General features: G+C 70.1%; 43 protein-coding genes, 1 tRNA gene and 1 pseudogene (1 of these 45 only partly in view). 31 read left to right on the top strand and 14 right to left on the bottom strand.

Annotated features, from left to right (window positions below; translation table 11 throughout):
- Nucleotides 1-382: 382 nt before the first annotated feature.
- Entirely contained in the window at nt 383-1666 is a 1284-nt protein-coding gene (locus ABZS37_RS23880) for an MFS transporter (protein WP_355172300.1), read from the bottom strand.
- A 151-nt stretch (nt 1667-1817) separates the two neighbouring features.
- Here ABZS37_RS23880 and ABZS37_RS23875 point away from each other — a divergent pair, with 151 nt between their 5' ends.
- The gene (locus ABZS37_RS23875) at nt 1818-2291 is read left to right on the top strand and encodes a hypothetical protein (protein WP_354994637.1); all 474 of its coding nucleotides are present in this window, start codon (nt 1818-1820) and stop codon (nt 2289-2291) included.
- Nucleotides 2292-2297: 6 nt separating this feature from the next.
- Here the strand turns inward: ABZS37_RS23875 and ABZS37_RS23870 are convergent, their stop codons facing one another.
- Together ABZS37_RS23870 and ABZS37_RS23865 are read right to left on the bottom strand one after the other, a co-directional pair.
- Nucleotides 2298-3122 carry a class I SAM-dependent methyltransferase gene (locus ABZS37_RS23870; RefSeq protein ID WP_355172298.1) on the bottom strand — a complete coding sequence of 275 codons (825 nt, stop codon included), beginning with the start codon at nt 3120-3122 and terminating at the stop codon, nt 2298-2300.
- 75 nt (nt 3123-3197) lie between these two features.
- Nucleotides 3198-5783 (bottom strand): AAA family ATPase, encoded by a 2586-nt coding sequence (locus tag ABZS37_RS23865; protein ID WP_355172296.1) that lies wholly within the window; start codon nt 5781-5783, stop codon nt 3198-3200.
- 154 nt (nt 5784-5937) lie between these two features.
- Between ABZS37_RS23865 and ABZS37_RS23860 the strand changes: the two genes are divergently transcribed.
- The 3 genes from ABZS37_RS23860 to ABZS37_RS23850 all read left to right on the top strand — a co-directional run bounded on the left by ABZS37_RS23860 (nt 5938) and on the right by ABZS37_RS23850 (nt 10113).
- Nucleotides 5938-6582 carry a class I SAM-dependent methyltransferase gene (locus ABZS37_RS23860; protein ID WP_355172294.1) on the top strand — a complete coding sequence of 215 codons (645 nt, stop codon included), beginning with the start codon at nt 5938-5940 and terminating at the stop codon, nt 6580-6582.
- A gap of 1396 nt (nt 6583-7978) precedes the next feature.
- A complete protein-coding gene (locus tag ABZS37_RS23855; RefSeq protein WP_355172292.1) occupies nt 7979-9169 on the top strand; it encodes an ATP-binding protein in 1191 nt (396 codons plus the stop codon).
- Entirely contained in the window at nt 9166-10113 is a 948-nt protein-coding gene (locus tag ABZS37_RS23850; RefSeq protein WP_355172290.1) for a hypothetical protein, read from the top strand. The genes ABZS37_RS23855 and ABZS37_RS23850 overlap by 4 nt, the downstream gene beginning before the upstream one ends.
- 1275 nt (nt 10114-11388) lie before the next feature.
- On the opposite strand, the gene ABZS37_RS23845 is transcribed toward ABZS37_RS23850, so the two are convergent.
- Together ABZS37_RS23845 and ABZS37_RS23840 are read right to left on the bottom strand one after the other, a co-directional pair.
- The gene (locus ABZS37_RS23845; protein WP_355172288.1) at nt 11389-12084 is read right to left on the bottom strand and encodes an HAD family phosphatase; all 696 of its coding nucleotides are present in this window, start codon (nt 12082-12084) and stop codon (nt 11389-11391) included.
- Complete coding sequence (locus tag ABZS37_RS23840; RefSeq protein ID WP_203148190.1) at nt 12081-12947, bottom strand: GntR family transcriptional regulator; 867 nt, start codon at nt 12945-12947, stop codon at nt 12081-12083. Before ABZS37_RS23840 ends, ABZS37_RS23845 begins: the two co-directional genes overlap by 4 nt.
- A 643-nt stretch (nt 12948-13590) precedes the next feature.
- On the opposite strand from ABZS37_RS23840, the gene ABZS37_RS23835 reads away from it, so the two are divergent.
- The 16 genes and pseudogenes from ABZS37_RS23835 to ABZS37_RS23760 all read left to right on the top strand — a co-directional run bounded on the left by ABZS37_RS23835 (nt 13591) and on the right by ABZS37_RS23760 (nt 26048).
- The gene (locus ABZS37_RS23835; RefSeq protein WP_355172285.1) at nt 13591-13842 is read left to right on the top strand and encodes a DUF6284 family protein; all 252 of its coding nucleotides are present in this window, start codon (nt 13591-13593) and stop codon (nt 13840-13842) included.
- Nucleotides 13842-14204: an RRQRL motif-containing zinc-binding protein gene (locus tag ABZS37_RS23830; RefSeq protein ID WP_355172283.1), complete on the top strand. Its 363-nt coding sequence runs from the start codon at nt 13842-13844 to the stop codon at nt 14202-14204. The genes ABZS37_RS23835 and ABZS37_RS23830 overlap by 1 nt, the downstream gene beginning before the upstream one ends.
- Before the next feature lie 40 nt (nt 14205-14244).
- Entirely contained in the window at nt 14245-14556 is a 312-nt protein-coding gene (locus ABZS37_RS23825; protein ID WP_355172310.1) for a hypothetical protein, read from the top strand.
- Nucleotides 14556-15224 carry an NUDIX domain-containing protein gene (locus ABZS37_RS23820; RefSeq protein ID WP_355172281.1) on the top strand — a complete coding sequence of 223 codons (669 nt, stop codon included), beginning with the start codon at nt 14556-14558 and terminating at the stop codon, nt 15222-15224. Before ABZS37_RS23825 ends, ABZS37_RS23820 begins: the two co-directional genes overlap by 1 nt.
- A gap of 17 nt (nt 15225-15241) precedes the next feature.
- A complete protein-coding gene (locus tag ABZS37_RS23815) occupies nt 15242-16102 on the top strand; it encodes a DUF2637 domain-containing protein (protein WP_355172279.1) in 861 nt (286 codons plus the stop codon).
- 315 nt (nt 16103-16417) lie between these two features.
- Nucleotides 16418-16627, top strand: a complete 210-nt coding sequence (locus ABZS37_RS23810; protein ID WP_355172277.1) for a hypothetical protein — start codon at nt 16418-16420, stop codon at nt 16625-16627.
- Between the two features lie 95 nt (nt 16628-16722).
- Nucleotides 16723-17190: a DUF3307 domain-containing protein gene (locus ABZS37_RS23805; RefSeq protein WP_355172275.1), complete on the top strand. Its 468-nt coding sequence runs from the start codon at nt 16723-16725 to the stop codon at nt 17188-17190.
- A gap of 93 nt (nt 17191-17283) precedes the next feature.
- Nucleotides 17284-17505: a hypothetical protein gene (locus ABZS37_RS23800; protein ID WP_355172273.1), complete on the top strand. Its 222-nt coding sequence runs from the start codon at nt 17284-17286 to the stop codon at nt 17503-17505.
- Nucleotides 17506-17739: 234 nt separating this feature from the next.
- Nucleotides 17740-19869: an FtsK/SpoIIIE domain-containing protein gene (locus ABZS37_RS23795; RefSeq protein ID WP_355172271.1), complete on the top strand. Its 2130-nt coding sequence runs from the start codon at nt 17740-17742 to the stop codon at nt 19867-19869.
- Nucleotides 19870-20016: 147 nt separating this feature from the next.
- On the top strand, nt 20017-20334 hold the full coding sequence (locus ABZS37_RS23790) for a hypothetical protein (RefSeq protein WP_355172269.1): 318 nt from the start codon (nt 20017-20019) through the stop codon (nt 20332-20334).
- A complete protein-coding gene (locus tag ABZS37_RS23785; protein WP_355172267.1) occupies nt 20331-20624 on the top strand; it encodes a hypothetical protein in 294 nt (97 codons plus the stop codon). Before ABZS37_RS23790 ends, ABZS37_RS23785 begins: the two co-directional genes overlap by 4 nt.
- Complete coding sequence (locus ABZS37_RS23780) at nt 20624-20920, top strand: hypothetical protein (protein ID WP_355172265.1); 297 nt, start codon at nt 20624-20626, stop codon at nt 20918-20920. Before ABZS37_RS23785 ends, ABZS37_RS23780 begins: the two co-directional genes overlap by 1 nt.
- A gap of 98 nt (nt 20921-21018) precedes the next feature.
- Nucleotides 21019-22053, top strand: coding sequence for a bifunctional DNA primase/polymerase (locus ABZS37_RS23775; RefSeq protein WP_355172263.1), 1035 nt, complete (start codon nt 21019-21021; stop codon nt 22051-22053).
- A complete protein-coding gene (locus tag ABZS37_RS23770) occupies nt 22050-23609 on the top strand; it encodes a hypothetical protein (protein WP_355172261.1) in 1560 nt (519 codons plus the stop codon). Before ABZS37_RS23775 ends, ABZS37_RS23770 begins: the two co-directional genes overlap by 4 nt.
- Nucleotides 23610-24108: 499 nt before the next feature.
- Entirely contained in the window at nt 24109-24468 is a 360-nt protein-coding gene (locus ABZS37_RS23765; RefSeq protein ID WP_355172259.1) for a helix-turn-helix domain-containing protein, read from the top strand.
- Between the two features lie 66 nt (nt 24469-24534).
- Nucleotides 24535-26048 (top strand): annotated as a pseudogene (locus ABZS37_RS23760) (LacI family DNA-binding transcriptional regulator).
- 120 nt (nt 26049-26168) lie between these two features.
- Here ABZS37_RS23760 and ABZS37_RS23755 read toward each other — a convergent pair.
- Nucleotides 26169-26245, bottom strand: a tRNA-Pro gene (locus ABZS37_RS23755).
- A gap of 195 nt (nt 26246-26440) precedes the next feature.
- Nucleotides 26441-27334: a metallophosphoesterase gene (locus ABZS37_RS23750; protein ID WP_355172257.1), complete on the bottom strand. Its 894-nt coding sequence runs from the start codon at nt 27332-27334 to the stop codon at nt 26441-26443.
- A 25-nt stretch (nt 27335-27359) separates the two neighbouring features.
- On the opposite strand from ABZS37_RS23750, the gene ABZS37_RS23745 reads away from it, so the two are divergent.
- Nucleotides 27360-27815 (top strand): GatB/YqeY domain-containing protein, encoded by a 456-nt coding sequence (locus ABZS37_RS23745; protein WP_355172255.1) that lies wholly within the window; start codon nt 27360-27362, stop codon nt 27813-27815.
- 152 nt (nt 27816-27967) lie between these two features.
- Here the strand turns inward: ABZS37_RS23745 and ABZS37_RS23740 are convergent, their stop codons facing one another.
- A complete protein-coding gene (locus ABZS37_RS23740; protein WP_355172253.1) occupies nt 27968-30403 on the bottom strand; it encodes a transglycosylase domain-containing protein in 2436 nt (811 codons plus the stop codon).
- Nucleotides 30404-30810: 407 nt separating this feature from the next.
- Here ABZS37_RS23740 and ABZS37_RS23735 point away from each other — a divergent pair, with 407 nt between their 5' ends.
- Nucleotides 30811-31131: a WhiB family transcriptional regulator gene (locus tag ABZS37_RS23735; RefSeq protein WP_355172251.1), complete on the top strand. Its 321-nt coding sequence runs from the start codon at nt 30811-30813 to the stop codon at nt 31129-31131.
- A gap of 6 nt (nt 31132-31137) precedes the next feature.
- Here the strand turns inward: ABZS37_RS23735 and ABZS37_RS23730 are convergent, their stop codons facing one another.
- Genes ABZS37_RS23730 through ABZS37_RS23720 form a run of 3 tightly spaced genes read right to left on the bottom strand, consistent with a single transcriptional unit; the run spans nt 31138 to nt 33841 of the window.
- Nucleotides 31138-32286: an ArsA-related P-loop ATPase gene (locus ABZS37_RS23730; protein WP_355172249.1), complete on the bottom strand. Its 1149-nt coding sequence runs from the start codon at nt 32284-32286 to the stop codon at nt 31138-31140.
- Between the two features lie 56 nt (nt 32287-32342).
- On the bottom strand, nt 32343-33320 hold the full coding sequence (locus tag ABZS37_RS23725; protein ID WP_355172247.1) for an ArsA-related P-loop ATPase: 978 nt from the start codon (nt 33318-33320) through the stop codon (nt 32343-32345).
- Nucleotides 33321-33346: 26 nt separating this feature from the next.
- On the bottom strand, nt 33347-33841 hold the full coding sequence (locus tag ABZS37_RS23720) for a hypothetical protein (protein ID WP_355172308.1): 495 nt from the start codon (nt 33839-33841) through the stop codon (nt 33347-33349).
- 646 nt (nt 33842-34487) lie between these two features.
- Between ABZS37_RS23720 and ABZS37_RS23715 the strand changes: the two genes are divergently transcribed.
- The 7 genes from ABZS37_RS23715 (at nt 34488) to ABZS37_RS23685 (ending at nt 42398) form a co-directional block, all read left to right on the top strand.
- On the top strand, nt 34488-34970 hold the full coding sequence (locus tag ABZS37_RS23715) for a hypothetical protein (protein ID WP_355172245.1): 483 nt from the start codon (nt 34488-34490) through the stop codon (nt 34968-34970).
- A 44-nt stretch (nt 34971-35014) separates the two neighbouring features.
- Complete coding sequence (locus tag ABZS37_RS23710) at nt 35015-35170, top strand: DUF4177 domain-containing protein (protein WP_007466198.1); 156 nt, start codon at nt 35015-35017, stop codon at nt 35168-35170.
- Nucleotides 35167-35628 (top strand): RidA family protein, encoded by a 462-nt coding sequence (locus ABZS37_RS23705; protein WP_354994625.1) that lies wholly within the window; start codon nt 35167-35169, stop codon nt 35626-35628. The genes ABZS37_RS23710 and ABZS37_RS23705 overlap by 4 nt, the downstream gene beginning before the upstream one ends.
- A gap of 124 nt (nt 35629-35752) precedes the next feature.
- Nucleotides 35753-36589 (top strand): MBL fold metallo-hydrolase, encoded by an 837-nt coding sequence (locus ABZS37_RS23700; protein WP_355172243.1) that lies wholly within the window; start codon nt 35753-35755, stop codon nt 36587-36589.
- Nucleotides 36586-40245, top strand: a complete 3660-nt coding sequence (locus tag ABZS37_RS23695) for an adenylate/guanylate cyclase domain-containing protein (protein ID WP_355172241.1) — start codon at nt 36586-36588, stop codon at nt 40243-40245. Before ABZS37_RS23700 ends, ABZS37_RS23695 begins: the two co-directional genes overlap by 4 nt.
- 122 nt (nt 40246-40367) lie before the next feature.
- The gene (locus tag ABZS37_RS23690) at nt 40368-40871 is read left to right on the top strand and encodes a hypothetical protein (protein WP_355172239.1); all 504 of its coding nucleotides are present in this window, start codon (nt 40368-40370) and stop codon (nt 40869-40871) included.
- A gap of 30 nt (nt 40872-40901) precedes the next feature.
- Complete coding sequence (locus ABZS37_RS23685; RefSeq protein ID WP_355172237.1) at nt 40902-42398, top strand: serine/threonine-protein kinase; 1497 nt, start codon at nt 40902-40904, stop codon at nt 42396-42398.
- Here ABZS37_RS23685 and ABZS37_RS23680 read toward each other — a convergent pair.
- Complete coding sequence (locus tag ABZS37_RS23680) at nt 42385-42726, bottom strand: hypothetical protein (protein ID WP_355172235.1); 342 nt, start codon at nt 42724-42726, stop codon at nt 42385-42387. The genes ABZS37_RS23685 and ABZS37_RS23680 overlap by 14 nt on opposite strands.
- A 168-nt stretch (nt 42727-42894) precedes the next feature.
- On the opposite strand from ABZS37_RS23680, the gene ABZS37_RS23675 reads away from it, so the two are divergent.
- On the top strand, nt 42895-43836 hold the full coding sequence (locus ABZS37_RS23675) for a transporter substrate-binding domain-containing protein (protein WP_355172233.1): 942 nt from the start codon (nt 42895-42897) through the stop codon (nt 43834-43836).
- Nucleotides 43833-45047: a hypothetical protein gene (locus ABZS37_RS23670; RefSeq protein WP_355172231.1), complete on the top strand. Its 1215-nt coding sequence runs from the start codon at nt 43833-43835 to the stop codon at nt 45045-45047. The genes ABZS37_RS23675 and ABZS37_RS23670 overlap by 4 nt, the downstream gene beginning before the upstream one ends.
- Nucleotides 45048-45054: 7 nt before the next feature.
- Here the strand turns inward: ABZS37_RS23670 and ABZS37_RS23665 are convergent, their stop codons facing one another.
- A complete protein-coding gene (locus ABZS37_RS23665) occupies nt 45055-46218 on the bottom strand; it encodes an acyl-CoA dehydrogenase (protein WP_355172229.1) in 1164 nt (387 codons plus the stop codon).
- 15 nt (nt 46219-46233) lie between these two features.
- Nucleotides 46234-48085, bottom strand: the 3' portion of a protein-coding gene (locus tag ABZS37_RS23660) for a biotin carboxylase N-terminal domain-containing protein (RefSeq protein ID WP_355172227.1). The gene runs 155 nt beyond the window's last position; the window shows 1852 of its 2007 coding nt (coding positions 156-2007); its start codon lies off the right edge, out of view; it ends in the stop codon at nt 46234-46236.

The following is a 48085-nucleotide window of genomic DNA, read 5'->3' as shown; positions in this document are numbered from 1 at the left end:
GCGCGCCCGCCGCGCGCCCGCCGCGCGCCCGCCGCGCGCCCGCCGCGCGCCCGCCGCGCGCCCGCCGCGCGCCCGCCGCGCGCCCGCCGCGCCCCCGCGGCCCCCGCGGCCCCTGCGGCCCCCGCGGCCCCCGCGCAAGATCGTGCTCGAACCAGGAAGTAGTGGCATGGAAGCCCGGCCGAGGCCACTACATCCAGGATCGAGCACGATCTTGCGGGCGGCGGGCGGCGGGCGGCGGGCGGCGGGTGCGGGCGCCGGGCGACGGCGGGGTGCAGGCGGCGGGGTGCGGGCGGCGGGTGCGGGCGCCGGGCGACGGCGGGGTGCACGCGGCAGGGTGCGGGCGACGGCGGGGTGCGGGCGGCGGGGCACGGGCGGCGCGACGTCAGGCGAGGGTGGGGGCCGGGGCGGGGGACGCCGGGGTAGTCGTTATACGGCCGTCCTGTTCGGCGCTGAGCAGTCTGCGCAGGGAGAGCGCGACCAGCGAGGCGACCAGGCAGCCGCCGACCACCGTCGCCACCCAGACCTTGCCGTTGGCGGCGCCGATGAGGGGCCCGGCGGTCACCGGACCGATCACACCGCTGATTCCGAAGATCATCGAACTCATCGCGTTGTAGCGGCCGCGTAGCTCGTCCGTGGCCAGCGCGTTGGTCAGCGCGGGCATCACCGGCGAGAGCATCGTCTCGCCGAAGCCGAAGATCGCCGAGCAGGCCACCACGCAGAGGGCGGCCATCAGGGCGTTTTCCCCGCTGACGAGGCCGGCCGCGCCGAGGACCAACCAGGCGGCGGCGAACACCGCGCCCACCACGGCCAGTGCCCGGGTGCGGCTACGCCCCTCGATCCGGCGGATCACCAGGAGCTGCGCGAGCACGATCATCACGGTGTTGGCCGCGAGCGCCCACGCCACCACTCGGGGGTTCACCTCGACCACCCGCACCGCGTACGCGGCGAAGCCCACCTCGATCTGCGCGTACCCGCAGGTGGTGAGGATCAGCCCGAAGATCACCAGCCGGCGGAACGGGCGGTCGCGGAGCACGGTCAGGTAGCCGCCGGGCGACGGTTCGTCGACGCCTCGACGGTTGCCGAGCCGGTGGCCCACGCCGGGCAGCGTGAGCAGGATCAGCGCCGGCAGCAGGTAGGTCACCGCGTCCAGCAGGTAGATCGCCTGGAAGGTGCCGGGCCGGGCGGTGTCGACGATCGCGCCGGAGGTCATGCCACCGATGCCGATGCCGAGGTTGAGCAGGGCGAAGTTCAGCCCGAAGACACGTTGCCGTTCGTCGTCGTCGGTCAGCGACGCGAGGATCGTGTTCTGCCCGGACCAGATCGCCGAGCTGCCGATGGCGATCACCGTCATCACCAGCAGGGCCGACCCGGTCGAGTGGACCAGCCCGAGTGAACCGGTGCCGACCGCCTCGATCAGCAGGCAGGGCAGCACCACACGGCGGGCGCCGATCCGGTCGATCAGCGTCCCGCCCAGCGGGGACAGGGCCAGGGTGACCGCCCCGTACCAGCCGATCACCAGCCCGGCGCGGGTGTCGGTGAGCCCGCGTACGTCGGTCAGGTAGATGAACAGGAACGGCAGGGTCATGCCGCGCCCGATCGCCGACAGCAGGGTGCCGATGAGGATCCGGCGAGCTTCCGACCGGCGGGGCAGGGCACGACGCAGCATGTGCGGCATTCTGTTCGCCGGGTGTGACACCGCGCCAACCGTTTTGGCGGTGCCCCGCTACGGCCGAAACCGGCGGGTGACCAATTCCACGATGATCCACTCGGCCTCACGACGGTCCGACGGTGTCCGCCGGGTCTGCGATGCTGGCCCGATGACCGGCACCTGGCGACACCTGCCCGCTACCGCCCGCGCCATCGCGGTGACCGCCACCGCGGCCGTCGCCGCCGCCCAGGCCCGCGACGGCCAGGCGTACGACGACGCGGTCGGCGGGCTTGCCGCGGACGAGCGTTCCGGCCTGGTGCTCGGCGCGGTGGTCCGGTTGCTGCTGGAGGAGAGCCATCCGGACGGGCTGACCGGCGACGACATCCGCCAGGTGCTGACCCGTTGCGTGCAGGACGCGACGCGGTGGCGTTCGGACGTGGACCCGCACGTGGTGCTGGTCCTGCTGGCCGGCGCACTGGGGGTGTACGACCCCGAGGGTGACGAGTCGCGCCCGGACGCGTCCGCCCTGGCCCGGCACGCCCCGCTGCTCGTGGCCGACCTGTTGGCGGCGACCAGCATGTCGTTGGACGACTACCTGGCCGCCGCGTTCGCCGAGATCGAGCGCACCGAACGACAGGACTGACGCGCGTCAGGCGGGGTCGGGAATTCGCTGCGCCACGACCTCCAGGTACTCCGCCGGGATCCGGACTGTGGCATCGGTGGCGCGGTTGTGCGTACGGGCCAGCTCCACCAGGTCGGCGTGCAGTTGCGGTTGCCGCTCCTCGGGCAGCGCCTCGAACGCCTTCAATGTCGGCCCGTAGTTGGCCCGGAAGAAGTCGGCGAACTCCTCCGGAGTGCCGAAGCGGAAGACGAACTCCCTGCGTACCGCCCGCAGTTCACCCACGGCCGCGCCGAGCAGCTCGCGGACCCGGGCCTCGTCGCCCCACTGGACCGGCGGGCGCAGCCCCGCTGGCGGCGGCACGTGCCGACCCACCGTGCGGAACAGGTCGCCGATGAACCCCTGCGGCGTCCACGACGCCAGCGCCACCGTGCCACCGGGCCGGCAGACCCGGACCAGCTCGGCCGCCGCCCGCTCCTGATCGGGCGCGAACATCACGCCGACGACGGAGAGCACCGCGTCGAAGGAGCCGTCGGCGTACGCCAGGCGCTCCGCGTCACCGGTCACGAAGGTGACCGGGAGTCGTTCCGCCGCAGCCCGCGCGTGGCCCCGTTCCAACAGTTCGGGTACGTAGTCGACGCCGGTCACGACGCAGCCGCAGCGGGCGGCGGCGATGGCGGCGTTGCCGGAGCCGGTCGCCACGTCCAGCACGCGGGCGCCGGCCGACAGGTCGGCCTCGGTCACCAGCAACTCGGAGATCGGGTGGATGAGCGCGGCGACCGCGCCGTAGTCGCCGCTGGCCCAGGTCACCTGCTGGCGTGCCTTCACGGCGCTGAAATCGAGTGCGGTGGTCATCGGTGGTCCCCCTCGGACGGTTGTGGTGCCATCGACGCTAGGTGTCGCGGCACCCCGGGGGATCGGCAGAAACACCTATGTTGGCGGTAGCAGCCCCTGCCGGCGGGCCGTCGCGGCCGCATGGCCCCGGCTGGGCACCGCGAGCTTGCCCAGCACCGCGGACACGTGGTGGTCGACGGTTCGCGGGGAGAGCGACAACCGGGCGGCGATCTCGGCGTTGCTCAGCCCGTCGGCGAGCAGGGCGAGCACCTCCCGTTGTCGCGCGGTCAGGCCCGTCGGGTGCGCGGCCGTCGCCGGTCGCGGCCCCCTCGGCACCCGGGCCATTCCGCGTCCGCGTAGGTCGGCGCGGACCCGTCGGGCCACGGCCACCGCGCCCAGGCCGTCCAGGAACCGCAGCGCCTCGCCGGCCGCCGGGTCGTCGCCGCAGGCCAGCGCTTCCGCCCGGGAGTACGCGCAACCGAGCTGCTGCCACTCCTCGGCCGCGCCGGCCCAGTCGCCCTCGATCAGCCGCCGGTACGGCGAGGCCAGCGCGCCGGTGTCTCCGACCGGCTCGCCGCCCCGCCACAGCCAGTACGCCAGCTCCCCGGCGAACCAGGGCTGGCACGCCTCGACCGCGAGCCGGTACGCACGCCGCAGCTCGGCGACGGCCGGCCCTGGCTCGCCGGCCAGCCAGTGCCGTTCCGCCAACGCCGCCGCGACCGGCACCACGAACTGGAGTTCCCGGCTCTGCACCGCCCAGCGCGCCGCCGTGTCGAGGTGCGTGGTCGGTTCGTCTCGGCGGGCACCGAGCCGGCCCAGCGCGACCAGGGCCGGGACGAGGCTCCCGCCTGGTTGGGCGGTGCCAGCCAACGCCTGTTCGGCGTCGGAGCGCGCGCCGGGCCAGTCGCCGGTGGCCAACCGCAGTCGGGCCCGGTAGCCCAGCAGGTGCCGGGCGTACCCGTCGAGGTCCCGGCTGGTGGTAAACCGCAGTGACCGGTCCAGGGCCTCGGCGGCCGGCGTGACCCGATGCCACTCCACCGCCATGGTGGCCATGTTGACCAACGCGCGCGCCGCGTGGTCGTCGAGGTGGTGTGCGACGGCCAGCGCGTACCCACGTTCCAGCTCGATGAGGCCGGCGACGTCCCCGCCCTGGAGGCGCGCCGAGCCGACGTTGACCAGGGCGTGTGCCTCGGTCTCCACGTCACCGAGCCGGCGGGCCAGCTCCCGGGCCCGGTCACCCCAGCCGATGGCCTGGCGGTTGTCGTCGGCGAGCATGAGCAGCTGCGACATGTTGCTGTAGGCCATCGCCAACTGCGTACCGGGAGGCGTGGACTCCAGCACCTGGACCGCTCGGGTGCCCGCCGCCCTGGCTGCCGGGCTGTCCCCGGTCCACCAGCACAGCCGGGACACCCAGCGCAGGTTCTCGCCGATCCGCAGCGGGTCGCCGTCGGCCTCCCGCAGGGCCAGCGCGTCCCGGCGGGCGTCCAGCGCCTGCGCGGCCCGCCCGGCCAGGTACGCCGCCGTCGCGTACGCCTCCAGCAGCTCCGCCCGGCGCGGTGTGGGCAGGTCAGCGGCGTGCGGAAGTGCGAGAGCGTAGTGGTCCGCCGCCTGCCGGTGGGCGCCCGCCCGGCTGGCCCGCTCGGCCGCCACGGGCGCCCAGCGCAGCACGGCCTCCGGATCGTCGGCGTGATGCGCGTGGTGCACCAGCCGGGCGGCGTCCACGTCCGCGCGTGGCGTGAGCCGGGCCAGTACCGCGGCATGAAGCGCCACCCGACGCACCGGGGACAGCGACTCGCGTACCGCCCGACCCAGCAGCTCGTGCCGGAACGCCACCGCGTTGCCGACCGGCACCAGCACGCCCCGGTCCAGGCATTCCTGCACGGCGGCCGGCGGGTGATCGTCGAGCAGGTACGGCTCGGCCCGGGACGGGACCACCGAAACCAGGGCCGCGACCTCCCGGGCCGGCGCCGGCAGCGCGGCCAGCCGGGCCAGCACCAGATCGCGTACGGTCGGCGGCACGCCCGCGCCGGCCGCGGCCAGCACCTCGGTGACCAGCAACGGGTTGCCGCCGGTGGCCTGGTACAACCCGTCCGGGGCGCGGCCGGCGGCGTGGGCCAGCGCCGCGACCGCGTCGGTCGACAGCGCCGGCAGTGGCAGCCGGCGGACCAGCGGACGGGGCAGGCTCGCGAGCACGGCGTTCAGCGGATGCTCCGCCCCGACCTCGTCGTCGCGCAGGGTCAGCACGAGCAGCGCCGGGTGACGGGCCAGCCGCCTCCCCAGGTACGCGATCAGGTCCAGGGTGGCCCCGTCCGCCCAGTGCGCGTCCTCCACCACCAGCACCGTCCGGCGGCCCGGCCGCGGATCGGTCAGCTCGTCGAGGAGCGCGTCGAACACGGCACCCCGGCGTTCGGCCTCCGCCACCGCGTGCAGCGCGGTCAGTCGGTCCGCGAGCACCCCGCCCACCTGACGGGCGACGTCGTGCAGCGGGCCGAGCGCCCGAGGTGTCAGCAACGGGTCGCAGCTGCCCCAGAGCACCCTGGCCCTGGCCGTGGCGGCGAATGCGCCGACCAGGGCGGACTTGCCGGCACCCGCCTCGCCCGCGACGAGCGCGATCGCGCCGCCGGGGGAGGCCAGCAGCCCGTCCAGGGTGGCGAGCGCGTCCGCGCGCTCCAGCAGCTCCATCGAGGTCGATGCTAGTCAGCGGGTACTGCTCAGACATCAGCCGCGACGGCGGCATCCGCACGTTTTGGCAGCCAGAAGTGCTGGTCTCCCGTCGGCCGAAGCGTCACTCCTGCCGGGCCGGCGCACTGCTGATCGCTGCACTACTGTGCCCGGGATGAGCGCTGACGGCTGGCTCGCCGACACCCGGGCGTCCTACGACACGGTGGCGGAGAGCTATGCCGACCTGCTGCGTGAGGCACTCGCTGATGCGCCGTACGAACGGGCAGTCCTGGCGTTGTTCGCCGAACTGGCCCGGACCAGCGGCGGCGGACCCGTCGCCGACATCGGTTGCGGACCGGGACGGATCACCGCGTACCTCCAGGGCCTCGGTGTCGACGTCGTCGGTGTCGATCTGTCTCCCGCAATGATCGACATCGCCCGGCGCAACCATCCCGGACTGCGGTTCGAGGTGGGCTCCATGACGGACCTCGACCTCGCCGACTCCTCCGTTGCCGGCATTCTGGCCTGGTTCTCACTCATCCACATTCCCGACGACGAGGTGCCCGCGGTCCTGGCACATTTTCATCGGGTGCTGCGTCCCCATGCCATCCTGCTGCTCGCCTTCCACGTCGGCGACGAGCATCGGTTGAAGACGCAGGGCTACGGCGGTCACCCGATGAACGTGTACGTGCACCGCCGCCCGCCCGACCGGGTCGCAGCCTGGCTCACTGACGCAGGGTTCACCGTCGAGGCCCAGATGCTGCACCGCCCGGATGAAAGCAGGCATGGGGCGTTTCTCTTCGCACGCCGACGGCCCTAGCTGGGAACCATCGCGGCTCTCCGGGCCCGCCGCCTGGTTCGCAAAACGCTTGAGGGCACATCCATCGATCGGATGTGCCCTCTTGCCTCTGGTCGGGGTGGCCGGATTCGAACCGACGACCTCTTCGTCCCGAATTACGTCCGGTCACTCGATGGACCTCAGGTTCCCGCAGTACGTGCAGGTCAAGCCGTTGGTGTGCGTCAGTCTAGACGCGGCGCAGACGCCACGTCTTTCTAGATCATCTCCCAAGTCTCTCCCCACATCGTAAAAACCTTGCAAGCTGGAGCGTCACGTCGAATGCCATGGCTGGCCACTCTGAACACGGCTGTGGCGCTGTACCTGTCTACGCGGTGCTCGTGGCGGTGCGGCAGAGGCACCCAGTCGACGGGGGACGTCATCATGAGCAAGTGCTGTACAACTACTCCATCGACTGGGGCTCAGTGCCTGACTGGTTGGCCGGGATCGGCACCGTAGGCACTCTCGCTTTCTTCGGGATCCAGCTACGCAACGAGAAGCGCCGCCACCGTGCGGAGGAACAGCGGAGGGTGGACGAGGCGCGGGACCGAGAGGCATCTCAGGCACGCCTTGTTGCGTCACGGGCAGCGTGGGAGTACGGGTCGTCCAGCGGGTACGCAGCCCGGGTCACCGTGCGGAACGACTCCCCGTCCCCGATTACTGACGTGCAGGTCCAGCTCATGAGCCGGGGAGATCAACCGCCAAGCGCCGACCTTTGGGAGACCGCAGAGGGACTACCGCAGTCAGTGATTGATGCAGGTGGATCAACCGAATTTAGGCTGGTTCCACCCCATCAGCCTCCAGCACCCAGGGACGGTATGGACGCGGCGGCTTACGACGCGCCCAGAAAGCTGTTCGTACCCTGCGTCGTGTTCACGGACGCCGTCGGCCTTCGTTGGACCCGCACCGAGAGCGAGCAGCCGCGCCGCCTTGTTGCGGACTAGGCGTGCGGACCCGGAAGGGGTAGACCCTCACACGCTTTCGAGGTCTGCGACATGGCAGCCAGCCAAGGCCAGCACGGTCTGCCACCAGCACCCGAAGGGTCTCGCGTACCTCAACAGACGAAGCTGAACCAGCACGAATGAGACCGGAAATGAGACCATTGCCCCATAGGGCGCTGCAGGGCCGGTCAGCCAAAGCCTCGCGATGTTGCGTCCCAGGCGACCCCCCTCGGGGGTTTGTTTGTCAATGCACCTGTGATTCAAGCCCGCAATCGGCCGCATAGACACGCTGAGGTCGCTACTAATGCGCCTGTCGGGTACCCGACAGATGGAGTTTACCCCTGGGGTTGAGCGAGCGGTCCAAGAGCAGTGTAGTAGCAGGCAAAGCATGGCGGGCATCTAGCGGAGCTAGACGCGGCAACCACCAGAATTCCGGAGATGTGAGGGAAGTGGCGAAGCTACTAGAGGCGAAGGTTTCCGGGCTTGCTGGCAGGCCGGGTGCCGTTCACGTGGTATTCGAGTCGGATCTAAATGTCTTCTGGGGAATGAACGGATCGGGAAAAACCTCATTCCTGAAGATTCTCCATAGTGCTCTAACGGGTCACACTGGCATTATTGCAAGGGTTCCATTCCGCTCCGCAGAGGTAACCTTTGAACAACAGGGGAGAACTATTACGCGTTCGGTTAGGAAAGCTTTTCGACAAAGCGACCTAACGGTGGATGAACAAGAGTTCTGGGAGTATATGGAGCAGGAGAAAGTGTCCGAGGAAGAGAAGAGAGCATTCTTAGCCGAGATTACGCGGAAGCTCCAGTGGACCACCGCTCCGGATGCCAAAGTTGACCGCTCTTTCCCGCACGGATATCTACCAATTTCAAGGATGACTGACCTCGCACACTCAAGCTACCGGCACGGCGTTCCCCCTCGTGAGGCAACTGGGCTTCTAAACGAGACGCTCATTGATGAGGAGTTCGCCCGACAGACGACAGCTCTCTGGCGAGACTACAGCAATACGGCCCTCATCCGTATCAGACAGGCCCAAGAACAAGGTCTGGCTGAGGTCCTTTCCGCCATTCTTAGCGGTGAACGATCCCGGTCTCGCTCAAGAGCTGTTATTCCCAGCGACATTGCGTACGGGCTGGTGACCTCCTTCTTCAAGGGCCAACGAATCTCTCCGCAGCTTGCCTCGCAGGACAAGTTTTCTGAGAACTACGAGCGGAATACTCTACTGCAGGACGTCGTAACTCGAATCGCCGAAGTTGAACACTCGATCACAGTCGCACAGGAACCTCAGCAACGTTTGATGGAGATGTTCGCCGAGCTATTTCCTCAAAACAAGAGCTTGATGCTAGACCCCAGACAGGGCGTCGGAGTGAAGATCGGTGATGAACGCATCCCGCTCGAATCTCTTTCCAGTGGAGAGAAGCAGATCGTCCGACTACTGCTTGAATGCCTTGCCGCCCGCTCTAATGCGATTATAATTGATGAACCGGAGCTGTCGCTCCATGTTGATTGGCAGCACCGACTTGTATCGTTTATGCACCTCATCAATCCGGACGCCCAGCTAATATTGGCGACACATTCGCCGGAGGTAATGGCGAACGTAGCTAACGAGAAGGTGTTCGAACTTTGAACCGGAAGCTTTCTTACACCCCAGGGGCTTTTGCAAAACGCGTTCGGATGTCCAAAGAGACGGCCTTGTTTATCATCGTAGAGGGGCGAGATTTCGACACCCCCTTCTACGAAGGTGTCGCCAAGTCAAGTGATTACGTAAACCAGAAGGGTTACCAGGTATGGCTTATAGAACAGATCACTAGGCGCGTCGGAGTCGCTGGCGAATCTAAGACCGCAGGAGGCAAGGCCGCACTCATTGCCGTCTACGATCAATACAAGCAGTCCAACTCGCTGTCCGTGATCAATTCTACTGGACGGCGCTCAATCGCCTTTTGCGCAGACCGAGACGTTGACGAGGTCTCGAAATCGCTACGCCGATCACGCCACGTTATTTACACGCCTCTGGCTGACGCCGAGGCATGTGCTTACATCTACGGCGATTTCGCCCGGGCGATTGGGCGAGCGGCGTCGCTGGACAAAGAGAGTGCTAAAGCCTTCGCGGAACAGAACGCAGACTGGACGACTGAATTTGCACGGCTTTGGAAGGACTGGATCGAGTTGTGTTGCCTTGCCGCAGCACACCGCGCTTTCTGCCATGTAGGGACTTCCAAACTTTCCGCCGTGAATGAAGGGGCCTTCGGTCCTTTAATAAAGGCCGAGGTAGCCCGAGCGAAGCGCGTAATACTCCTGAAGTCCCAGGTCCATGCAGCAGAACATGCCGCCCTGGAGCAGAAGGTGAAGGACCGCCTGCGCCGTATTTACGGCGCTGGCAAAGCACGGCGACTCCTAGGAAAGCACTGGATACTTGCGTACCTGCTACACCTCCTCTCAAGGCAATTCGGCGAAGACCCTGTAACATTAACCAACTTCAAGCACCGTGCACCAATTGCATTTCTGGACGCTCTCGATTTCGATGCTAGTTGGGCAACTTACTATCGACGAAAGTTCGAAGCCCTCGTCTAAGCATTCGCGCGTTCCGCTATGCTCGGCCACTGCTCGGGTGCGGTGCGACCGCCTTCGGTGCCCCCGGCCTTGTAGGCGGCCCGACCACAGGCGCGCGGATTTCGACCCGGGCGTGCTGACAGCATTGGGCACGGACGTGGCACGACTTTCCAACGCCGCACCTGCTCGACGGGGCGTTTCACAGAGGTGCGGCGGAGGGCACCGGTCGACGCCGGACCTCATCATGAGCAGATGTTGTGCAACTACTCCATCGACTGAGGCCAGTGCCTGACTGGTTGGCCTGGATCGGCACCGTAGGCAGTCTCGCTGTCGCAGGGCGTTTGGCCTGTTCAGCGAACGGTGGGTCAGGAAAGTGAACAGGGGTGAGCTGCGGACCAAGGCAGAGTCGCGTATGGACGGTAGAATCACCGCCGTGTCTACCGATAGGTCATCTATTGAGGCAGTTGCGATCTTCCGGAACATTCGCCTGAAGCTCGGCGATCTCCGCATTCTCGAAAGCGCACTCAGTCACAGGGACTTAACCTGGTCCTGTGCGGACCACAAAACCGTGGCTATGCGCGGTTCGAAGAAAGATCCGGTCGACGGAGATTACCAACTTACGGTTCGGCACGAAACGGAAGCCTTAAATGATCTAGTAACCTCCGCCCCAAAGGGTCGTATTTTTGAATTCTCGTTAGAGGCAAAGGACGCAAGCTCTGCGATCGAGATGAGGTTAGGCAATCCTCGCTCTAGGCATCTAATTTTAGAGTTCAGCGGCATCGCGTTAGACCGCTCATTCGAGACGGTCTTCAAGGTTCTAAAGCGAGCAGAGAAGCGGTCCCAGTACCTCTTCTTGATCGGCGTGCTTTGTGGTCCTACTGCCGCCATCATGGTTCCACTGACGATATTCGATGAAGTGAGCAACGTGGGGATCTTCTACGATGCCACCGGGTCGCCTCATAACTTATCCGCTGCGGCGGGCTTAGCCGGCATATCACTCCTATTCTTACTTCCCATCAGCTTTGGCGTATGGTCCTGGGCGACGTCAGCGTGTGTTCAATTGAAGCCCCGTTTGAATACGGCGTCCCTCGCTGCCAACACACGTGCCGCCTTCAGGCACCCTTTTAGTAAGATTAGGAACCTATACAAGGCAGATAGATCCTCTGAACAGAAAATGCTCTTTGCTACCGTCACCTCGATGCTTGTCGCGTTTGGGAGTCTGATCGTCGCCCTGCTCGCGTGGGTGTTCCCAAGGAGCTAGTTGCTGCGCCGCGCGGATGAGAAGCAGGCCAGCTATTAGTCACTTGCCTGACTAATCAGTGCGGCTGCTATCTCGCCCATGCTGGTGACCACCGCGTCCGCCCCGGCGAGCCGGAACACGTCAACCTTTGACGGCCGATTCGCGTAGCCAATCACCGCGACTTCGGCGGCCCGCGACCCCTCGATGTCCGACAGCGAGTCACCGACCAGAACGCACCGGGCGGGCAACTGACCGAGGGCACGCACAGCTTGCAGGATCGGTTCCGGATTGGGCTTCATGCGGTTCGGGTCGGCGTACGCCCGGCCGACCACCGGCGAGACGTACCCGGCGAGCCTGTGTGCTGCCAGGTATGCGGTTACCGCCCCGGCCGAGTTGTTGCTGACCGCCGCCACCGGCAGCCCTGATTGCCGGGCAGCCACGATGACCTCCCGCCCGTAAGGGGTCGGTTCAGCAGTCTCGACGGCTTGGCGTTCGGCCGCGCAGAGTGCATCTTCTACCGCCCGCGTCATGCCTTGGTCGCCAAGCGCAGCGGTACGGCGCAGCACTTCGAGCGGGTCCCGCTCGCTGGCAAGGTCCATCGGCACGTCAACGCCTCGCCGCATCAGGAGGTCAACTAGCTCAGAGGCAACGTGCGGGGCCGGGTACCCGGCGAAGATGCTGCACACCGGCCCGTCGAAGTCGAGCAGCACCGCGCCGACCCTGCCGAGCAGTCGGCCAAGGTCGGCGCTCATCCGTCGTACCGGTAGGCGATGGTCGACCACACCGAGTCGAACCACTGGCGGGAAGCCTCCACGAACTGCGTGCCGTCGGACGTGTCGTCATCAGTCACGGCGTAGTGGAAAAGCGGCACGTCCTTGCCCATCAAGTCATAGATCGCCATCGGCTCACCCTTGATCGTTACGGTGCGCTCAACGGCCGGGTAGAAGCCGAAGAAGACCTCTTCCCCGTTCAGCATGTAGAGCTTGAACAGGGGCGATGCACGATGCATCCGCACTTCTACCGTGGCCGATCGAACTAGACCGAGGTCGCCCAACTCCGCTACCTGGTCAATGATCCCGTCCGCCGCCCGGCGCGTGATGCGCTCGGCCCGCTCGCGCACCGCCGGATCATCCGCCTGCGTCTCGGCGCGCGCCGGCAGCGCCATGGGCGCAGCCATGTCGGAGATCAGCACCCGCACCGCGATCGTCTCCGGTGCGAGCCGGCCGACCCGCACCTTGTCGAGCGCCTCGGCGAGCGCGTCCCGCAGCGTCTCGCCTGAGAACCCCGCGAAGTCGATGGTGACGTGAGGGCGTTCGAACGCCGCTTCGATGTGCGGTCGCAACTCCACCGCCCGCTGCGTCTGCGCGCGTACAAACGCGCCACTCCCCTGCCTGGAAATGATCAGTCGCTCGGCTCGTAGCAGCTCAAGCGCCCGCTTGACGGTCTCTCTGGCCACGCCGTATCGGGCCGCGAGATCGGGTTGTGACGGCAGTTTGTCGCCCGGGGCTAGCCGCCTCGTGAGGATCGCGGCCCGCAGCTTGTTCGCGATTTGCTGCGACGCCTGTTTTGGGTCGTCGGGGTCGAGTTCGCCAAGGAAGTCAAGGTTCTCGCTCACGGGGTCAGCCTAGCTCTGGCTAGCCAAGTTAGGGAAGTTCCGGCTCAACCCTTGACTTGGCTAGCCATGACGCCCTAGCGTCATCCGTGTTCACACCTGGCTAGCCAGGTAGGACAAGCTGGCGAATCCTCAGCCGGCGGAGGCGGCCTCGGCTGTACCGCTCGTGAATCTGTAGACCGCCGTGGCACATGGCTCCGATTGAGAACTTCACAGAGGTCCGGGACGCAGGGAGATCCGTCTTCCTCATTGGTCCCGATGCATGCGACCTAGGGGTAGCTGCGGGTGTCAGCCGTTGACGTGTCCGGCTGCAAGACGTGTCCGCTCGCTCGCTCAACCAAGGGTCGCCGGCCGTGCCTGCGTGGCACGACCCCGATGTCCGCCGGGGAAGCGCCGCTGACTGCGCCGCGCTTCCCGGATTTCCCACCCTCATTCGAGCTGGAAGAGGTGAGCCGTTCATGTCCGTCAGCATCGCCGCCGCCGTGCGGATTACGACCAAGAGCAGCGCCGTGTGGCGCAACTGCCGCGTGTGCGGCTCCCTCGTCCCGCTGGCCCCTGACCAGGACTGCTGCCGCTCATGCGGCGAGTCCACCACCGCCCGCCGCCGCCCGGTAGCCGGCAAGCGTCGTTCCGGAAGGAACTCCAAGTGAGCCACGACCTTCACACGGACCCGCAGGGTCCGAGCCTCGATGACCTGGCCGCGATCGAGCGGGAGATGCCGCTGATCGACGCCGAGGTGCTGTTGCTCGACGCGCAGATCACGATCTTGTGCGCCGACCCTGCTCCGTCTGATCTGGACTGGCAGCGGGTACGTCGGGCGCGGCGGCAGGTGATGCGGGAAGCGCGGTCGCTGCTGGCCGCTCGCGCGGCGACCGGCCGTGGTGCGCGGGTGGCCTGATGCCTCGCATCCGCGCCGCCTTTCATGACCCGGACGGCGCGCGGTTCGGCATCCCTACGTACTGGTGGAAGGGTGCCCCGCCCGGTTACGCCACCCGCCGTCAACTGACCGCCGCTGGCCTGCGCCCCGGTGGTCAACCCGTCGCCGCTCAGGTGCTCTGGCGCGGCGTGGGCGGCACCCGCACCGCGTACCTGTACCGGGTCGACCTGGCCGCGCCGAAGCGCACCGCGACCCCCGCGCAGCGCACCGCGATTGGCAAGGCGCTCACGGCCCGCCGCACCTGCCGCACCTGCCGCCAGGTGCGGCCCTACTTCATCCCGCGCTCGCTCGGCGAGTGCCTGACCTGCTCCCCGCGCTACTAAAGGAGTCCCGGTGAGCACACGCAAGAACCACCGCGCCGTCATGGCCGAACTGATCCTGCTAGCCAACCCGACCGCCGTCTCCGTCCATACCCCCGACGTGTCCCTGTCGGTCACCTTCGACAGCATTGCCGAACTCAAGTCGTGGCTGCACCTGGCCGGGCTCAACGACCCGGACATGCTGGTCGGTGAGCACCAGGGCACCACCGACGACGGCCGACCGTACCGGTCGATGAACGCCTACCCGACGTGGCACGGCTGGGAGTTCTACGCCACTGCCCGCGAGTACATCGACAGCGGCACAACCCTCGCCCCGGCGACCGCCGATCAGCTCGCCGCGCTGGCGGTGGCCTGATGACCGACCGGACCTTTACTCACCCGTCCGTGCTGGCCGGCATTGCCGCCGGGGCGGGCTGGGCCGATCCGACCATGAACCCCGCCGACATCGACTGGACTGCCCGCCGGGCCGCCGCCGCAATCCCGTTCCCCCTCGTCGACTGCCGACCCGTCAACCCGTACGCACCAACCGGCATTCGGTACGGCCGCAACGAGTTGGGCCACTGGGGCGAGGCGCAGTGCGCCGACGCGATCGTCATCGCCACCGACGCCAACGGCACCCGCTGGCTACTGATGATCGAACGCGACGACGACCACGGATGGGCGCTGCCCGGCGGTCACGTCGACCCCGGCGAGGACCCCACCGCCGCCGCGTTCCGCGAGTTGGCCGAGGAAACCGGCCTGACCGCCGACCCCAAGGCCCCGTGGGTGAAGACGCTGCCGGTCCGCTACGTGCCCGACCCCCGCGCCTCCGACGAGGCATGGATGGTCACCACCCCGGTCCGCATCAACCTCGGCCACGGGTGGCGCGGCCTGCCCGACGTGACCGGCAGCGACGACGCTCGCCGCGCCGCCTGGGTCCGGGCCGCCTCCTATCAGGGACTCAGCAAGTACCTGCGCCACTACCTCGACGGCGACGTGTTCGCCGCCCACCGCGACCTGCTCGCCGACGTCCTCGACCACTGACCAGGAGGTCAACCGACATGACTGCCCCCGCCAGCATCCACCCCCGCAGCATCGACGACCTGTACCCCGGCGCGTTGGCTCTGACCGACCAGCTCGGCGAGCTGCCCAGCCGAAACCGGCTGATGAAGGAATTCAAGATCGGTGTCCCGAAGGCAATCGAGCTTCGTGAGCGGCTGATCGCTGGTACCGACCGCCCGACCGAGGTGGACACCACCGCGCCGCCGGTGGACCCGATGGACTACGCCGACCCGATCGGACCGCAGCCGGCCATCACCGACGAGGAGATGCGGGAGGCGGTAGCCGCAGCTCAGGTACGCGTAAACGGACACCCAGGTCAGGCTGAGGACGATGAGCAGGACCGGCCGCGCCGCAGGTGGTTCCGCCGCCGCCCGGCTGCCGAGAAGTCGCCGCAGGTCCCGGCGGACGGACACCCGGGTCCGAAGATCACGCCCGCCCCGGCCCCGGCCGACGCCGCACAACTCAAATCGCTCAAGCGCATCCGGTGGGCGGTCCGCCTCGTGCTCGCTCTCGGCGTGGCCGCTTCCATCGCCGGCAACGTGCTGCACGCCCGAGACAGCCTCATCAGTCAGGTCATTTCCGCGTGGTCCCCGCTGGCGCTGTTGCTGACCATCGAACTCATCTCCCGAGTCCCGGTGCACTCCCGCCGCCTCGCGATCGGCCGGTGGGCCGCTACCGCCCTCATCGCCGGCATCGCCGCGTGGGTTTCCTACTGGCACATGGCCGCCGTCGCTGCCCGCTACGGCGAAACCAACGGAGCCCAGTACCTGCTGCCGCTGTCCGTCGATGGCCTCGTGGTCGTCGCCTCCATCTGCCTGGTGGAGCTGGGTGGGCGGATCGCCGCCAACATCCGCAGATAGCGCCGCCCGGCGGCACGGCCCCTGGCTCGCAACCTGTGCCGTGCCGCCGGTCTCACCCCATCCGTCTTGCAGACATCAGGGAGAGAACATCCATGATCCCCCGCTGCGCGGCTGCCGCGCACTCCCGAACCGTCCTTCTGTCCTGCGGAAGGCACTACGCCACGTTGTGGGGCAACGCGCCCCGGCCCACTGCCTGCGCCGACTGCTCACCCCCGGCCCGTAGCGGGCGCTGACCGCCCTCGTCGCCACCGGCTCATCACCCGGTGGCGCGCGGAGGCAGCCAGACCCGCTGGCCGCCGGAAGGGAACACCCGTCATGGGCAGCAAGCGCAACGTCGCATCCGGCAACGACCGCGTTGACGTTCAGGTCGGCCAGGTCATCGGCCGACGCGACACCGGCAAGGCCCCGAAGGCCACCCCGCCGGCCGACACCACCCCGGGCCGGACCGAGAACATCCGCTCCGGTAACGCCACGGTGGGCCGGCAGGTCGATGAGATCCGGGGCGGCTTCAACATCCGCTGGTAACCCCTGCCCGGCGGCGCGGCCTCACGGCCTCGACAACCCGGTCGCGCCGCCGCCCCTCACCCCTCAACCCCTTCGGACCTCGGGAGAGACCAGCCATGTTCGCAGACCCCACCGGCGCGCGGGTCGCAGCGTTCGCCGCTGTGTTCGTCGCCCTCTATGTCGCTCACCAGGTGGGCGACCACTGGATCCAGACGCAGCATCAAGCCGACTGCAAGGGCCAGCCCGGCTGGCCCGGCCGCATCGCCTGCGCCGCGCACGTCGCTACCTACACCGCGACAGCCCTGCTTGCGTTGGTGTTTCTGGTCGCCGGTACCGGGCTGCGGCTCGACCCGTGGGCCGTCGGCGTAGGGCTCACCGTCTCAGCGGTATCGCACTACATCGCTGACCGGCGCACCCCGCTCAAGCGCATCGCTGACGCGCTCGGATCGGGCCGCTTCCACGCGCTCGGCATCCCCCGGCCCGGTCACGACGACAACCCCTCGTTGGGCACCGGCGCGTACGCCCTGGATCAGTCCTGGCACGTCGCGTTCCTGTTCGTCTCCGCGCTGCTTATCGCGGCCTGACCACCCCCGCCCTCACCGGCCCGGCCGCTCAATCGGTCCGGTGGGGTGCGGAGGTTGCCAGACCCGCTGGCAGCACGGCAAGGAGGAATCCCCGTGGCGATGTCGTCCTGCTCCACCTGCGGCAAGGGCTTCAAGAGCGTTTCCGTCGACAGCACCGGCACCCTCGCGATCTGCACTGCCGGGCACTACAACTTCGACGCCGGTAGCCGCTCCGACAACGGATCGATCAAGACCGGCAGCGTCAAGGTCAAGGGTCAGTCGGCGATCGGCAACGGCGCGACCGCGATCGGCCGCAAGGGCAAGAAGGGCCGCTGATGCCGGCCCGCTGCCCTGGCTGCGGGTGCCTGCACGCCTACTCCGGAGGCATTCCCGGACGCGGCTGCCTCTCCTGCGGCTGCGCCTGCTCACCGATCAACGGCGGTAAGACGTGCCGCTGCTGCGGCGCGACCGACAGCTAGCCCTGCCCGGCGGCGCGGCCTCACGGCCTCGACAACCCGGCCGCGCCGCCGGCCCCCTACCGATCTCCCGACCGTTGGAGGAACCCCCATCATGACCAGCGATCCCATCACCAACCCCACCGACCCGCCCCCGGACGACAAGGCTGCCCGGATCGTGGATCTGGCGCAGCGGCGCGCGGACCGGGCCGCCGCCGCTCAGGGCTTGTCCGCCGCCGACGCGACGGACGCCGAAACCGTCACCCCCGACCCGGTCGTGGTGGGCGGGCCGGTCGACCCGCCGGAGCGCCGCCCCGACCTGGCCGAGGTGCTGGACCGGCGGTCCGGGCCGGTACTGCCGGTGTGGCTGACCGACTCCTACCAGCGTCGCGACATGCTGCGCCGCGCGGTGGGCGCGGCCGGGTACCACGTCGGCACCCACGTGGTGCTGTCGCCGGTCTACGCCGGCAAGGTCGCCTGGTACGCCCCGCAGGGCGCGGCGCGGCTGTTCTCACGGGTGCTGGGCTGGACCAGCGCCGAAACGGGCAACTGGCACCTGCGCCAGGACGCGGCGAACCGCAACGACCCGAAGACGTGGCTGGACCTGGACCGGCACCGGATGCGGCAAGCGTCGTGGCGGTGGTGGGTCACCGGCGCCGCAACCCTCACCACCGGCGGCGGCGGGATGTTGCTCGCCGCTGACGTGACGCCGTGGTCGGTGAAGCTGGCTGTCCTGGCCGCTGGCCTGGTCGGGTTGGCCCGCTACGGCCGACCGCTGGATAAGCCGATCCTGGCCCGCACGGTGGTGCGCCCGATCTACCGCAAGCTCACCGCGGAGCTGACCCGCAAGGGCATCATGGCCACCGGTCTGGTCAAGCGGCCCGAAGAAATCGTGTTCCCCGCCGGGGTGGGGGAGATCCGCCGGGACGGCCCTGGCTACCTGGCGATCGTGGATTTGCCCGATGGGGTGATCGCGGTCGACGTGGTGGAGGAACGGCCCAAGCTTGCCGGTGGGCTGCGCCTGCCGATGGATCAGGTGTGGCCGGACGTCATGCCCCGCGAGCACCCCTCACGGCTCGCGCTGTGGGTGGCCGACCGTCCGGTGTCGGCCATGAAGCAACCCCCGTGGCCGCTGCTGCGCGGTGGGCAGACGGACTACTTCAAGCCGTTCGTCTACGGGTTCGACCCGCGCATGCGTCCGGTTGAGTACCGGATGGACGAGCGGAACAGCCTGTTCGCCGGGTTCCCCGGGTCGGGCAAGAGCTTGTCGGCGCGGGTGGTGCTCGCCGGCATGGCCCTCGACCCCCTAGCCCAGTTCGCCGTTTTCGACCTGGCCGGGCGCGGGGACTTCGACGCGTTCGAGCCGCTGTGCCCGCCGGACCTGTTCGGGTCGGGTGCGGACGAGGACACCAAGGCCAACGCGTACCGGATGCTGATGTGGCTGCTCAAGGAGTGCGACGTGCGCGGCCCGCGTATCAAGCACTACGCCACGCAGGGCATGAACAGCGAGAACAAGCTGAACAGGGCCATCGCGGCGAAGGACGCGCGGCTGCGCCCGATCGTCGCCGCCATCGACGAGGTACAGGAGCTGATCACCGATCCGGAGATCGGGAAGTCGGCCACGGCCGCGATGACCAGCATCGTCAAGCGCGGTCGGGCGCTGGGCATTCACCTCGTGCTGATGACCCAGCGCATCGACAACCAGTCACTACCCAAGGGCGTCACGTCGAACATCGCCCTGCGGACGTGCCTGGCCGTCCCGTCGCACGTCGAGACGGATCTGGCGTTGGGCACGGGCGCGTACCGCCAGGGTGCCCGGCCGACACAGTTCGAGATCGGTGTCGACGCCGGGTGGGGCGTGCGGGTGGGCTACGGGCAGATGTCCGCCGTCCGCGCCGCGTACCTCGACCGGGCCGCCGTGGAGAAGATCTGCCAGCGGGGTGTGACCCTGCGCGGCGGCACCACCGGCCCGGCCGACCTGCCGGCTACGCGGGACGTGCTCGACGACTTGCGGGCCGTGTGGGTGCCGGCCGAGCGTGGGCAGCACTGGGACACCCTGGCCGGCAGGTTGGCCGACCGGTTCCCGGAGGCGTACTCGGCCGTCACTCCGGAGGCGCTGTCGGCGCTCGTGCGCGGCAAGGGCGTGGAGTCACGCAACGTGAAGTCCGGCGGGTCGACCCGCAAGGGCACGTACCTCGCGGACCTCACCGCCGCCGCGCAACAGCGCGAGGGCGACGCCGGCTGACGCCGGTAGCGGGGGCGGGTAGCGGGCCGATGAGGGGTAGCGGCACCGCTACCCGGGCCGCTACCCGCCCCACCAGCACCGATCTTCACCGGTAGCGGTAGCGGCGCACCTCGCCTACCGCCGGTAACCCCCTGTTTGGAGCATCCAATGACCTTCACCGTGGCCGCTACCAGCACAAACACGCCCGGAATGTCCGCAGTCTGGTTCGCCGGATTTGCCCTGATTGTTGCTGTCGGTTACGCCGGAGCGTGCTACGTCAAGCCGTTCACGGCCTGTAACCGATGCAAGGGCACCGGTGCCGCCCCGCCGCCGATGTGGCGGCGGGTGCTGCGGCGCACGGCCAGTCCCCGTGCGCTGCGCGGTCGGCACGACTGCCGCCGCTGCGCCGGCACCGGTCTGCGGCTGCGGATCGGTCGGCGCGTGGTCAACCACTTCCGCCGGCTACGCCGGCACGCGGGCCGATGAACCGCCGCGCCGCCGGGCATACCGAGTGGTGCGGCATGGATCACCGCTGCAACCTCGGGGAGCACCGATCCGACGAGATCGTGGTCGACGTCGCCGGGCGCTCCCGCGCCGTGCTGGTGCGGGTGCGCACCGCCTCCGGGCGGGAGCACGCCGAGGTGCGCGTCAGGGTCGCGCTCGCTCCGGGCGAGGTGGCCGCGCGCCGTCAGTTGGTCGGGCTGCTCGGTGACCTGCGCCAGGCCGTGACCCGCGCCGCAATCGCCGGACATCCCCGGCCGAGGAGGGCCGCGTGATGAGCGCCTACCGTGACCGGCCCTCGATGCGCGACGCGCCGCTGTCCGGGCTGGAAATCTGGCTCGCCGGCACCCCGACCGAACTCGACGCTGCCATACGCGCCCTGACTGCCGCCGGGCGTATCGCCTGGCAGGGACCACGCCGACCAATGACCGGCCCCGATGCCGGTCGCGCCCGGATGTACGTGCGGCTAAGCGTCGCCCCGACCCGGCGGACGAACCGCCCCGCCCGACCCGACACCAATGAGGGCGCGACGGTGCTCACGTTCCCGGACCGGCGACAGCACGCCAGCTAACCCAAGACCTGATCGGCGCGCTCCGCGCGCTCACCTTCCGGTGGCCAGCGCCCCGCGCGCCGCTGGCCACCGGCCCGCCGCTGCCAGGAAGGACCGTCATGCCCGAGGTTTCGTCATTGCTGGCCGCCGCGCTCGCCTGCGCGGCGCGCGGCTGGCGCGTGTTTCCCCTGCGTCCCGACGACCGACCCGACGACCCCGATGCGGCCAAGCGGCCAGCGTTTCCCAACCGCTGCACCGCCGAGCACTGCCCCCGCACCGACCCGCGCTGCCGCGCCGCCGGCCGTCACGTCGGCTGGGAGGAACGCGCCACCACCGACCCCGTGCGCATCCGCCGGGCGTGGTCGACCCGCCCCTACGGCATCGGCATTGCCTGCGGCCCCTCCGGGCTGGTCGTGGTCGACCTCGACGTGCCCAAGCACGCCGACGACACCCCGCCGCCGCAGTGGGCCGGGGCGTGTGACGGCCTCGACGTGTTCGCCACCCTTGCCGCCCGGCACGGCACCCCGCTCGACCCGTTCGACGGGTTCGGCCCTGACGTGCCGCGTGGCGGTATCGACGCTACGTACACCGTGACCACGGCCAGCGGTGGCAGTCACCTCTACTACCGCTACCCCGCCGCCGAGCCGTTGCTGCGCAACACCACCGGGGACCGGGGCGGGCTGGGATGGAAGGTCGACACCCGCGCCCACGGCGGCTATGTCGTGGCCGCTGGCAGCACCGCCGCCGGTCGCCTCTACGAGATCGCGCTGGACTGCGACCCTGCGCCGCTGCCCGCGTGGGTAGCCGGGCTGCTCACCCCTGCCCGGCGACCCGCTCACCGGCCCGCCCCGGTGGCGCTGCCGCCGGACCGGCGCGGCGCGTACCTGGCAGCGGCGATCCGCCGCCAGGTCGCTCACCTCACCGGCGTCCCGGAGGGGCAACGCAATCACGCCCTGTTCGCCTCTGCGGTGGCGCTCGGGCAGCTCGTCGCCGGGGGCGCGCTCACCGACGCCGACGTGACTGCCGTGTTGGAACCCGCCGCGCTGTCGCTCGGCCTGCCGGGTGGGGAGGTCGCGCGCACGATCGCGTCCGGGCTGCGGATCGGGGCGCGCAACCCGCGCACCCTCGCCGGAGTGGGCAGGGCGGCGGCATGAGCACCCGGTTGCAGATCGGCTCCGGCCCCGAAACCATTCGCGTGCTCAAAGCGGCGCTGGTCGACGGGCTGCTCCCCAACACCTACGTGTCCGCCGGAGCGCTCGTGCACATGGAAGCCGTGTCCGGCGGGATGGCCACGGCCGCCGATGAAGACTCCCCGCTGCCGGTGTCGGCGAGCATGGTCAACCCTGCCGGGCTGGCCGGGCTGCTGGCCGAGCATGCCTACGTGTACCGGCTCAAGAGCCGCAAGAGCGACAGCGGGGATCCCGAGGTCTACGAAGACGAGGTGACCCCACCTCGCGACATCCTGTCGTCGGTGCTGGCCGGCAAGACGTGGCCGGGCGTGCCGCCGCTGCGCGGGATCATCGGTGCCCCGGTGCTGCGCCGTGACGGCACCCTGCTCCAACAGCCCGGCTACGACCCGGCGACCGGCCTCTACCTGGCATCCAAGGTCGCGCTTCCCCCGGTGCCGGACGAACCGACCCCGGAGCAGGTCGACGAGGCGCGCACGTTCCTGCTCGATCGGTTCCTACGAGACTTCCCATGGGCAGCCGTCGCCGACCGGGCCAACTACGTGGCGCTGCTGGCCACGCCGATCCTGCGGCACTTCACCCGCAGCCTGACGCCGTTCGCGCTGATCGACGCCACCATGCCTTCATCCGGTAAGACGATCCTCACGGCCGGGCCGGGGATGCTCTACGGGCAGCGGGTCATGACCTGGTCGTACTCCGATGAGGAACTGCGCAAGTCGATCACTGCCGTGCTGGCCGAGCAGGTCGGCGTGGTGATCTGGGACAACCTGGCGGAGGGAACCGTCATCGACTCCGCCGTGCTCGCGCAGCTCGTCACCTCCGGAGTGTGGTCTGACCGGCAGTTGGGCGCGTCGCGCAACGTCGCCACCGTCAACGACCGGCTGTGGATGGCCACTGGCAACAACCTCCAGGTCGGCGGGGACATGGCCTCCCGCACGGTGCGGGTACGCCTCGACCCGGATATGCCCCGCCCCGAGCTACGCGACCAACGCGGGTTCGGCATCCCGCACCTCGACCAGTGGATCACCGACCCGGCCAACCAACTCACCGTTCTGTGGCACCTGCTCGTGCTGGTGCTCGACTGGACCCGCCAAGGGGCACCTCGGGTGTCGGGGTTGTCGATGCGGCAGTTCACCCCGTGGGCGCAAGCCCTCGGCGGGTTCCTGGCGCATCACGGCATCGGCGGATTCCTCACCAATGCGGCCGAGATTCGCGGGATCGATGAGGACGAAACGCGCTGGCGCGCATTCCTCACCTGCTGGCACGACCGCCACGGCGGTCGTGCGGTGACCGCCGCCGAACTGCGGCAAGACGGTGAGCCGATGCACCTCGGCAGCGACGCTCACGACCCGTGGGATGGGCAGTTCATCACCACCCACAACGGGCGGCTACCGAATGCGCTGCAACTCGGTCGGCTGCTCACCGGGCAAGCCGGTCGGTGGCGCGGTGAGCACGTCGTCCGGGCAGGCCGCAACGACCGGGGGGACCGGGCCGTGTTCTGGGTCGAGCAGCACGAGGGGTGAAACCCGCTGAACCATCTCCGCATCTCCGCATCTCCGCATCGACCCCCTACCACCAGGTAAAACACCCTGCGGAGATCAGAACCAAGAGGATCATCAATCTCCGCATCTCCGCAGCCAACTGCGGAGATAACCGCTCGTTGCGGAGATGACCCCTCATCACCTCCGACCATCTCCGCAAGCATTTGCGCAGCTCACAGCCATGTTTGCGGAGATGCGGAGATGCGGAGATGGTTCAGCCGCTCTCACGCAGGACAACCAGCCACCCGCCGCCGCCGACCCACTACCGCGACCCGCTGAGAGCCACACAGCCAGATTCGTGCATGGCCTAACCCCAGCCCATCGCGGATCTTGGCTGTACGTGGCTCTCGGCGGGTCGCCCTGCGTCGTTCTGAGGTGCTGCCTCCCCATCCCTCCACATCCGACCCAAGTCGACCGGAAAGCCCTCACGGTGCGTCTCAGCCGCCCACGACCCACAACTCACCACTGAGGAGGCTCGCGCGTGAAGCCGGACACCCCAAAGCTTCATCAAGAAAAGCCCGGTTCCCCGGGAACGCTGTACCGCCCCGCCGAGGTCGCCAAAATCCTCCGCTGTTCTGAGTGGTGGGTAAAAGATCAGGCCCGGAACGATCGAATCCCCTATAGCTGGATCGGAGGGAGCTACCGGTTTACTGACGAGCACGTGGCGGAGATTGTCCGACTGTTCGAACGCCGACCTGCTGTCGATCCGCTATCGGGAAACCGCACGACTCCCGCCCCGCGCCGTAGTCGTGCAAGAAACACTGATTCGACGGTCCAACTCAAGGCGCGACCGCCCCGCCGCACGCGTTCCGTGGCCGCGCAACCACCTATCGCTGCCTAGGCAATCCGTTCCGTGCCGCCCGGCCTCTCTGCCGGGCGGCACTCTTTTATGGGAGAGGTGACCGGTTTGGGATACGCCGAGAATCGTGGGAACTACTGGCGCGGCCGTTACAAAACAACGTCCGGCAGCTACGGCACCGTCAGTGACACGACCGGCGGAACCGTCCGCTTCCGCACCAAGCGTGAGGCCGAACGTGCCGCCAACGACGAGGAAGCCAAGGTACGCGCCGGCCGCGTTCGCGACCCTGCGGCGACCCGGATTACCTTCGGGCAGTACGTCAGCGGGTGGTACGCCGCTCAGGACCTGGCCGCATCGACGTTGCAGAACTACAGGCGGCACATCGAAGAACATCTGCTGCCCGCTTTCGAGCACGCGGCGATTGCCGACATGACAGCCACGGATGTGGCCGCTTGGGAAAAGAAGGAAAGGGCTCTCGGCTATGCCGAGTCGAGTATCAAGACATGGCGCGCCACCCTCCACCTCATCCTTGCCGACGCCGTCGAAGAGGGACTACGAGATTCCAACCCCGCCACCCGCCGCCGTGGACGAGGTAAGCGCGCAGGCCGTTCACGGAACCGTGGCCCGGAGAAAGCCGTCACGGACCCGCTTGGCATCTTGCTACTTGCCGAGCGCGCTGCGCTCTTGTCTGGTCGCGACGACGAATTCACGGCCGTTGTGCTCAAGGGGTACACGGGAATTCGGTGGGGCGAACTGGTCGGGCTGGAGACACAGTACGTGCGTTCGACCAGTCTGAGAGTGGAGTGGCAGCTATACGAACTCGACACCGGCGAACTGCACCGCTGCCCGCCTAAGGATGACTCCCACCGTACGATCGATCTGCCGCCGTGGCTATTCGGGCTAGTGTCCGATCACATCGCGAGTACGCAACCTAAGCCGTGCTCTTGCCACGGACTCAAATATGTCTTGGCGGCTATCGGGCCGCCAATGGGGCGGCACAACGACCAGGGCCGAGGCTGGTCGACGTAGCCCGTCGCGCGGGCGTATCGACCGGTACCGCCTCTGCGGCCATGAATCACTCAGAGGTCGTGCGGGAGGCGACGCGCGTCAAGGTGCTGGCTGCGGCCGAAGACCTCGGATACGTCCGTGGCGCTGGATCGTCGGGAGAGCTTGCGGCTCATTGGCGACGCAACAGCTTTGCTACGTGGCTTTTCCACCCGTCGGCCACTGGCTGGTATCCGAAGAAAGCCCCGCAGGAGGCGCGACCGGTGCCGCTGCTGGCTGACCCATGGCCAGGTGTGCCCGCGCGTGGCCGGAACGGTGCCGCACGAGCCGAATCGTGTTGGCTGCCGATCGCGCCCGGTCTGACGCCGCACGGACTTCGGCACACGCACAAGACGGTCATGGTCGGCGCGGGCATCCCTTCGAAGCTGATGGATGACCGGATGGGGCACGAGGATGGTTCGGTGCAGGCTCGCTATTCGCACGTCACGCAGGACATGCGGCAACGCCTCGTGGTCGCGCTCACTGACCTGTGGGAAGCGTCGCTTGCTGCCCGCCGAGAGATGTCGCCCGGCTCACCTGTGGGCGCGCTCGACCGGCTGTTGAAGGTGCCTGCCTAGAGGTCCCTGGGAGACGCGTTCTCCAAGATTTTCTCCCAGAATTCTCCCACGGCCACTCTCGGGAGACAGTTCAGGGCCGGTCTCCTTTGTGGGAAACCGGCCCTGAACTGGCCTTACCTCTGGTCGGGGTGGCCGGATTCGAACCGACGACCTCTTCGTCCCGAACGAAGCGCGCTACCAAGCTGCGCCACACCCCGAGGCGTGCCGACAAATAGTAGCCCACCCGCCCCGATGGTCAAACTCGGTACCCCCGCCGGCCGGGCCCAGTCCGGAGCAGCCAAGATCCGCACAACTTCAGGGATGTAGTGGCTTCGCAGCGCGCTGAGACCCCTATTTCCATGAAGTTGCGCGGATCTTGAAGCGGGGGCGCCGCGCGGGGGCGCTGAGCGGGGTCAGCGGGGGATGAGGGTGAGGATGCTGGCCTCCGGGGGGCAGGCGAAGCGGATTGGAGCGGTCGGGTGGGTGCCGAGGCCGGCGGAGACGTGCAGCCAGGAGTCCGAGCCCGGCCAGCGGTGCAGACCGCGCGCCATCGAGCGGGGCAGACCGCAGTTGGTAACCAGCGCCCCGAAGCCCGGCACGCAGACCTGACCGCCGTGGGTGTGCCCGGCCAGCAGCAGCCCGAAGCCGTCCGCGGCCATCTGGTCGAGCACCCGTGGCTCGGGGGAGTGCGCCAACGCGATGGACAGGTCGGCGGAGGACGAGACCGTGCCAGCCACGGCGGGGTAGTCGTCCCGGTCGATGTGGGGGTCGTCCACGCCGACCAGGTCGAGTTGCCGACCGCCGGCCTTCAGCGTGGTCCGGGCGTTGTTGAGGTCTATCCAGCCGGCGCCGGTGAACACCTGGCGCAGCTCCTCGTAGGGCAGCTCGACGCCCTCGGTGTACTCCCGGTCGGGCAGGAAGTAGGTGAACGGATTCTTCAACACCGGCCCGGTGTAGTCGTTGGAGCCGAACACGAACGCGCCCGGGTAGTCCAGCAGCGGTTGCAGGGCCCGCAGCACTCCGGGTACCGCGCCCGGGTGCGCCATGTTGTCGCCGGTCACCACCACAAGATCGGGGTCGAGAGCGGCCAGTGACGCCACCCAGCGCTGCTTGCGCGCCTGGTCGGGCATCATGTGCAGGTCCGACAGGTGCAGCACGCGCAGCGGCTCCGCGTCGGCCGGCAGCATCGGTACGTCGTACCGCCGCAGGGTGAACATGTTGCGCTCGATGAGCGACGCGTACGCGAGCGTGGCCGCGCCGACCGTGGCGGTTCCGGCGGCAAGCCGGAATAGTGTGCGCTTTCGCATGGCGTTCAGGGTAGTTTGACCGTCCATGAGCACGCTGAAGGACCGCCTCACTGCCGACATGCGTTCCGCGCTCAAGGCGCGCGACGAGCTGACCACCTCCACGCTGCGGATGGCCCTGGCCGCCGTCGGCACCGCCGAGGTCGCTGGCAAGGCCAAGCGCGAGCTCACCGATGACGAGGTGCTCGCGGTGCTGACCAAGGAAGCCAAGAAGCGCCGGGAGGCGGCCACGGCCTTTGGCGACGCTGGCCGCGCCGAGCAGGCCGCGAAGGAGACCGCCGAGGGCGAGGTGTTGGACCGCTACCTGCCCAAGCAGCTCTCGGAGGCCGAGCTGACCGAGCTGGTGTCGGGGGCGCTCGCCGCGGGCGGCTTCACCGGAAAGGCGCAGATGGGCCCGGCGATGAAGGCGGCCCAGGCCGCGGTGGCGGGCCAGGCCGAGGGTGGTCGGGTGGCCGCCGAGGTACGCCGGCAGCTCGGCCTCTGACCCACAGTCACCCGGATCTGCGGGTGCGGTGATCGTCGGCCCTGAATCTGCGGCGGTAGCCGTGGCCGGCCGGTAGTCCGGACAGACGAAGGGACAGACGAACGGGCGGGCACCCGGAGAGGGTGCCCGCCCGTTGTGTCCTACTCGTCTGCTCAGCCGCCCGGGCGGCCGCCGCCACCGGGTCGGCCGGGCGGGTTGCCGGGCTGCCCCGGAGTGCCCGGCGTGCTGCCGCCACCGCTGCTGACCTGGATGGTGACCAGGCCGCCCTTGATCGTGCGCCCGTCCGGGGTGGTGCCGGCGGCGGTGCCGGCCGGGCACGCCGAGGCCACCCTCGCGTCGGAGACGACTGGCTCGAAGCCTGCGCCCTTGAGCCGGGACTTCGCCTGATCCACCGACACACACTTCACGTCGGGGATGCTGCGCTGGTCACCCTCGGAGATCTTCTGGCCCGGCGGCTCGAAACCGATCCGCGGTTTGCCCTTCATGGCGTCCCGCAGTGTCTCGTACACCGGCGGGTTGATGCCGTCCTTCTCCTTGTGCTTCATCTTGACGTTGGTCTGCGGCCAGTCCGGGTCGGCCATGATGCCGGCCACCGCGTACTGCTTGGTCATCGCGACCAGGGCGGCGGTCTTCTCCGAGTCGGTGGTGCCGGACTTGCCAGCCACCGGCGCGTCGACGGCGCCCTTCACCGCGGCGGCGGTGCGGCTGCCACCGCACTTGGTGGTGCTGGAGTTGTCGCCGACCGGGCACCGGGCGGCGTCCACGGCGGCTCGGGCCACCTCGGTGCTGAACCGCTTCTCACAGCGCGGGTTGGCGATGTCCAGCTTGTTGCCTTCCGGGTCCCGGATTTCCTGCACCGGGATCGGCTCGCAGTACTTGCCGTCCGCGGCGAGCGTGGCGTACGCGTTGGCCAGGTCAAGCGGGGTGACCGCCGAGACACCGAGGGTGAACGCTCCCCAGTCGTGGGCCGCCGCCTTGTTGTTGGCCCACTCATTTTCCTTGCTGACCCGGAAGTTGATGCCGAGCCGCTTGGCGGCGTCGACCACGTTCTCCGCGCCCACCTGCTGCTGGAGCGGGACGAAGTAGGTGTTGACCGACTGGGAGAACGCGGACCACATGTTCTGCACACCACCGGCCTTCAGGCCGGAGTTGGTCGGGCAGTACTTGTTGGTGCCCGGGCAGGCGGCGTCGCTGCCCTGCTCGACGATGTACTCCGACTTGAACTGCTGCGGTGCGTTGATCGTGTAGCTGAGCGGAAGGCCCTTCTCCAGCGCCGCCACGATGGTGAAGATCTTGAAGGTCGAGCCGGCCTGGTATCCGGTGATGCCGTCGCCGCCGGTGAGTAGCGGGTTGACCGTCGCCGGGTAGTTGCCCCGGATGCCCTTCCTGCTCTTCGCGGGATCGCTGGAGATCTTGTTCTTCGGGTTCTTCGGGTCGTCCAGTTTGAACTGCCGGTTGACCGCGAGGGCCCGGACCCGGCCGGTGCCTGGCTCGACCACCGCGACCATGGCGGCTTCCTTGCTGGTCTCTTTCTTGGCCCTGCGGACCGCCGCGTCCGCGCCCTTCTGCGCCTGGACGTCGATCGAGGTCACGACGGTGTAGCCGCCGCTCTTCAGTCGCCGCTCCCGGTCGTACGTGGTCGAGCCGAAGGTCTCCTGCTGCATCCACCAGCGGTAGAAGTAGTCGCAGAAGAAGCCCCAACTGTTGACGTTGGCGGCGACGCAGCCGTTCGGGGTGCGCTTGTCCTTCACTACCAGCTTGGTCGCCTTGGCGGCGTCGGCCTCCTGCTGGGTGATGGCCTTGATGTCGACCATGTTCTGGATGACGTAGTCGCGCCGGTCCAGGGCGAGCGGGTATCCGGCCTTGGTGGTCGGGTCGTTCGTCGTCGGTGCCTTGACCATGCCGGCCAGCAGCGCCGCTTCCTCGATCTTGAGCTTGCTCGGCGGCTTACCGAAGTAGACCTGGCTGGCGGCGAAGATGCCGTACGCGCCGTTGCCGAACGAGGCGAGGTTGAGGTAGCGGGTGAGGATCTCGTCCTTGGAGAATTCCTTGTCGACCTGGAGAGCCAGCCGCATCTCGCGGAGCTTGCGGGCGCTGGTGTCCTCGGTCGCCGCGACCACGTCGGCCGGGTGGGTGGCCGAGTAGGCGATGGCCAGCCGGACGTACTGCATGGTCAGCGTCGAGGCACCCTGGCGCCCGGAGCCCTCGCTCTGGTTGTTCACGAACGCGCGGGCGACACCGTTGATGTCGACGCCGTTGTGCTTGTAGAAGTCATGGTCCTCGGCCGCGATGATGGCCTTCTGCATGAACGGCGAGATGTCGGCGAGCTTCACGTCGCGTCGGTTCTCGTCGTACATCGTCGCGAGCGGTGTCTTGCCGTCCGACGCCAGTAGGTAGCTGATCTGCGGCGCGCGGGCCACCGTCAGCTCCGTGGGCAGGGCACCGAATGTCTCGGCGCCGGCCTTGGCGGCCAAGCCGGACATCGCCACTGCGGGGAAGGCCGCCGCAGCGACCACCACGCCGGCCAACAGGCCACACACGAGTAGCGATGCGGCGTTGGTCAGCACATTGTGGTCACGTTTCCGCATCCAGGTCACCTCAGCAGGGTACGCGAGTAGGGAACGAGGGGCGCTGGGGCGTTCTTTCCCCATTTCCTGCGCGCGCTGCCCTCGTTGTGCTAAACGCACGACCCCCCGTGCTTGGTTGCGTGTGACCTGGCGTGAGTCTCCTCCGATTCAAGGAGGCGGCGCAGCGTTATCGCTGACCTCGGCGGGGTAACCGGCGGGCGAAGGCCCGGGAAGCCGGGAGTGTCCGGAATGATGGATTTAGCCGACAACGTTGCGTAATCAGTCGACTACAGAGCATGATGGGGGCGGCGACAGCGCCACATGTCGTCCGCGCCGCCTTGGGGAAGGCGGGCCGGGCGATCGGGGGGAATTGCCGGCTGGCGTGCATCGACGAGGTCGGTAGGTACTGCAAGGGGGGACGTGTACACATGGGCATGATCACTGACTGGCCGACGCTGGCGGCATGTCAGAACGGGGACCCGGACGCGTTGTTCGTACAGGGCGCCGAACAGAACGTGGCGAAGCGGATCTGCCGGAGCTGCCCAGTTCGGTACGAGTGCCTGGCCGACGCGCTGGACAACCGGATCGAGTTCGGTGTGTGGGGCGGCATGACCGAACGCGAACGGCGGGCACTGCTGCGTCGTCACCCGCAGGTGACGAGCTGGCGCAAGATGTTCGAGGCCGCGATGAAGAAGAACAGCAAGGACAAGGCCGGCAAGGACAAGATCCTCGTCAGCGCGGTCAACTGACGCCGGTCACGACCGGCTGATCGCCGCGCCGATCGTCCGTAGCCCGTCGACGTCGTGCACGTCGGCGGGCTGCGCCGTTACCGACACCGCCGGCACCGCCGGGAACGCCTCGGTGAACCGCGCGGCGACCTGCTGCTCGCGTACCGCCTGACGGGCCAGCGCCGCGTGCGCCCGCAGCACGTCGGCGGTGGCCTCATGCCCACCCAGCTCGGTCAGCCGCTCGGCGGCGACCCGGCTCCGCTCGGCGTCCAGCTGCGGCACCGCGGGTCGGTGCACCCGGTTGAGCACCAGACCGGCCAGTGGCATCCGCTCGTCCCGCAGGCGGCCCGCGAAGTAGGCGGCCTCCCGGACCGCGTCCGGCTCCGGTGCCGCCACCAGCAGGAAGGCCGTCTCCCGCGCCTGAAGGATGCGGTACGTCTGCTCGGCCCGCTGCCGAAAACCGCCGAACATCGAATCCAGTGCGGCCACGAAGCCGGACAGATCGGTGAGCAGTTGTGCGCCGAGCACCTTCTGCACCACCTTCGAGAACATCCCGAACGAGGCCGTGACCAGGCTGAACATGCTCCGCCCGCCGCTACGCGCGGGGGCCAGCAGCAGCCGCAGCATCCGGCCGTCGAGGAAACGGGAGAGTCGGGCCGGCGCGTCCAGGAAATCCAGTGCCGAGCGGGACGGTGGTGTGTCCACCACGATCAGGTCCCATTCGCCACGGGCGTGCAGCTGGCCCAGCTTCTCCATCGCCATGTATTCCTGCGTGCCGGCGAAGGTCGAGCTCATCGCCTGGTAGAACGGGTTCGCAAAGATCTCCGCTGCCTTCGTCGGATCGGTGTGCTGAAGCACCACGTCGTCGAAGGTGCGCTTCATGTCCAGCATCATGGCGTGCAGCTCGCCGCCGCTGGCCTCGACGTCGATCCCCTTGACCTGGCGTGGAGTGTTGTCCAGCTCCGTCAGGCCGAGCGACTGGGCCAGCCGGCGGGCCGGGTCGATGGTGAGCACCACCGTGCGCCGGCCGTGCTGCTCGGCGGCCCGCAGCGCCAGCGCCGCAGCCGTGGTCGTCTTGCCGACCCCGCCGGCACCGCAGCACACGATGATCCGCACGCCCGGGTCGGCGAGGATCTGGTCGACGTCCAGCTGCGGCGCCGCGTCTTCGGAAGGCACCAATCGAGCGTATCGGGCCGGGTGGGTCCAGCGCCCGCGCAGAGCTCAGGTGTGAGTCAATCGGCCCGGACGAGGGCCTGAGCCAGTGTCGCGAGCCCCACCCGGTCGACCCCGTCGGGCAACAAGGGCAGCTCGATCATCGGCAGCCCCAGCTCCACCAGGTCGGCCCGGAGCGAATCTTCCAGCTCGCGCCGGATGAGCTGGTCACGCGCCTCGTCGTGCAACCCGGCCACGGTGTCCCGATCGGCCGGCAGCCCGGCGGCGACCAGCCCGCGCTTCAGCTCGGCCGCGGTGACCGCCCGGCCGGCGGGCAGCGGGGGTCGAATGCCGTTGACGATCACCTTCCCGATGCCGAAGCCGAGCGAGGTCAGGTCGGCGATCGCGTCCACCGTCTCCTGCACGGGCATCTCCTCCAGCAGCGTGACCACGTGCACCGCGGTGATCGGGGAGCGCAACAATGCGGCGACCCCCTCGCTCTGGGTCTTGATCGGGCCCACCTTGGCCAGCCGGGCCGTCTCGGCCGTGACGTTGAGGAACCGACCGATCCGCCCGGTCGGCGGGGCGTCCAGCACCACCGCGTCGTAGACGCGCCGCTGCCCCGAGGTGCGGGTCGTGGCCTCCTTCGCCTTGCCGGTGAGCAGCACGTCGCGCAGGCCGGGGGCGATCGTGGTGGCGAAGTCGATGGCGCCGAGCTTGCGCAACGCCCGGCCCGCCGCGCCCAGTTTGTAGAACATGTCGAGGTACTCGAGCAGCGCCTCCTCGGCGTCCACCGCCAGCGCCCGCACCTCACCGCCGCCCGGGGCGTCGGCGAGGTGTCGCTCCTCGTACGGCAGCGGGTCGATGCCGAAGAGCTGGGCGATGCCTTGGCGCCCCTCGACCTCCAGCAGCAGCGTGCGCCGGCCGCCGGCTGCCAGCGCCAGCGCCAGCGCTGCCGCGACGCTGGTCTTGCCGGTGCCGCCCTTTCCGGTCACGACGTGGAGACGGGCCGACCATCCGGTACCGGCCGGGTCGGACGGCCGCTCAGCTGCACGCACCCGTCGAGCCTATCCAGGGTTGGCGGTCACGCGACCTCGCAGACCCACCAACCTGTCTTCTGCACCACTGTGAAGCGCAGGTCCTGGTCGGCCACCCGCTCGTCGGAGGTGGTCATGGTGACCCGGGTGGAGACGGTGGCCCTGTCTCCGGTCTGGTTGTCCACCTTCGGGGTGGTCCACCGGAAGCGCGGGTTCTGGTACTCGGAGGCGTACTTCTCCACCTCGGCCACCTTCGCGGCGATCTTCTCGTCGTCGCGGGAGGCGGCGCAGACGCGGCTGGTCGCCTTGGCCGCGTCGCGATCCTTGTAGACCGCGGTGAGGAACTCGTCGACGGCGACCGCCGGCTCCTTGGCGCCCTCGCCGTCCTCAACGTTGCGCAGGGTCAGGAACGCCACCGCGCCGCCGCCCACGCAGAGCACCATGATCACGACCAGCGCGATCGCCGCGATCAGCAGCCCGCGCTTCTTCTTCGGCTTGACGGTGCCCTGGTAGGGCGGGTAACCCGCCGGGGGCGGCGGGATCGCCGAGGGGTCCTGGGTGCCCGGCTGCGTCGGTGCCGTGGCTGACGTGGAGCCGCCCGGTCCGTCCGGCTGGCCGGCACCGCCGAACTGTCCGGGGAAGGTCGGGGTGGGGACGGCCGGGTGGGCGGGGAGTGCCGCCGGGGCGGGCGGTGCGGGGAGAGCGAGCGGCCTGGACGGCCTGGGGTCCGGCTGGCCGGGGATGGCCAGAGCTCCGGGCTGGCCCGCGGGATCCGGGTGGGCCGGCGGGAGGGCGGGTGGGCCGGCCTGGTCGCCGCTGGGCGGTTGGGTCATCGTCTTTCCCCCGGGGGTGCGGCGCCCGCCGCCACCCCTGGCGTCGAGCGTGATCGAGCGGGCGGACGGGCGCTGCGCGACCGTCCGACCGGAAGGGTAGCGGTCGATGACCGGATCGGTGTCGCCCCTGCCGTGCCAGGCGGCCCGTCGATCTGGCTGGAGGCTCCCGCGCCCGCCGCGACGTCGTTCCTCCCCCTTGCAATCTGTCGCATATGTGACTGGACATGACCGTATGTGCGCGTCCTATTGGCGGGACTGCGGCCACGGACCTACGTTCGTCCCGGTGCGGGGGCCGGAACGGACGAATGGGTCCGGACCGGAAGCGTGATCCGAGAGGTACGACCGGAGGCAGTGCATGCGCGACGCGGACAACATCCCTCGCACCCCGTTCCCGACCAACGACCGGCCGCGCCAGCCCGGGTCCATGGTCGAGGCCGGCGGGCAGGTCGGCGGCAAGCCAGTCAACGAACGGTCGTACCGCCGGATGCCGGAGCCGCCGGTGGGCGTTCGGGTGCCGAGCCGCCCCGCCGAGCGGGCCCGCGACGACGACGAGCCGGGCTTCGTCATCCACCTGCCGATCCGGGTGCCGAACCTGACGGCAGCGACCGTGCTGGCCGGCCGGGTGGCGGTGTCCCTGAGTTTCCTGCCCGAGCTGGATGCCGGCGAGACCACCGTGTCCAACGCCGACGACCAGAACAACCGGCACCGGGTCTTCTGCGATCTGTTGCTGCCCGATCGGTCCCGCTGCCCTCAGGGGTACGAGCACGAAGGGGCCTGCGGAGAGCTGCCGGCCGCGCCGGAGCAGCGTCCCGCGTCTCGCCCGGCCAGCGGACCGTAGGCTGTCCCTCGAACAATTCCGCACCGAGAGGGAGCCCTTCAGCGATGCAGAAGTGGGAATACTCCACGGTCCCGCTGCTGGTCCACGCGACCAAGCAGATCCTCGACAACTGGGGCGAGGACGGGTGGGAGCTCGTCGCCGTGGTCCCCGGGCCGAACCCGGATCAACTGGTCGCCTACCTGAAGCGACCCAAGGCGTGAGCAACGGTCCGCACGCGAAACTCGCCGAGCTGGGTCTCGAACTGCCCGAGGTCGTGCCGCCGGTGGCCAGCTACGTCCCGGCCGTGCAGTCCGGGCAGCACGTGTACGTCTCCGGCCAGTTGCCGATCGCTGAGGGCAAGCTGCTCGCGACCGGCAAGGTCGGCGCCGGGATCTCCGCCGAGCAGGCGAAGGACCTGGCCCAGCGGTGCGCGCTCAACGCGCTGGCCGCGGTCGACTCGCTGGTCGGCCTGGAGAACGTGGTCAAGGTGGTCAAGGTGACCGGTTTCGTGGCGTCCGCGCCCGGCTTCACCGGTCAGCCCGCGGTGATCAACGGTGCCTCCGACCTCCTGGGCACCGTCTTCGGCGAGGCCGGCCGTCACGCCCGCAGCGCCGTAGGGGTGGCCGAGCTGCCCCTCGACGCGCCGGTGGAGATCGAACTGATCGTCGAGGTCGCCTGACACGTCGCCACCGCCCCGCGATCTTGCACCTCCGGCCCGGATGAAAAGCCCTGAACGGGGATGAATTAGGGACCGCACATGCAAGATCGTGGGGTGTGGCGGGCGGGGTCGTACGATCGCAGCCATGAGCGGGCACGTGACGGCGCCGGCGGCGGCGCTCGCCGACGAGCTGCCGACCTGGGTGACACTGCTGCGTGCGCCGAACCCGGGGCCGATGACCCTCGACGGCACCAACACCTGGGTGCTGCGCGCCCCGACAGCCGAGTACGGCGTCGTGGTCGACCCGGGGCCGGCGGACGAGGGGCACCTGACCCGGATCGCCGAGCATGGCCCCGTCGGGCTGATCCTGATCACCCACGGGCACCACGACCACACCGAGGGCTCCGCACGGTTGAGTGAGCTTCTCGGCGGCGTTCCGGTACGCGCCGTGGACCCGGCGCACAGCGTCGGTGCCGAGCCGCTGACCGCACCGGGTGAGCACTTCGGCGGCTTCGGCCTGGAGATCCGCCTGTTGGACACGCCAGGGCACACCGCCGACTCGATCTGCTTCCTGGTCGAGCACGGCGACGAGCGGGTGGTGCTCACCGGTGACACCATCCTCGGACGGGGCACCACCGTGGTCGCCCACCCCGACGGGCACCTCGGTGACTACCTGAGCAGCCTGGAGCTGCTGTCCGCGTACCCGGGGATCCGGGCGCTGCCCGGGCACGGCCCGGCGCTGGCCGACTGCGGTGCCGCCGCCGACTTCTACCTCGCCCACCGCCGGGCCCGGCTCGACCAGGTCCGCGCGGCGGTCGCCTCCGGCGCCCATACGCCCGCCGACGTGGTGGCGGCGGTCTACGCGGACGTGGACCGCTCGCTCTGGTGGGCAGCCGAATGGTCGGTCCGTGCCCAACTGGAGTACCTGGGTGTCGACACCGGGGAATCAGTGCCCGGGGTCAGTGGGTTGGAGCACATGTGACCTGCCCCGTGTGTGGAACCGTCGCCGTTCCCGGCGCGCGGTTCTGCCACAACTGCGGTGCCGCGCTGCCGGCCGCCGCGACGTTGCCGGCGGCCGAGCGTCGGGTGGTCACCGTCCTCTTCGGTGACCTCTCCGAGTTCACCTCCTGGTCGGAGGATCTCGACCCGGAACGCGTCGGCGCGGTCACCGACCGGGTGCTCGCCGCCCTCGCCGGCGCGGTGAAGACCTTCGGCGGTCACGTCGACAAGCTGACTGGTGACGGGATCATGGCGGTCTTCGGCGCCCCGGTGGCGCACGAGGACGACGCCGAACGAGCGGTCCGGGCCGCCCTGTCCATGCAACGGGCCGTCCGCCGGGTGCTCGACGACGAGCGGGGCGGCGGCGCGCCGCTCGGGCTGCGGGTCGGGCTGAACACCGGCGACGTCATCGCGGGCATCCAGGCCGCCATCGAGTACACGGTCATCGGCGACACGGTGAACACCGCCGCCCGGCTGGCCGACGCCGCCGCGGTCGGCGCGGTCTACGCCGGCGGGCGCACCGCCGCCGCCACCCGGCACGTGTCCTCCTGGCGGACGCTGCGCCCGCTGCGGCTCAAGGGCAAGCGTGAGCCGGTCGAGGCGTATGAGCTGCTGGGTCTGCTGGACGCGCCGGGCACCCGTTCGGGGCTCGGCGACGAGGCGCCGTACGTGGGCCGGGAGACGGAGATCGGCCGGGTCGCCGGCCGGCTCGCCGAGGTGATCGACCAGGGTGACCCGAGGGTGCTGCTGATGACCGCCGAGGCGGGCATCGGCAAGTCCCGGTTCGCCGCCGAGGTGGAGCGCCTCGCCGCCGGGTACGACGTGGGCGCCGGCCGGTACGCGGCGCACACGGGTGCCCGGGTCCTCTCGGTGCGCTGTGCCGCGTTCGGTGAGCGGCGTCGGCTCGCGCCCCTGGCCGACCTGGTGCGTGCCGCCGTCGGCCTGCCCAGTGACGCCGCCACCGCACTGACCCGACCGGCGGTGGAGGAGAGGCTGCGGCGGCTCGGGCAGCGGCTCGCCCGCTCCGGCGGTGAGACCGCGCCGATCGCCACCGAACAGTTGCTCGCCCTGCTCGGCTACGCCGAACTCCCGGCGCACGGCGGCACCGACACCGGCGAGTGGGGCGGGTCGGGCACCCCGGCCGCTGACGCCGAGGCGGTGCCGAACGCGGTCGCCGACCTGCTCAGCGGGCTCGCCTCGGAGGCGCCGTTGGTGATCGTCGTGGACGACCTGCACGACGCCACCGCCGAGACGATCAGTGCCCTCGGATTGGCCCTGTCCAGGCTCACCGGCCCGGTGCTGGTGCTGCTGCTCGGCCGCCCCGAGCTGGTCCGTACCGCCGGCGCGCTGACCCGGGTCGCGGACGCCGAGGTGCACTCCCTGCCGCCGCTGCGCGGTGCGGACGCGGCGCGGCTGCTCACCACCTACCTCGGTGGCGGCAAGCTGCCGCAGGCCGACACGGACCGGCTGCTCGCCACCGCACAGGGCAACCCGTTCTACCTGGCCGAGTTGGTCACCCTGCTCATCGAGCGCGGAGCGCTCACCGAATCAGCGCGCGGTGTCCGTGCCGCGGAGTCAGCGCGCGGTGTCCACGCCGCGGGGGAGCGGCCCGGATCCGGCGAGCGGGACCAGAGCGCGGCGGCCGGCTGGCGGTTGGTGCCCGGTTCGCTGGGCAGCCGGCTGCTCTCCCGGGACCTCGCCGCCGTGCTCGCCGCCCGCATCGACGCGCTGCCGCCGGACGCCCGTTCGGTGCTGCGCGACGCCGCGGTGATCGGTGACGCGGTGCCGACCGGTGCCCTGGAGGCGATGCGCGAGCAGCGCTCCGGCCGCGATGGCCGACCGTCCGCGGTGATCGCCGTGGAGCTCGACCGGGCTGTCGAGGAACTGCTGCAACGCCGAATGCTGCACCGCTCCCGTACCGGCTACTCGTTCGCGACCCCACTGATGCGGGAAGCCGCGTACGCCGGGGTGAGCAAGGCGGAGCTGGCCGAGCGGCACGCCGCGTTGGCCCGCTGGGCGGCGCCGACGGACGAGGCCGCACCCGGATCGCCGGGTGGGTTCACCGACGAGGCCCGGGACGACTTCGTGGCGACGCACGTCGAGCGGGCCGCCACGCTCGCCGACGCGGTGAAGCTGCGCCCGGACGCGCCGGCCCGGACGGTGGTCCCGCTCGGCGTCGCCGCGCTCGGCCGGGCTGCCCGCCGGTCGCTGTCCGCCGGTGAGCCGGCGCTGGCCGTCGAGTACACCGAGCGTGCCACCGAACTGGCTCGCGACGGGGTGCCGGCGGCCGATCGGGTGGTGCACGCGCGGGCGCTGCTCCAGGTCGGCCGGGTCACCGACGCCCTGGCGTACGCCGAGAAGATCTCCGCGAACGCGGGGGACGAGGCCACCCGGGTCAGCGCCCTGCTGCTGGCGGGGCAGGCCCAGGAGACCCTCGGCGATCAGGGCCGCGCGGTGACCGCCTGGCAGGAGGCGTTGCAGGTGGCCACGGCGGGCGGGCTGTCCACACAGCGCGCCACGGCGATGCGCCGGCTCGGCATGGCCGACTTCGTGGCCGGGCGGCTGAGTCAGGCGAGCAGTCGGTTGGCTGCCGCGTACCAGGTCAGCCTCGGCGCGCAGGACCGGCGCGGGCAGGCCTGGTCCCTGCAGAACCTGGCCTGGGTGACCACCACCCGGGGTGACTTCGCCGGCACCGACGCGGTGCTCGGCCGGGCCGCCCGGCTCTTCGCCGAGCTGAAGGACCCGTACGGGCGGGCCTGGTTGCGCGGCACGACGGCGTTCGCCCGGCTGCTCGCTGGCCGACTGCGCGAGGCGTGTCGAATGGCGCAGGTGTTCCTGCCCTTCGGCGAGCGGGTCGGTGAGGCGTGGGCGGTGGGCACGCTGCGCGCGGTGGCGGCGTTCGCGACCGCCGAGCTGGGTGACCTGGCCGAGGCGGACCGGGAGGCCCGGAGGGCGTACCGGGAGTTCGCCGCTGCCTCCGACGACTGGGGGCGCGGGTTCGCGCTGGTGGTCAGGGCGGTGGTGGCGCGCGGGCTGGGCGAGCCGGAGCACGCGGCGGACCTGCTCACCGACGCCCTGGCGTACGCCGAGCGCACCTCGCACCCGCTGCTCACCGGGATGGCCGGCACGCTGCGCGGCTTCGTCGCGTTGGACATGGGCGACTGGGAGACGGCCGAGCAGGTCGCCCGCGCGGTGCTGACCGCCGTGGAGCCGCACAACCCGCAGGCCCCGGCGCAGGTGGCACCCCGGGTGCTGCTGGCCACGGCCCGACTGGCGGCCGGTGACTCGGCGACCGCGGTCGGGCTGCTCGCCCCGGTGGCCACGGCCGCCGCGAACGCACCCTCGCTGCTCTTCTCCCGCCGCCAGACGATGGCCCAGTACGCGTCGGCGCTGCTCGCCCACGGTCAGCGGGATCAGGCGTTGGACTGGGCCCGGCGGGCGGTCACCGCGCCGGCCGAGGACGTGCGCAGCCAGGTGATCGCGGCCAGCGTGCTGGCCGAGGCGCTGGCCGCCTGCGGTCGCCCGACGGAGGCGCTGTCCTGCGCGGAGGAGGCGGTCCGCCTGGCGTACGCGACCGAGCAGCGCAGCGAACGTGCCGCCGCTGACGCCCTGCGCGCCCGCCTCGCAGCCCTCGCCTAGCCGCGGTGGCCGGCAGGTTTCTGCCGGTTTCGGGGATGTGGTGGTCGGGGTGAGCGGCTAGCGTGTCACCACCGTGTGCCGGTCCACAGTGGTAACCGTCGCCGTGCCTGGGGAGGCCCTTCATGAAGCTGCCGCGTTCCATCGCGGGCTGGACCATCGCGGTCTTCGGCGTGTTGGCGCTGGTGATGGGCGCGGTCGGGCTGCTCTGGCCGGAGGCGCAGCTGCGCATGCTCGGGTTGGAGGTGCCGGCGACGCGTGCCGTTGGTGATCACACCGGCACGTTCCTGCTGGCGTCCTCGATGGCGGCGTTCAACATGGGCGTCTACTACCTGCTCGCCACGGTCACCGAGTGGCGGACGTTCTACCGGTTCACCGTGGTCTTCCGGCTGGTCACGTTCACCGTGTTCACCATCGCCGTGTTGTCCGACATCGCTCCCGACGGGTTCTTCGGGGTGGCGGCCTGGGAAGGGCTGGGTGCCCTGGCCACCGCCGTCGGCCTGCGCCTGGATGCCCGCAGGGGCGTGCCGGCCGGTGAAGTCGCAACGCTCGATGCTGCCGAGGCGGCCGCGGTCGCTGAGGAGGGTACCGGTCCGGCTGGTGCCGCTCCGGCGGACGCGGTGCGCTGAGCCACCGGCCGGGTTGGGTATTTTCGAGCGGTGACCGACACCCCGACCGGCCGCCTGCCGGTGCCGATTGTGCCCGGTCTGACCGATTTACGGGTCTTTGCCCGGGGCGGGTACGCGACCGTCTACCAGGCCACCCAGATCTCGGTGGGCCGCGAGGTCGCCGTCAAGGTGGAGAACCGGACGCTGGACAGCGAGCGCGATCAGGCCCGTTTCCTGCGCGAGGCGCGGGCGGCCGGCCGGATGTCGTCGCACCCGCACGTGGTGGACCTCTTCGACGTCGGAGTCACCGTCGACCAGCACCCCTACCTGATCATGGAACTCTGCGACGGCTCGTACGCCGAACGGATGCGCACCTCGCCGCTGGGCCCGGTCGAGGCTCGTGACCTCGGCATCAAGATCGCTGACGCGCTGGCCCACTCGCACGCGGCCGGGGTGCTGCACCGGGACGTGAAGCCGGCCAACATCCTCTACTCGCCCTTCAACTCGGCGGTGCTCGCCGACTTCGGGCTGGCCGTGCTCGCCGAGCACCGCGACGCCTCGGTCACCCTGGAGGTGCTCACCCCGGCGTACGCGCCGCCGGAGATGTTCAGCCACAGCCCGCCGTCGCCGGCCGTCGACGTGTACGCGCTCTGCGCCACCCTCTACGCGGTGATGCACGGTCGGCCTCCCCGCTGGCAGTCCGAGCGCAACCCCAGCCTGGTCACCGTGCTGGAGATGTTCAACCAGCCGCTCCCCGCCCTGCCCGGCGTGCCGGACGAGCTGATCGACGTACTGCGCGCCGGTATGACCAACGACCCCGCCGAGCGTCCCTCCGCCCTGGAACTGCACGACCTGCTCTCCAGCCTGCCACTCGGCTCGCCGTCGGCCCCGGTCAGCGGCGCCCCGGTCAGCGGTGGCGCCACCCTCTCCGGCCCGTACGCGCCCAGTCAGCCGGTGGCCCGCCCACCCATCGAGGACACCCAGCAGACGGCCCCCGGTGGCCGGCGCTGGCGGCGCTGGTTCCTCGGCGGCGCCGGGGTGCTCGCGCTCGCCGCCTCCGCCACCGCCGGTGCCTGGGTCGCCGACCGGGCACCGCCGCCCGCCCCGAACCCGACGGTCACCCAGGTCGCCGCACCGGCGACCGGGCTGCTGCCCGGCTGCGCGACCGGCACCGGTGCGCCCACCGCCCTGCCTGAGGGTGCCCGGTGCCTGCCCGAGCTGGAGTGCTTCGGCCCGGTGCGGATCCGCGGCAGCCGCGCCGAGGCGGCCCGACTGTCCTGCGTTGGCCGACATACCTGGGAGACGTACGCCGAGGGCATCCTGCCGGTGTCGCTGGTCGGCGCCACCTACGACGAGGTGATCGCCGCTCAGGCGGTGCGGCAGGTGTGCAGCGCCACGACGTTCCGGTTGACCACCGGGATCGGCGAGCCGACCGGCTGGCACCTGGAGGTGCTACCGCCGGTCGACGGCAGCATCGACCGGACCTACCGGTGCCTGGCTGGGCGGGGCGTGGACGCGCTCATCGCGCCCACCCTCACCGGCCGCTGAGCCCGTTCGACCCGCGCCGCCGATCACGCACCGCACGCAACGCGTCCCGGCTGTCCAGGGCTTCCAGGGTGTCCGCGTCGATCCCGTACGGCATCAGCTCGGGCGGCCCGACGGTCCCCGAGCGGTCCGCTTGCTCCGGCTCGTCGCCCTGACGGGCGGCGGAGACGGCGACGCCGGCCACCATGGTCAGCAGCACGCACAGTAGCGCGAGGACCACGCCGAGGAGATCCTGGCGGCGCCAGACGGCCATTGTGACCAGCAGCGCTAGGGCTCCCAGCGCCGCGACCACCGCCACCGTCCGCGCATCGGGTCTGGACAATTGACTCACCCGTCCAGCATGTCGTGACGTGGCCGGCTGTCAACCGCAGAACCGACGGCAGTGCCGATCGGTGTCGATCCTCGCGACCCGCCTGACATGGTTGGCGGCGTCCACACGGATTGGACGGAAGCCGCTACTCTCGGTGTCCCGCAGGCTCTTCCGGCAGCGAGGTCGCCCATGAACTCAGGCAGTTCGCAGTCCAGGCTCCGCTCGGTCGCGACGACACTGGCGGTCGCCCTCAGCCTCACCCTGGCCGCCGCCGCCGGCTGTGACAGTCGCAAGGAGCCGGACCTGTCGTCGGTGCAGGAGAAGATGCGCGAGACACATATCTACGGCCAGTCGACGCTGCGGATCGGTGTCGCCACGAACGAGCCGCTCATGGGCGAGTTGCGGAACGGCCAGCACATCGGTTTCGACGTCGAGATCGCCCGATACGTCGCCGCCTCCCTCGGCTACGAGGGGGACCAGCGGGTGGAGTTCGTTCCGGTGGCCACCGAGGAGCGGATCCCGGCGCTGCAGGGCGGCACGGTGGACCTCGTGGTGTCCAGCTTCTCCATGACCGAGAAGCGCAAGGAGGTGGTGAGCTTCGCCGGGCCGTACTTCGTCACCACCCAGGAGGTGACGGTGCCGACGCGGCTGAAGGGCAAGATCGGCACCATTGAGGACCTCCGTAACCCGGACTACAAGATCTGCACCAGCGGCGGCTCCACCAGCGAGGCCGAACTGGAAAGTCACCAGGTCAGGGCGCTGATCGTGAAGACCGTTGGCGATTGCGTCGCCGGCATCCGGGCGGGTCGCTACGACGCGGTCAGCTCCGACGAGACGATCCTCGCGGGCTTCCTGGCCCGTCACCCGAAGGAGTTCGAGATCGTCGACATGCCGTTCGGCACCAGTGAGTTGCTGGGCATCGGCGTGCCGATCGGTGACCCGGCACTGCGCGACCTGGTCGCGTTCTTCCTGCAGAAGAGCTACCAGCAGGGGCGGGACGGGCAGGCGACCCCCTGGCAGACCGCGTACAACCGGACCCTGGGCCCCTGGCTGATGGCCGAGAAGCGCCAGCCGCAGCCGCTGGAGGTGCCGAAGCTGGTCGACTTCGACGACAAGGCGCCCTCGAAGTGAGCACGGCGCCGACCGCCACCGGCGGCGACGGCCCGGTCCCGCCACCCCGCTCGTCCGTGCCGGACGACGCCGCCGTCTCGCCGACAATCGACGGTACGGCCGCACCCTCGCCGGCCGCCGACGGTTCGACCGCTGGTGCGCCGGCTGGCCTCGGCTGGCCGGCGGGAGTGCCGGTCGCCGAACCCGCCGAGCCGGTCGTCGCCGACGTCGAGCCCGGGCGGGTCCGATGGGACCCGGCGGAGCGGCGCGCCCGCGCCAGCCAGTCGTTCTGGACCGCCGTGGTGGGCGTACCGGCGATCTTCTCGGTGCTCCGCCTCGGGGTGGAGGCGGGCGGCGAGCTTCAGACCACGCTGCTGCTGGTGGCGAACGTCGGGCCGGTCAACCTGCTCGCTGGTTTCCTGACCACGGCGGCCCGGCTGCTCTCGACCGGCATGATCGCCGTCTTCGCGCTCGGCGCGGTGCTGGCCGTCAGCGCGGACCGTCTGCCGCCGGGCACCCGTCGTCGTCCGCTCTTCGCCCGCTGGGCCGACATCACCCCCGCCTGGGTGGTGCTGGCCAGCTTCCTGCTCGCCCTGATCACCTGGCCGCTGCTCTACCTTCCGCTGCTGTTGCCAGCGTTCGTGGCCGCGTTCCAGCTCCGCCCCGGGCGGCTGCACGAACGGGCGGTGCCACGGCTGCTGGTGATCGTGGCGCTGCTCGCCGGGTACGGCTGGCTGGTGCTGCCCACGCTGCGCGACGCGGTGGCGCAGGGAGGTGAGCGGCTGGTGCTGGTGCTGCTCGTGGTGCCGCCGCTGCTGGCCCTCTTCATCGCGGGGCCGCTGCCGGGCGTGGTGATCCGGCCGCTGGCGTCGGTGACCGAGGTGGCGGTGCTGGTCACGCTGGTCTGGGCCGCGGTGCCGGTGATCAGCACACCGGTGCTGCCGCTGACCGTCACCACGGTGGGCCCGGAGAACGGACCCACCGAGGACGTACGCGGACACGTGGTCACCACCGACGACGTCAACATGGCGATCCTGCAGGAACGGGGCGGTGTGCGGTACGTGCCGGTCGACCTGGTCCGCGCGCAGGTGCTCTGCCCGAGCGAGGAGGAGCTGCCCCGGCACCGGTTGCGCATCCACGACTTCCACATCGAGGATTCGCTGCTGGAGGGGATGGGCCGCCGGGTCCGCCCGGTCCACCGCATCGATGCCGCCTGTCGCACCCCAGCCTGACTGTCGCTCAGTACGACTTGTCCTGACCGAGGACGTGCTGGGCCACGAAGTTGAGGATCATTTCCCGGCTGACCGGGGCGATCCGGCCGGCCCGGACCGCGCCGAGCAGGGTCGCCACTCCGTACTCGGTGGTCATTCCGGCCCCGCCGAGCACCTGCACGGCGGTGTCGACGGCGAGCGCGGCGGCCTCCCCGGAGGCGTACTTGGCCATGTTGCCGGCGACCCCGGCCTCCAGGTCGCGGCCGGCGTCGTACAGGGTGGCCGCCTTCTGGATCATGAGGCGGGCCAACTCCACCTGCACTGCCGCGTGTGCCAGCGGGTGCGACACGCCCTGGTGGGAGCCGATGGTCCGGCCACCCCAGACCTTGCGGGTGGCGGTGTAGTCGCTGGCCCGCTCGATGGCGTACCGGCCGGTGCCGGCTCCCATCGCGGCCACGGTGATCCGTTCCGGGTTGAGCCCGGCGAAGAGCGCTGGCAGCCCGGTGTCCAGCGACTCACCGACCAACGCGTCGGCGGGCAGGCGCACGTCGTCCAGGAAGAGCAGGAACTGGTTCTCCGGGGACAGGATCTCCATGTCCAGCTTGGACCGGGTCAGCCCGGCCGCGTCGGTCGGCACGAGGAACAGCGCCGGCTTCAGTTTTCCGGTCGACGCATCCTCGGTCCTGGCCACCACCAGCACGTGGTCGGCCTCGTCGACCCCGGAGATGTAGCACTTGCGGCCGTTCAGCAGCCAGCCGTCGCCGTCCCGGCGAGCCACAGTGCCGAGCCGGTGGAAGTTGGAGCCAGCATCCGGCTCGGTGATCGCGAAGACGATCTTCTGGGACCCGTCGGCGAGGCCGGGCAGGTGCCGCTTGCGCTGCTCCTCGGTGCCGTGCCGGCTGACGATGGTGGCCGCGATGGCGGGGGAGACCACCAGCAGCAGCAGGGGGCAGCCGGCCGCCGCCAGCTCCTCGCAGACGATGGCCAGCTCGGTGATGCCGCCACCGCCGCCGCCGTACTCGGTGGGGATGTTGACCCCCAGGTAGCCGAGCCGGCCAGCCTCGGCCCACAGCTCGGTGGTGTGTTCGCCGGCCTTCGCCTTCTCGACGAAGTAGCCGTGGCCGTAGCGGCGGCCCAGCGCCCGCACGGCGTCGCGCAGTTGGTCCTGCTCGGGGGTGAGATCGAAGGTCATCGGGGGTTCTCCTCTTCAGTTGTCGATGACGGCCAGCACGGCACCGGTGCGCACCTGGCCACCGGCCGGCACCGGCAGCTCGGCGACGACGCCGTCGGTCGGGGCGAGCACGGGATGTTCCAGCTTCATCGCTTCCAACGTGAGCAGCGGATCGCCGGCCGAGACCCGCTGGCCGACCTGGACGTGCACTCGGGTCACCGCGCCGGGCAGCGGCGCGAGCAGCGACCCGGCGGCCACCTCCGCGGTGGGCCGCGGGAGACGCGGCAGTTCGGCCAGGCTCGCCGCCCCGTCCGGGCCGTCCACGAAAACCGCCGACCCCACCCGGTGTACGCGGTACGCGTGCCGCACCCCGTCGACGTCGAGCACGACCCGGTCCGGGGTGGCCTCGACCAGCGCCACGGCGGGGTCGGTGGCACCGGGGTCGGTGCCACTGGGGTGGGTCGCACTGGGGTCGGTGGCACTGGGTTCGGTGGACCACTCGGCGAGCCCGCCCGTGCGATCCAGCCGGTAGCGGACCTCGATCTCGGCGTCCGGGCCCGTGAAGCGAGTGACCTGCGGGACGGCCGGCACGTTGCGCCAGCCCGACGGCAACCCGGCCAGCACCCGAGCCTCGGCGCGACGACCGGCGGCCGAGGCGAGCGCCGCCACGAGTGCGGCCAGCGGGAGCCGGTCGGCGGGGAGCAGCGGGGCGAAGACCTCCGCGTGCCGGTCCAGGAAACCGGTGTCGATCTCCACGGCGGCGAACGCGGGGCTGCGCAGGACCCGGACCAGCAGGTCGCGGTTGGTGGTCACCCCGTGCAGCTCGGCCCGGGTCAGCGCGGTGGACAGCAGCCGGGTCGCCTCCGCGCGGGTGCGACCCCAGGCGACCAGCTTCGCCAGCATCGAGTCGTAGTGCACCCCGACCACCGAGCCGGCCACCACGCCCGAGTCGAGCCGTAGGCCCGGCCCGGCCAGCCCGCCGAACTCGGCGGCCACCTGAGGGACCGTGAACCGGTGCAGGGTGCCGGTGGCCGGCCGCCAACCCGCTGCGGCGTCCTCCGCGCAGAGGCGTACCTCGATCGCATGCCCGGTGCTGGCCGGCAGGGTCGCCGGGAGCGGCTCGCCCTCCGCGACGAGCAGTTGCAGCCCCACCAGGTCCAGCCCGGTGCACAGTTCGGTGACCGGGTGCTCCACCTGGAGCCGGGTGTTCATCTCCAGGAAGAAGAACTCCCCACCCGGGGCGAGCAGGAACTCCACCGTGCCCGCGCCCAGGTAGTCGACGGCGCGACCGGCGGCCACCGCCGCCTCGTGCAACGCCGTCCGCACCCGCTCCGGGACGACCGCGGGCGCCTCCTCGACGATCTTCTGGTGCCGCCGCTGGATCGAACACTCCCGGTCACCGAGGGACACCACCCGGCCGTGGGTGTCGCCGAAGATCTGCACCTCGACGTGCCGGCCGCGCTCGACGTACCGCTCGATGAAGACCGTGCCGTCGCCGAACGCCGCAGCGGCCTCGCGGCGCGCGGATGCGACGGCCTCGGCCAGCCCGGCCGAGTCCTGGACGATCCGCATCCCGCGCCCACCTCCGCCGGCGGACGCCTTGACCAGCACCGGGAAATCGGTGATCTCGTCGGTGTCGGTCCAGCTCGGCAACATCGGCACACCCGCCTCGGCGAGCAGCGCCTTCGCCGCCAGCTTGTCGCCCATCGCGGCGATCACCTTGGCCGGCGGCCCGACCCAGGTCAGCCCGGCGTCGGTCACCGCCGTCGCGAACTCGCCGTTCTCGGCGAGGAAGCCGTAACCCGGGTGGACGGCGTCCGCGCCGCTGCGCCGGGCCGCGTCCAGGATCAAATCAACCCGCAGGTACGTCTCGGCCGGCGTGTTCCCC

Source organism: Micromonospora sp. NPDC005413 (genome assembly GCF_040606435.1).
Lineage (GTDB): Bacteria > Actinomycetota > Actinomycetes > Mycobacteriales > Micromonosporaceae > Micromonospora.
The sequence above is the reverse complement of the archived record's forward strand: the minus strand, read 5'-3'. Positions and strand labels throughout refer to the sequence as shown.

Excerpts from the sequence above, each read along its gene's own strand:
- ABZS37_RS23880 (WP_355172300.1), bottom strand. The coding sequence starts at position 1,666 with ATGCTGCGTCGTGCCCTGCCCCGCCGGTCGGAAGCTCGCCGGATCCTC.
- ABZS37_RS23875 (WP_354994637.1), top strand. The coding sequence starts at position 1,818 with ATGACCGGCACCTGGCGACACCTGCCCGCTACCGCCCGCGCCATCGCG.
- ABZS37_RS23870 (WP_355172298.1), bottom strand. The coding sequence starts at position 3,122 with ATGACCACCGCACTCGATTTCAGCGCCGTGAAGGCACGCCAGCAGGTG.
- ABZS37_RS23865 (WP_355172296.1), bottom strand. The coding sequence starts at position 5,783 with ATGGAGCTGCTGGAGCGCGCGGACGCGCTCGCCACCCTGGACGGGCTG.
- ABZS37_RS23860 (WP_355172294.1), top strand. The coding sequence starts at position 5,938 with ATGAGCGCTGACGGCTGGCTCGCCGACACCCGGGCGTCCTACGACACG.
- ABZS37_RS23845 (WP_355172288.1), bottom strand. The coding sequence starts at position 12,084 with ATGAGCGCCGACCTTGGCCGACTGCTCGGCAGGGTCGGCGCGGTGCTG.
- ABZS37_RS23830 (WP_355172283.1), top strand. The coding sequence starts at position 13,842 with ATGCCTCGCATCCGCGCCGCCTTTCATGACCCGGACGGCGCGCGGTTC.
- ABZS37_RS23825 (WP_355172310.1), top strand. The coding sequence starts at position 14,245 with ATGGCCGAACTGATCCTGCTAGCCAACCCGACCGCCGTCTCCGTCCAT.
- ABZS37_RS23820 (WP_355172281.1), top strand. The coding sequence starts at position 14,556 with ATGACCGACCGGACCTTTACTCACCCGTCCGTGCTGGCCGGCATTGCC.
- ABZS37_RS23815 (WP_355172279.1), top strand. The coding sequence starts at position 15,242 with ATGACTGCCCCCGCCAGCATCCACCCCCGCAGCATCGACGACCTGTAC.
- ABZS37_RS23810 (WP_355172277.1), top strand. The coding sequence starts at position 16,418 with ATGGGCAGCAAGCGCAACGTCGCATCCGGCAACGACCGCGTTGACGTT.
- ABZS37_RS23805 (WP_355172275.1), top strand. The coding sequence starts at position 16,723 with ATGTTCGCAGACCCCACCGGCGCGCGGGTCGCAGCGTTCGCCGCTGTG.
- ABZS37_RS23795 (WP_355172271.1), top strand. The coding sequence starts at position 17,740 with ATGACCAGCGATCCCATCACCAACCCCACCGACCCGCCCCCGGACGAC.
- ABZS37_RS23790 (WP_355172269.1), top strand. The coding sequence starts at position 20,017 with ATGACCTTCACCGTGGCCGCTACCAGCACAAACACGCCCGGAATGTCC.
- ABZS37_RS23785 (WP_355172267.1), top strand. The coding sequence starts at position 20,331 with ATGAACCGCCGCGCCGCCGGGCATACCGAGTGGTGCGGCATGGATCAC.
- ABZS37_RS23780 (WP_355172265.1), top strand. The coding sequence starts at position 20,624 with ATGAGCGCCTACCGTGACCGGCCCTCGATGCGCGACGCGCCGCTGTCC.
- ABZS37_RS23775 (WP_355172263.1), top strand. The coding sequence starts at position 21,019 with ATGCCCGAGGTTTCGTCATTGCTGGCCGCCGCGCTCGCCTGCGCGGCG.
- ABZS37_RS23770 (WP_355172261.1), top strand. The coding sequence starts at position 22,050 with ATGAGCACCCGGTTGCAGATCGGCTCCGGCCCCGAAACCATTCGCGTG.
- ABZS37_RS23750 (WP_355172257.1), bottom strand. The coding sequence starts at position 27,334 with ATGCGAAAGCGCACACTATTCCGGCTTGCCGCCGGAACCGCCACGGTC.
- ABZS37_RS23745 (WP_355172255.1), top strand. The coding sequence starts at position 27,360 with ATGAGCACGCTGAAGGACCGCCTCACTGCCGACATGCGTTCCGCGCTC.
- ABZS37_RS23740 (WP_355172253.1), bottom strand. The coding sequence starts at position 30,403 with ATGCGGAAACGTGACCACAATGTGCTGACCAACGCCGCATCGCTACTC.
- ABZS37_RS23735 (WP_355172251.1), top strand. The coding sequence starts at position 30,811 with ATGGGCATGATCACTGACTGGCCGACGCTGGCGGCATGTCAGAACGGG.
- ABZS37_RS23715 (WP_355172245.1), top strand. The coding sequence starts at position 34,488 with ATGCGCGACGCGGACAACATCCCTCGCACCCCGTTCCCGACCAACGAC.
- ABZS37_RS23710 (WP_007466198.1), top strand. The coding sequence starts at position 35,015 with ATGCAGAAGTGGGAATACTCCACGGTCCCGCTGCTGGTCCACGCGACC.
- ABZS37_RS23700 (WP_355172243.1), top strand. The coding sequence starts at position 35,753 with ATGAGCGGGCACGTGACGGCGCCGGCGGCGGCGCTCGCCGACGAGCTG.
- ABZS37_RS23690 (WP_355172239.1), top strand. The coding sequence starts at position 40,368 with ATGAAGCTGCCGCGTTCCATCGCGGGCTGGACCATCGCGGTCTTCGGC.
- ABZS37_RS23675 (WP_355172233.1), top strand. The coding sequence starts at position 42,895 with ATGAACTCAGGCAGTTCGCAGTCCAGGCTCCGCTCGGTCGCGACGACA.
- ABZS37_RS23665 (WP_355172229.1), bottom strand. The coding sequence starts at position 46,218 with ATGACCTTCGATCTCACCCCCGAGCAGGACCAACTGCGCGACGCCGTG.